Below are 57671 nucleotides of genomic sequence, written 5' to 3' on the forward strand. Positions count from 1 at the left end.
CGGTCATTCTCTGTAATTTCGCCATCATGCTTGTCAGTTTGTAAATAATAAACTGTCAACCTATATCAGGACAAGACATTGTGACCTTACACCTTAACTCCTATGCCTTATAGCCCATAATCACGATATAAAAAAAGCCGAGATGTCTGTCAACACCTCGGCTTTTTTTATATCCGAAATTTAATCGAAAAACTATGCTTTCACCGGATTCAGATTTCCCTTTTCTTTAGCGGAAAGCTCTTTTACACTGGTTTCGTTATCTCCTTGTAGGTCTGCGAAGATCGGTGCGGCAAGGAAGATTGACGAATAAGTTCCTAAAATGATACCTATTAAGATAGCAAATGAGAAACCGCGGATCACCTCACCACCGAATACAAATAACACAGCCATTACAAAGATTACCGTTAATGACGTGATAATAGTACGACTGAGCGTTTTATTAATTGCAGTATTAACCACATGTGAGATCGATTCATTCTTAGCACGGTGTTCTTTCAAATATTCACGAATACGGTCGAAAACCACAACCGTGTCATTGATCGAGTAGGCCAGCACAGTAAGTATTGCTGCGATGAAATGTTGATCTAAGTCCAGGGAGAATGGAAGAATACCATCGAATACCGAAAAGATTCCGAGTAATATAATCGCATCATGCGCTAAGGAAATAGCTGCCGATACACTGTACTGCCATTTACGGAAACGGATAAGGATGTAAAGAGCAATAACAATGATTGAAAAGATCACCGAATAGATAGCTGACACCTTGATATCATTTGCTATCGTAGGCCCAACCTTTTGCGAGCTTACGATCTGGTACGGGTTGTTTTGTACTTTAGCTAAGCCTTCATTTAATTTATCGAGGACCTGTTTATCCGCCGCATCATCTGTTTGATCAATTAAATAAGGCGTGGTTACTCGTAATTGGTTATCGCCTCCGAAGGTTTTCACTTCGCTATTGACACCAAATGTGGCATTGACGTGACCGCGTACTTCTTCTAAATTTACCGCATTTTCATATTTAACGGTATAGGTGCGGCCACCCGAGAAATCGACACCTAAACTAAAGCCTTTCGTAAACACCGAGATTAAACTGATTACCACCAAAGCAATAGACAAACCGTAGAACTTTTTACGATTTTTTGTGAAACCGAAATTGGCGTTTTTCAAGGTGTTTTCGCTCCATGGATAAGACACGGAAATTTTCATATCTTTTTTGATCATCCACTCAAAAATGATACGGGTAATGAAAATAGCCGTAAATAATGAGGTAATAATACCAATCATTAAGGTAGTTGCGAAACCTAAAATCGGACCTGTTCCAAAGATGTATAAGATGATGCCGACAAGGAAGGTGGTGAGTTGGGAGTCTAATATCGAAGGCATTGCGTGTTTGTAGCCATCGGAGATCGCCTGTCTAATGCCTTTACCGAGCGCAAACTCTTCACGGATGCGTTCATATATCAATACATTCGCATCCACGGCGGTTCCCATAGTTAAAACGATCCCCGCAATACCCGGTAAGGTCAGCACAGCGCCCAGCGATGCCAGAATGCCCATGATGAAAAATACGTTAAAAATCACCGCAATGTTAGCTACCAAACCAGCGCGGTTATAGTAGAAGATCATAAAGATGAGTACGACTATCAGGCCGATAACCGATGAGTTGATACCGGCATCAATGGCTGCCTGACCAAGCGTAGGGCCAACGATCGCTTCTTCAACAATCTTAGCTGGCGCCGGTAAACGGCCTGCCTTTAACACGTTAGCTAAGTCCTGTGTATCTTCAAAAGTAAAGTTTCCTGTGATGGAAGAAACGCCGTTCGGAATCTCGTCTTGTACAGTTGGCGCGGAATAGACCGTATTATCTAAAACGATAGCAATCGCTTTCTTAGGGTTTGTAGCAGCAGCGGCAGCGCTTATTTTTCTCCATTCACGTGCGCCCTCGCTGTTCATTACCATTTCCACTTGCGGATTATTGGTGCGTTGATCAACGTCCGCCCGAGCATCGGCGATCACGTTTCCGGTAAGCACCGGCCCAGCGTTTAGACCAGTAGGTTTAACCGCAAACAACTGGAACATTTTGCTTTCTTTCGAAACCGGCTTCACACTCCAAAGGAGTTTTACGTTGCCGGGGATAATCGATTTTATTTCAGCGCTGTTGAAATAAGAGTTAACTAGTGCGGTATCTTTCTGTAAGACATAACCAATTACAGGACCTTGGCCCAGCATCTGTTGTCCTTGCGGACCTTGACCGATATTAGGACTTAAAACGGCGAACAGCGGGTTTTGATTCCTTGCTTGTTCAAGCGCTACGGCGCTGCTGTCTTTTGTTGTCGAATCCGTTCCAGCGGCCTTATTGCCACTTAGGGAAGCCAAACGACCTCCGGAAGTACTATCCTTTGCGGTGGTGTCGGTAGTGCTGGCGCTTGCTTGACTGGTTTTTAGGGTCGAAGCGAGCGTACGATTGACATTTTCCAATAAAGGGAAGATCTCGGCATTGTCGTAGGTCTCCCAAAACTCCAGTTTCGCCGATCCTTGCAAGAGTTTACGAACACGATCTTCATCACTCACGCCAGGAAGTTCGATTAAGATTCGGTTTGTCCCTTGTTGGCGTTGAATATTAGGAGAAGTAACTCCGAATTTATCTATACGCGTACGCAAAATGTTGAAAGAACGGTCAATTGCACTGCCGGATTCTTTTTGCAGGAAAGCAATGATATCTCCATCGCTTGAGTTTGATGTGATGTTATTGACCGCATTGTCTTTATTTGCAAAGAAAGTAGCCAGTTTGCCGTTCGGATTCAGCTTCTTAAATTCTTCTCCAAATAGACTGACAAAGTCTTTTTGACTTTCTTTACTCCGGGCTTCGGCATTGTCCAAAGCTTTCTGGAAATTCTCATCTTTCGGGTTGTCGGCTAAATTGCTGATCAATTCTTTTAGGGAGATTTCCATGGTCACGTTCATTCCACCCTTCAAATCCAATCCCAATGCCAGCTCACGCTCTTTGCAATATTGGTAGGAGAATTTGGCAAAACCGAGGTTATACACGTCTACGGTTGCCATTGAATCTAAATAAGCCCGCTCCTTCACGGGGTCGCCTTTTGCAAAAGCAACTGCGTCGCGTTCAACCTTACGGGTTACAAAAGTAAATGAAAGTGAATACAGGCACGCAATCGATATCAGTATTACAAAAAAGTTAATTAGGCCTTTACCTTGCATCTTTGTTTAGTGTTGTAATTTTATGTAATAATTGTTATATACATTTTTGTTAAGAACGGCAAAGCTATGAAATTTTTAAATAAACAAAGGGTTTATTGCGAGAAAATTGTTTGCCGGTTAGTACTTCGTAATTAGCTCTTAACAAGCGCTTGTGAAGCGAAGTAAGATTTTAATGGAGCGTGGTTCAGTGCATGTAGGAGCGAATAGTATCGCGCTAGTTCTGGATTTTAGAATATAACAAAAAGCTGTAGTCGTAGGGGTTCTTTTCATCACTCTCATGATGTTCCACTTCTTCCAATTGCCATTCTTCGTCATTTAAATCAGGAAAAAACGTGTCTGCATCTTGAAATTCATGGTGAATACGGGTTAAGTAAACCTTATCCGTCAGCGGTATTGCCTGTTCATAGATTTGGGCGCCGCCTACAATAAATACCTCATCTTTTTCAGTCTCACATGCGGCTAATGCTTCTTCTAAGGAACCGACCACTTCAATGTTGTCGGCATGGAAGTCTGCTTGGCGGGTAATGACAATGTTACGGCGTTTAGGAAGGGCCTGGCCCACTGATTGGAAAGTCTTCCTTCCCATAATAACGGGATGCCCCGAAGTGGTTTTGCGGAAAAATTTCAAATCTGCTGGCATATGCCAAAGAAGTTCATTATTCTTCCCGATCGCGTTGTTTTTCGAAGCAGCAACAATGATGGATATAATCATGGTTCAATCGGTTAAACCGCCACCTCTGCTTTAATATGCGGGTGAGGGTCATAGTTCGTCAATGTAAAATCTTCATACTTGAAATCAAAGATACTCCTAATTGCTGGATTAACCTTTAATATGGGAAGAGTTTTTGGCGTACGGCTTAATTGAAGTGCCGCTTGCTCGAGGTGGTTGCTGTATAGATGTGCATCTCCTAAAGTATGTATAAAATCGGCTGCCTCCATATCGCAAACCTGGGCAACCATCATGGTAAGCAGGGCATAAGAAGCGATATTAAAAGGCACCCCTAAAAATATATCGGCGCTGCGCTGATAAAGTTGGCAGGATAACTGTGCTTTCGTCTGTCCTTTTTCCGGATTGGGCGGAGCTACATAAAACTGAAAGAATGCATGACAGGGCGGGAGCGCCATTTTTTCAATTTCGGCCACGTTCCAAGCGGAAACAATGATACGACGTGAATCCGGTGTGTTCTTCAGTTGGTGAATGATCTGGGAAATCTGATCAATATGCCTGCCATCAGGGGTAGGCCAAGAGCGCCATTGTGATCCATATACCGGACCTAAATCGCCGTTTTCATCCGCCCATTCATCCCAGATACTCACTTTATTCTCCTTTAAATAAGCGATGTTTGTTTCCCCTTTTAGAAACCAGATCAATTCATGAATAATGGATCGGAGGTGGAGCTTTTTGGTCGTAACCAAGGGGAAGCCCTCCTGCAAATTAAAACGCATCTGATAGCCGAATACACTACGGGTTCCCGTGCCCGTGCGGTCTTGTTTGTCCACACCATGTTCGTAGACATGGCGCATTAGATCGAGATATTGCTGCATCGTATTTTGATGAGATGTTATGGCGGTAAAGATAGGGATTTTTGTTGACGTTGTTTTTGATATGATAGATTTTTGGACGGCGGAGCCCATTGCTTGCTAAGACCGGCAGGCACATAAAGCAGCCGATAACCGATATTATTTGCATTCTCCCTTTTTTATTACTAATTCTGTGGAATGATTACATTCGCGAATGCCAAGATAAATATCGGCTTGCAAGTGCTGAATAGGAGGGCAGATGGGTATCACAACTTGGAGACGGTTTTTTATCCTGTCAGTCTGTTTGATATTTTAGAGCTTGTGCCCTCGAATTCACTGAAGTTAGTGGTTTCGGGCATGGATATACCTAACAATAACGAGGATAACCTTTGTATTAGAGCCTATAAATTGCTTGCACGTGATTATGATTTAAAGCCTGTATCTATCTATTTACACAAGCGTATACCGATTGGTGCAGGCCTCGGCGGTGGCTCGGCTGATGCTGCTTTTTTGATTAAGTTGCTATCGCAGTACTTCGGCCTGCATTTAAGCGACGACCAAATGGAAGCGTATGCACGGGCGCTGGGTGCGGACTGCTGTTTTTTCATTAAGAATAAACCCGTTTTTGCGACCGGAATCGGTGATGAGTTTACTGACGTATCCATCGATTTATCGGCCTATAAATTGGTACTGGTGAAGCCGCCGATCCATGTTTCTACCGGAGAGGCCTATGGAAGTGTACGTGCCGGTAGGGAAAGTAAGCATCTCCTGGACCACATACGTTTGCCGGTTGAGCAATGGAAAGACCATATTTTTAATGATTTTGAAACAGGGATTTTTAATCGCCATCCAGAAATCAGGGGAATAAAGTCGACTCTCTACGAAAAGGGCGCCTTATATGCATCGATGAGCGGATCCGGCTCTACGGTTTATGGTATTTTCAAGGAAGAACTTGATTTACACGAATGGAAAGACAAGTATGAAGTATATTGGATGAACGGCGGACTGCGATAAAGGATAGTTTTTCTCGATTAATAGCACTTAGTGAATATACAATGAATAATTTGAATAATCCGATTTGGTTGATGAGCTCTGCTTTTGATAAGCTGGGGATTGACGATTTAATTAAGAAAGCCGTCTTGGTAGGTGCGCAAGGTATTGACCTATGTGTTTTTCGGAGGGACGGCAGTCGGCAAGACCACACGGCAACTCATTTGGAATACGACGCTTTTGATTTAGATGCGGCAAAACGATTGATTGACAAATTTAACGCTGCCGGCTTACAGCTTTCGCTCGGTGCGTTTGAGAATATGATAGGAGGCGATGTATCGGAGCGGATTAAAAACCAAAACCACCTATTGAAGTTGATTCGGATTGCGCATTTGCTTGGCGGCGATGAAAACAACGTTAAAGTCGGCACTTTTGTGGGCTATAACCACGAATTGGGTGTCCAGGAAAACGGCTTTCAGTTAAACTTAGAGGCATACCAGCGCGTCTTCGAACCGATCGTCGACTACGCCGAAAGTTTGGGTGTCACCATTTTATATGAAAATTGTCCGATGGAGGGGTGGCGTTCTGCTGCCTATACCTCGACATATAACAACTTGCCTGCTGTCTTGGCGGCGAGAAAGCTGATGTATGCCTTGATACCTAGTAAGGCGCATGGTGAGATTTATGACCCTTCCCATGATATTTGGCAGCATACCGATCCTGTAGAAGTTATCGCAGCAAGCGACATCACACGGATTCACCGAATCCACGTGAAAACGACCAGGAATCTGCTGACGAAAGGGCGGATTGAGTGGGGAGGCATGTATCCCATGCAGCAAGTAGCGGCTTCTTTGGCTTTAAAAGCCGGCGTTTCGCAACCCCTGAGTGACTGGGATCGTCATCATTACGAGGCGATGCTTCCGGGATTTGGAGGCTCTGATCATATGGATTGGCGAGCGTTTGTCGATAAATTACGCGAAAAGGGATTTGACGGGCCATTTGAGATCGAGAATGAGGCGAAAAATTCGAAAGATACCGGTAATTTAATGGCTACGATCCAAGGATATGATGCTGCTATTCGTTTTTTGAGTCCGATGTTGTGGAATTTAGGACCTAATGGGTACGAGTATAAAAGCCAGACCCCTTTACAGATACGGAGCGGACAACAGGATATAGCCGTAAAAACCATAGCTGATTTATAATCCTTTCAAACCTTTTTTTTGTCAAACTGTTAGTAACGTATGACTATAATAGAAGAAATGAAAGACAAAAAAGAGGGCAAAACAACAAAGTTTGTTGCTTTTGCATTAGCAGGATTAGCTGCTGGAGCGGCAGTTTACTATTTGTTCGGTACGAACGAAGGGCGTAAAACGCTAAACAAGGCAGTAGACGGCGTCAATGGATTAAGTAAGACATTAAAAGCTCAAGCCGAGGAAGGTCTACAAAAAGCTTCCCACTTGGCAAATCGTGCGAAGGAAGAATATCACCGTGTGCTGCATATGGCAGATGATGCGCGTCATGACGCTATGGAGAAGGCAGGCGAGTATAAAGAAGAAGCAAAAGACCTGACGAAAAAAGGGTTGAAGTATGCCGAAGATTTGAGTAGCGAGGCTCGTTCAAAAGTGGATGAAGCCTAAAGGCCTTCGGACGAAAGGTTTTTGATAGGTAGATGCGGGCGCGTCGAATACAAGAGTCGAGCGTTAATGTGTTGTTGCGTCCGTTATCTTTATTTCTTTTGGTCTTGCGGCCTTTATGTTATGTCCGCAAAAGGGTATCTTTGTCCGATATGAATTTTGTCAGACAGGTATACCTACTTTTGCGCAAAGAGATTACGTTGGAATGGCGGTCCAAGTACGCGCTAAACGGCGTATTGCTTTACGTGATTTCAACGGTGTTCGTCTGCTATCAGGCGTTTAAGTCGGTGCATCCAGTTATATGGAATGCGCTTTTTTGGATTATATTACTGTTTACGTCAATCAATGCGATTTCAAAAAGCTTTACGCAGGAGAGCAAAGCCAGGCAGCTCTATTATTACACCTTGGTAAGCGCGCAAGCAATTATTTTATCGAAGATCATTTACAATGTCTTGCTCATGTTGCTATTGGCGACAGTGGCTTTTTTTGCTTACAGTACAATTTTCAGAAATGAAATAGGCGATCCGCCCCTTTATTTTATAACCATTTTATTAGGCAGTATTAGTTTCGGAACAGCACTTACGATGGTATCAGGCATTAGCGCTAAAGCCAATAACTCAGGTACGCTAATGGCCATTCTAAGTTTTCCTGTTCTGATCCCGGTTATCATTGTGCTCATCAAATTGTCGAAAAATGCAATGGATGGTTTAGAACGGAGTGTGAGTTATGACGAGATCGGCGTGCTTCTTGCGATAAACTTGATCGTCCTTACGGTTTCTTTGTTGTTATTTCCTTACATTTGGCGAGACTAAAACAACGCTTATATTCAAACTTGTATTGAGAAATGAAGGCTTATTGGTGGAAATTTTTGGCAGCAGGATTGGTATTTTACTCGATTATAGGAGGGTTTTTATTTCCGGTACCTGAATTACCTATTCTTCACGAAACGATCCGCAATACGTATTTCCACATCCCCATGTGGTTTGCTATGATCCTACTTTATGTAATTTCTGTAGTGTATAGTATTAAATACCTTTCATCTGGAGAAACCAAACATGATTTGCTGGCAGTCGAAAGTGTCAATGTCGGCATTATTTTCTGCGGCTTTGGTTTAATTACCGGCATGCTTTGGGCGGACGTTACCTGGGGAGAGCCTTGGCCCAATGACCCGAAGCTTAATGGAAGTGCTATAGCGACTTTAATGTATCTAGCTTATTTGGTGTTGAGAAATGCGCTTGACGAAGAACAGAAGCGGGCAAAGATTTCGGCGATCTACAACATTTTTGCGTTTCCCGTTATGATTGTATTGCTTTTCATTCTTCCCCGCCTTACCGATTCACTTCATCCGGGGAACGGCGGAAATCCCGCCTTTAGCAACCTCGATATGGATGGTACGATGCGGGCGGTTTTTTATCCGGCCGTGTTGGGTTGGATGTTAATAGGTGTATGGATAACAACCTTGAGGTATCGTTATCGCTTGATTGATTGGGAACAGTGATCAGTTCGCGTATGCAAGCAAGCGGACTATTAATAGACTGTCCTCTGTAGCAGTCTTTTGGTTTTTTAGAAATATGGTGGGAAGCCTTCAAAAATATACGAAATATATGGTTTCTATATTTTTATTTAAAATAAAATAACAATTTGTCATAAACGATATGAAGAAGCTAATTCTTTTGGTTTTGTTAGGGTTGACATCCTTTTTTCATAGTTTTGCACAGTCGTCAAACGACGTTGAAATGGCGGATGTTTTGCGAAGTTCAGGTAAGATTTATGTAGTGGTCGCGGTGGTTTGCGTGATATTTGTAGGATTCATTATATATCTCTTTACGATCGATCGTAAAATCAGTCGATTGGAAAACAAGAAAAAATAAATAGGTTAAGCGCTCCAAAGGGCAGACGCACTCTTAGGAGAAGCCAATTATTAATTAATTTACATTATGGCCACAAGTAAGTCACAGGGAGAGTTTAGTTTCTTTAATGATGTTTGCGAATTTTTTGACCATGCAGCCCAGTTCACGAATCACGATAAAGGCTTGTTGGATCAGATAAAAGCTTGTAATAGCGTTTATCGTTTCCGTTTCCCAATCCGAAGAGCGAATGGTAAATTGGAGGTTATTGATGCATGGCGTGTGGAACATTCGCATCATAAATCGCCTACCAAGGGAGGAATCCGCTACAGTGAAATGGTCAACGAGGACGAGGTGATGGCGCTTGCAGCATTGATGACCTATAAATGTGCAATCGTCAACGTTCCTTTCGGCGGGGCAAAAGGAGGGATTTGTATCAATCCAAGGGATTATTCGGTGCCTGAGCTGGAAACGATTACCCGACGATATACAGTCGAATTGGTCAAGAAAAATTTTATTGGGCCCGCAATTGACGTTCCGGCGCCGGATTATGGTACCGGTGAGCGGGAAATGAGCTGGATCGCTGACACTTACCTAACGATGAATCCCGGTCAATTAGACGCATTGGGAAGTGTTACAGGAAAGCCCCTTTCTTTGAGTGGTATTGATGGAAGGAAAGCTGCAACAGGCAGGGGTGTTGCCATCGCGATTCGGGAATGCGCCGATATTGCAGAGGACATGAAGGCATTGGGCCTAACACCCGGCATCGCAGGTAAACGCGTAATTGTGCAAGGACTCGGTAATGTGGGCTATAATACAGCAAAAGTGCTGGAAGAGTATGGCGCCGTTATTGTTGGAATCTGCGAGTACGATGGCGCTCTGTATAACGAGGATGGTTTAGACGTTGATGCGATCTTAGAACACAGAAGAAACACTGGTACCGTTTTAGGCTACAAGAAAGCGAAGCAAGAGTTTACAAATCCAAGTGAGGGCTTGGAACAAGCATGCGATATATTGGTACCCGCCGCCTTGGAAAAGCAAATCACGGAAGACAACATCGGAAGGATAAAGGCCAAAATTATTGCTGAAGGTGCGAATGGGCCGACCACGCCGAAGGCGGAGGAAATATTTACAAAAAATGGGGGCATTATTATTCCCGATATGTACTGCAATGCAGGTGGTGTAACGGTTTCTTATTTCGAGTGGCTGAAGAATCTATCGCATGTCGCCTTTGGACGTATGGACAAACGTTATGAAGAAACGGCCAATAGGAATATCGTCAATATGGTGGAGGCTGTCACGGGCGTTACGTTGACAAGCGATCAGCGAAGCGTGATTATAAAAGGCGCTTCAGAGCTTGAATTGGTAAATTCTGGCTTGGAGGACACCATGATCCGATCTTATCACGAGATTAGAAGAATAAAAAATGCAAACAATAACATCGGTACCTTACGTACCGCCGCTTTTGTAGGTTCTATTGACAAAATAGCCACCTCTTATCTTAATATGGGAATTTGGCCTTAACGGTAAAGAGGGTCGCCGCTTGGGGTGGAAAGCAAATAAAAAAAGCTATCGGAGTGCATTCGATAGCTTTTTTTATTTATTAAAGTTTTGACTTTTGACTTTTGACTTTTGACTTTTGAATTTTGACTTTTACCATCCCTACGGGAGGCAAGCTTTCGGATTTTTCTTATCTATTAATGCTGAAGTCTAAGGGCTTTTTTACCTTCTCTGTTAACAGTGCAAAGTCTATCACTTCCTTCATCTCATTAACATAGTGAAAGTTCAAATCTTTTATATAGCCTTCCTTAATTTCCAAGATATCTTTTCGGTTCGACTTGCAAAGTATAATGTCGCGGATGTTCGCTCTTTTTGCAGCTAAAATCTTTTCTTTGATACCACCGACAGGCAGTACTTTTCCGCGTAAAGTGATTTCTCCGGTCATTGCTAAGTTGGCACGCACTTTCCGCTGAGTAAAGGAAGAAGCTAAAGCGGTCAGCATCGTTATGCCCGCCGAAGGACCATCTTTCGGCGTCGCCCCCGCAGGCACGTGAATATGTACGTCCCATTTATCAAATAGTTCAAAATCGATCTCGAAGTCAGCCGCATGTGCACGCAGATAGGCCATCGCTATACCCGCGGATTCTTTCATTACATCGCCGAGATTGCCGGTTAATGTTAACTTCCCTTTACCGGGGCTCAAGCTGGACTCAATAAAAAGAATATCGCCTCCAACCTGCGTCCAAGCTAAACCGGTTACAACGCCGGCTACGTCATTGCTCTCATATAGATCCTTATCGTAAATCGGCGCGCCTAAGATATCGCTCACGTCCTGGCTATTGATATTCGGGCCGATCGGTGTTTCCATCACCATATTGGTTGCTACGCCCCTAACGAGCGCACCTATCTTTTTCTCTAAGCCACGCACGCCCGACTCGCGGGTGTATTCGTCGATTACTTTTTCTATTACACTGCTCTTAAGTGAAATGTCTTTTGTCGTTAAGCCATGCTGTTCACGCTGTTTAGGCAGGAGGTGTTTCTTAGCTATCTCGATCTTCTCTTCGATGGTATACCCATTGACCTCAATGATTTCCATTCTGTCTAACAAAGCGGGTTGGATAGTGCTTAGTGAATTTGCTGTAGCGATAAACATGACATTAGAAAGGTCGTAATCCATTTCTACATAGTGATCGTAGAATGCGCTGTTTTGTTCAGGATCGAGTACTTCCAATAAAGCAGAGGATGGATCGCCCCGAAAATCATTTCCGACTTTATCAATTTCATCTAAAACGAAAACCGGGTTGGAGGTACCTGCTTTTTTTATTGATTGAATGACTCTTCCGGGCATCGCACCGATATAGGTCTTTCTATGTCCCCTAATTTCCGCCTCATCCCGAACACCGCCCAATGCCATCCTGACATATTTTCGGTTCAGGGCTTTGGCAATAGATTTTCCTAGGGAAGTTTTACCAACTCCCGGAGGGCCTACAAGGCATAATATCGGCGCTTTCATGTCGCGTTTAAGCTTCAAGACTGCCAAATACTCGATAATGCGCCTTTTTACTTTTTCCAGGCCGTAATGGTCTTTATCCAAGATTTTCTCTGCTCGCTTTAGATCAAAATTATCTCTGCTGAACTCGCTCCAAGGCAAGTCGATCAAGAGTTCGAGGTAATTCAGTTGAACGGAATAATCTGCCGCTGCCGGATTAATCCGACTTAATTTATCCAGCTCTTTTTTAAAGTGGATCGCTACCTCTTTACTCCATTTCTTTTGTAAGGATTTTTTTCGCAGCTCCTCGATTTCCAGATCAGGCGTCGATCCGCCCAGCTCTTCCTGTATGGTTTTTAGTTGTTGATTCAGGAAATAATCACGCTGCTGTTTGTCGAGGTCAACGCGAACCTTGTTTTGGATTTGAGTTTTTAGCTCTAATAACTGCAGTTCTGCAGTCAATTGCTCAAGCACCTTGTTGGCACGTTCTTTCACGTTCTTTGTTTCCAATAGCTGCTGCTTTAAGGTTAAATCAGCATTCATATTGGAGGAAATGAAATTGATCAAAAAAGAAGGACTTTCAATGTTTTTGATAGCGATTCCTGTTTCGCTGGGTATATTGGGCGAAATGTTGATTATTTGAAGCGCTAATTCTTTGATGGAGGAGATCAGGGCATTGAATTCTTTTTCTTTTTTCGCCTTCTCTTCCACAAAACGTTCTATCGTCGCCTTGATATAGGGTTCAGACTGTACCTCTTCCTTCAGTTTAAACCGTTGTTTTCCCTGAATAATGACGGTGGTATTACCATCCGGCATCTGCAGCATTTTTATGATCATGGCTACGGTACCAACGTTATGGAGCTGGTCAAAAGCCGGATCTTCTATCGACATATCGCGTTGGGCGACAACGCCGATGGCGCGATCTCCTTTATACGCTTCCTTAATCAATTTAATAGATTTGTCGCGCCCGACAGTGATGGGTATAACCACTCCGGGAAACAAAACTGTATTTCTTAAAGGTAGTATGGACAGAATGTCGGGTAACTCCTCGCTGCTCATATCGTCTTCATCTTGCTGTGTGAATAGAGGGAAAAACTCCGTGTCTTCATTTATGATGGGTAATGCTTGGTTAAAATCGAATAGATCAAACTTGCTCATTTTTATGTTTTATGTTTTATATGGTAACAGGTTTTGGCCAAAATGACAGTTGCCCTGCTATTTTCTTTTGTAAATGATCGAATAGATAATGGTGCAAGGGTTATGCCAATGTCTATTTAATCGATTTTTTTTACTATTCATGTCATATTTTCAGATGGGGTGTTGCGCTTTCTTTGCAATGATACTACAATAAAATTAAAAGCCTGTAAATGAATAATATTCAAGGTGACACAATAAAATACACAATTTTTAGTTTATTTTTGTGTCGAAATGGCAATTGAATTGTTATCTTAGAGAAGGGATAGACCCTTGGGCTTATACTAAGGTGACATAATGGCCTTCGAGGAACAAAAGAATTTTAATTAAATGAACATTAGACGCAATCAATTTATGAATTTTGGTAAATCAATGAAACAATTGGTGTTACTGGGAATTTTTATTTTTTCCGTAAGTGCTGCCGTAGCGCAGTCGCAATCTTCGTCCAGTAATCCTTATGTGCGCTTGGGAAATAAAGCGATCATGGATGGAGATTTTAAGGCGGCCGTAAATGCCTTGGAAAAAGTGAAGAATCCGGATACGCTTGTTACGTACATGTTGGGATATTCGCAGATCAGATGTGCTGACTATAATAAAGCGATCAACTCTTTCACGAAACTTTTAAGCCAGAGTCCGAACAACTTTTCAGCCTATTATTGGAGAGGTAAGGCCCGTAATACCTTGGCTATACAAGGGGAGAGCAAGTTAAGTGAGACGGAACGTAACAAGATGTTGCAAGAGAGTATCGAAGATTTCACAAATGCGATTAAGCTTAATCCCGATGATTTATCTTATTACCAAAGCAGAGGTATGGCGTACAGAGATTTAGGCATCTTACAGGGAACTAATTCGACTGCCGTATATGACAAGGATCAGGCGAGCGCGGCTTATCAAAAAAGCATAGACGATTTACAACACGTCTTGAGTGCGAATTCCAAGAGGGAAGATTTGGCAAAAGAGATTAAGAAAGTGAAAATTTACAAAAGTAACTTGTCTAAATAAGGGCAGTTGGAAATCCTTATAAAAAGGCCTTAGTATGCAAAGTACTAAGGCCTTTTTTCATGATGCAATCTTTCCGGTAATCAGATAGCTGTTTCGACCGATGATTCGTATAGCTTGTTCTTTTTCTATTCTATAGAGGGAGTCGGGATAGTAGTCGAGCTTTTCCAACGATTCGTATAACCAATTCTTTTCTCCATTCAAAATATAGATCCGCTTAATACGTCCTTTTTGATCTTTGTGGATTTTAATTTCCTTTGTGCGGAGTTCCGGGTCTTTTGTACGATAAGTTAGGATGTCGTTTGTTGAATCGACGCTGTAACGTTGTAGCCAGTCTGGTTTATTTATATCCGAAGAAGCGAACAGATCGAGTTCTCTTTGCCAATCGCTTAATTGTAGTTTCTTCTGTTCACGCTGTTCATTTTTACCAACAGTTTTAACAATTACCGGATTCACTTCCTGCAGGTGTCGCGCCTGCTGCTCGAAGTACGAAACCAAATCGAAATAAGGCCGATCTGTCGTCTTCGTTTCGTCCTTGTCGGACGAACAAGAGCAAAGGCCGGTAAAGGAAAAAAGCGCGCCGATCAGAACGAAAAGTAAGGCGGATTTCATTAAAAATAAAATGTTAGGGGTTTGTAGATAAACAGGTAAACGGCGTCATGAGATAGGAGATGGGCAGCTTCCTTACGGCGTGTGTAGCGTCCGTAATCGTCCATCTCCTAAGTTTAGCGCTACATTAAACAAGCACTTCCCCGGTCATTTTTTGAGGAACCGGAACGTTTAATAAAGTAAGGATCGTCGGAGCGATGTCTCCCAACTTGCCGTCTTTAATCTGTTTATAGTCTTTATCAATTAAGATACAAGGTACCAAATTAGTCGTGTGAGCCGTATTGGGCGTACCATCTTCGTTTACCATATATTCGGAGTTGCCATGATCGGCAATAATAACAAACGAGTAGCCTTCCTCTATACCTTTTTCTACTACTTGCTTGGTACAACTGTCTACGGTTTCAACTGCTTTTACCACGGCGCTAAAGACACCGGTATGACCCACCATATCGGGATTTGCAAAATTCAAACAGACAAAATCCGGATGATTGGTTTCCATCTCTTTACAAATGGCATCAGCAATGCCCTGCGCGCTCATTTCAGGTTGTAAATCGTAAGTAGCTACCTTTGGCGAAGGAATCAGTATTCGTGACTCTCCTGCAAATTCGGCTTCCCGGCCACCCGAGAAGAAGAACGTTACGTGCGGATATTTTTCGGTTTCGGCAATACGGACCTGCGTTTTCCCGTTTTTTTCCAGTACTTCTCCGAGCGTTTCGGTTATATCATCCTTTCGGAAAATCACTTCTACGTGCTTAAAAGTTTCATCATAAGAAGTCATCGTGACGTATCTTAAGTTCAGCGGTGTCATATTGTAATCGGGAAACGCTTTTTGCGTGAGTGCGATGCTTATTTCCCGACCTCTATCGGTACGAAAGTTGAAACAAATAACCACATCGCCGTCTTTGATAGTTGCCAGCGGTGCGCCCTGCTGATTTACTTTAACGATCGGTTTTACAAATTCATCGCTTACGCCATCAGCATAAGAGGCCTTAATTGCAGCAACTATATCCGTACTGGCCTTTCCTTGGCCATGTACTAAAAGATCATAAGCCTCTTTGACCCGCTCCCAACGATTATCTCGGTCCATTGCATAATAGCGACCGATTGCAGAGGCCAATGTGCCTTTTCCGTCTGCCAGATATTCTTCAAGCTCGCTAATGTAGCTTACACCCGAATGGGGGTCGGTGTCTCTGCCATCCAAGAAAGCGTGGATAAACACGTTGTCTGTTAACCCTGCCGTTTGTGCCGCTTCACATAAACCACGGAGATGTTTAGTATGTGCGTGGACGCCGCCATCAGAAACGAGACCGATCAGGTGTACAGCCTTACCTTCCTTTTTAGCATAAGCGAAGGCCTGTTGTAGCGTATCGTTTTGGTTAAGTTCTCCGTCGTCTACCGCTTTATGAATACGGCCAAGCTCCTGATATACGATGCGACCGGCACCTAAATTCATATGTCCCACTTCAGAATTACCCATTTGGCCAGCAGGTAGGCCTACAGCTTCTCCAGAGGCTTCCAGTTTCGAGTGCGGATACGAATGCAATAAGTGGTCTAAAAAGGGCGTATTAGCGGCCTTTACCGCATTTGAATCATCATCCTTGCCGTAACCAAGACCGTCAAGAATTATGAGCATTGCTTTCTTCATTTTAATATGCTTTTGTATGTGTATTTTTCTGTTATCACAAACCTAATACAAAAAATGGTCCTTTGCTTAATTTTTTTTAAATATTGACTTATACGGGCTGGCAATCGGAAAATTTTTGACAAAATGGCATGCTTTTGGCTGTAATAGGAAGCAGCGTGTAATGGGTGAAGAAACTGTACATATATTGATACCACGAAGGCGATTAAGCTAAACTTTTATCTGTTGGGATGATGAAAAGTGCATGTATTATATTACTTCTTATTTTTGTTAACCTACAATCCAACGTTGCTTATTCTCGTATAGATGATCTGATCGGCGCTATTGCAAACTGCTTTAGAACGGGTAATAGTAAGGAATTATCAATGTATTTTTCAACTACGGTAAGTCTTTCTTTACTGGAAGAAGGTGACAGTTATTCTAAAAATCAAGCAGAAATACTGCTACATAATTTCTTTAGCAAACATACCATCCAAAGTGGGAAAATTCTCCATAGAATGGAGACCAATGCCACAAATCGTTATGCCGTTATTGAGTTGATTTCTTCGACCCATAAATTTAGGGTTTCCTTATCTTTAAAGAACGTGAACTCCAAATTTCTCATAACAGATATGCGGATCGATGTTGTCAATTAATATAAATCTGCGTCCGGATCTTATTTGTGCCTTTTATCTTGATCATTGTGAAGGGTTCATGAGCGTTGATGAATACAGAGAAGAAAAATAAAACCGCGCAACGGCGTCTTGCCCAAGCTTATTCTTGAATCGCTGCGCTCATAAAGATAATCGAGCTCAGATTACAAAGAGAAGTCGCTGTCGCTATGAATCCGCGGAGCGCTTGCTAAAACTTTTTCTATTCACGAAATTTTCCTTAGGTTTGAAGCCGATTACGATATGAGCACTATAGACAATACACAGCTACGGACTTTTATAAGCCAAGCGTTGCAAGAGGACGTTGGCGACGGAGATCATACCTCTTTGTCGACGATTCCTGCGGGAAAGCAGGGAACAGCGAAGTTAATTATTAAGGAAGACGGCGTTTTAGCCGGCATAGAAGTAGCTCATGTTATCTTTCAGCAAGTAGATCCATCACTCGAGGTGAGGTCAAAACGAAGTGACGGAGAACACGTTTCGGTAGGCGATATCGTCTTAACGGTCGAAGGCAGTATTCATTCCATATTGGTGGCTGAGCGTTTGGTGCTGAATATCATGCAAAGGATGAGCGGTATCGCAAGCACCACCCGACGGGTCGTGGAGTTGTTGGAAGGCACGGGTACGAAGGTGCTTGATACCCGGAAAACCACTCCGGGAATCCGATTTTTAGAAAAGGAAGCCGTGCGCATAGGAGGGGGGACCAATCACCGTTTTGGCTTGTATGATATGATATTGATAAAAGACAACCACGTCGATTATGCAGGAGGTATCGTTGAGGCGTTAGTTGCGGCAAATCGGTATCGACAAAGTTTAAAAAAAGCGATCCAAATAGAGATTGAAGTACGAAATTTGAAGGAGCTCGACGCTGTAATTAAATTCGGTCAGGTTGATCGCATCTTGTTGGACAATTTTGATTTCGAAACCTTAAAGCAGGCTGTTGCGCTAGTAAATGGAAGGTTTATAACAGAAGCTTCGGGCGGCATCACCCTTGAAAATGCTAAACAATTTGCTGACTGTGGCGTTAATTATATCTCAATGGGGGCGTTGACGCATTCTGTTAAGAGTCTTGATATGAGTTTAAAGGCTCAGATTGTTAACTAAAGTTAAGATTTTTTACTAATAAGATTTTCCTTTTTAGTATCATTGTACCCGATGACATCAATTAATGCCATTATTGCACTTCTGGTTGCCTATCTTTTTGGATCCATACCTACAGCCGTTTGGCTCGGACAATCGTTTTATGGCGTGGACGTGAGGGAATACGGTAGTGGTAATGCAGGAGCCACGAATACGTTCCGAGTTCTGGGTGCTAAGGCGGGTATCGCCGTCATGATTATAGACATTTTAAAAGGGTGGACCGCTACTAATCTTGCTTATTTTATTGGTGTTTCGATAACGGGGCCGACGAGTTCGGTGCTTTTTATTAATTATCAACTCGCATTGGGCGTTATTGCGGTGATGGGGCATCTATTCCCTTTATTTGCGGGCTTTAGGGGAGGGAAGGGCGTTGCTACCTTGTTTGGGATGGTACTGGCAGTACATCTACAAGCAGCATTGTTATGTGTAGGCGTCTTTATTTGTGTGTTGATGCTCACGCGATATGTTTCTTTGGGCTCCATTATGGCTGGTTTCACGTTTCCGTTCAGTATAGTTTTTGTTTTCCATACTCCTTATAAGTCCTTATTGTTATATGGCATGTGCATCTGCGCCCTGATACTTGTAACCCATCAAAAAAACATTGAGCGACTATTAAAAGGAAAGGAGTCGAAAATTACGCTTTTCAAGAAGAAGAGTGTTTGAAAGAAGCATATCGGCACAACAATTGCTATATTTGTTCAAATAGAATCATTATTATGAATTGGAATAAAACTAAGTTGTTTAGTTCATTATTTTTATTGGTTTTTTTTGCAGGATGTTCTACTGTTCCCTTAACGGGTAGACGACAACTGAGTTTGGTGGACGATAAAACCATGCAACAGCAGGCGACACTGGCCTATCGCGAGCTTTTAAATGATCCTAAAACTAAAGTTGTAAAGGGAACAGCTAATGCACAAACGGTTCAAAATGTTGGTCGTAAAATAGCGCAGGCTGTGGAATCTTACTTGCAACAGCAGGGCTACGCCGATCAATATCAATTCAGTTGGGAGTTTAACTTAATAGACGACCAGCAAGTGAATGCTTGGTGTATGCCAGGTGGAAAAGTAGCTGTATATACGGGAATTCTTCCTGTAACGGAAAACGAAGCTGGTTTGGCGACGGTGATGGGGCATGAGATTGCGCATGCCATAGCCAGACACTCTTCCGAACGAGCCTCTAATGTGATGGCGGCCCAAGGTCTCGGCGTCGGTGTAGGCTTGGCAACATCAGGTAAGTCGCAAGTAACGCAGGTTCTTGTTAACCAACTATACGGCGTGGGAAGTCAGGTAGCGTTATTAAAATATTCCCGGAATCAAGAAAGCGAGGCCGACAGAATGGGATTGACCTTTATGGCCATGGCGGGATACAACCCGAACGAAGCCGCTTCATTCTGGCAGCGTATGTCTTCCAGGGCTGGTGGGCAGAAACCCCCTGAGTTTTTGAGTACGCACCCGAGCGACCAAAGGCGTATTGCGGATATCCAAAAGTTGATACCCGAAGCAATGAAGCATTATAAAAAGTAGCATCGAGGCGACTTGGTCTTGCATAAGGGCCTATGGCAGCGTAAAATCGCTATAGCTAACCCCCAATAATTGTAAGATGGCGCTGGCTTTTAAAAGGCATTCTTGATATTCGTTTAGGGCATTTGCTTCAGCGGTGATTGCTCCGCCAACGTGAAAAGAAAGCCTTTTTCTGTTTGTATTATATAAGAGGGTACGAATGACTACATTAAAATCGTAATCTCCATCAGGCGCGAAATAGCCTATACTGCCTGCGTAGATTCCTCTTCCGCTCGACTCGTACTGATCAATTAAGCGCATAGCGTTAACCTTTGGGGCACCGGTCATTGATCCTGCGGGAAAGGTATTTTTGATGCTTTCGGTAAGTTCAAGCTGGTCCTTTTCCCTTGCGGTGATCGTTGAAATAAGTTGATGCACTTGTTTAAAAGTATAAACCCCCATCAGCTCCGCAACGTTGACTGAAGCCGGCTCAGCACTTTTGGTCAAATCGTTCCGCACCAGGTCGACAATCATGATATTCTCGCTGATTTCCTTTTTATCTGCTTTAAGTTTGTTCAACAGCCGTGAATCTTCTTCTTTCGTTTTTCCGCGAGGAGCTGTTCCTTTGATAGGTTGAGAAATCAGCAAGCGGTCTCTTTTAGCCAAAAAGCGTTCGGGCGAAGCAGAAATAATGTGATGTTCCTTAGCTTTAAAGTAAGCGGAAAAAGGAGTGGGGGAAATGTCACTGAGGCGGTAATAAGCCTCTATCGGATTGAGCGCAACGTCTTCCGCAAAAAATTCCTGACAGAGGTTTACTTCATAAATATCACCTTGATGAATATGTCTTTGTAATTGTTGGAATGCTGCAATATAATTTTCTTTAGCCATTTTCGCCTCTATCTTTCCATGGAATACGAAGGGCTTTTCAGGTAGAGCCGTGTTAACTATTTGTTCATAGATAATGTCGGTCGGCGTATCACTTTCAATGGTTAGCCGGTCGCCTTTTATTAGGATCAAATGTTTTGGCACAAAGAAGTAGGCATTGGGAGTTTGTTGCTCACTCGGGTGGGACGTGTTGAGCGTCTCGATCTCATTTTTCAGATCATAGGCTAAGAAGCCGGGTATCCAGCTTCCCTGGTGAGCATTTAGAAATGCTTGAAGGGCCTGAAAGTTAGCGCTGGTTTCCCCTGTAAATTCCGCTGCGGTACCGGCGGCAATCAGCGCATCGAATTTACTATATGGATCATGGGCTCTTCCGTTGCTTAGCAAACCGCAAGCAGTATTAAACAAAGAAGCCCATTGCAGGGCTTTCTTTGTAAAATGACTAGGGTCAATTTGATAATCTACGGAGGGCATTTCTATTAATCTAAAACCAAGGTTTGTATCCTGTCCGGACCTACTGATAAGTACTTGATTTTCACTTCTAGCTGCTTCTCCAAATATTGTATATATTCTTTTAGCGCCTCAGGGATTTCAGCGACGGAAGTTATCCCGGTGATATCCTCATTCCAACCTTTTACGGTTTCGTAGACCGGTTGCGGCTTGATCGTATTGATATCATAAGGCATATAGTCGATTTTTTCGCCATTATGCAGGTAGTGCGTGCAGACATTCACTTCGCTAAAACCGCTCAAAACGTCTGCTTTCGTCATAACCAACTCCGTAACACCGTTCAATTGGATCGCATAGCGTAATGCAGGCAGATCGATCCAGCCGGTACGCCGGGACCTTCCAGTGGTTGCACCGAACTCGTGTCCGATTTGACGTAATTTCTCACCGGTTTCATTCTCCAGCTCCGTTGGGAAGGGGCCTCCACCTACCCGGGTACAATAGGCTTTAAAAATTCCAATGACCTGGCCGATGTTCTTCGGCGCAACGCCCAAGCCGGTACAGGCACCCGCTGTGGTTGTATTGGAAGAAGTGACAAAGGGATATGAACCGAAATCAATATCCAATAAGGTCCCTTGTGCGCCTTCTGCCAGAACCGTTTTTCCCTGTGTCAAGTAGCTATTGACTAACTGATCGCTGTCGACGTGTGGAATGCTTTTTAGGTATTCTATGGCTTCGAAAAAAGCCTGCTCCCGTTCGCTAAAGTCGGGTATTTCACCGTAGTGCGAGAGGATGCTTTTGTGTTTTTCTACCAGCTTTTGGTAGCGTTCTTTAAAGTCGGGTAAGGTAGTGTCGCCTACGCGTATACCGTTACGTCCGGTTTTATCCATATAAGTCGGACCGATACCTTTAAGCGTTGATCCGATTTTACCTGCCCCCATGTTGCTTTCAGAAGCAGCGTCGAGTAATTGGTGTGTTGGTAATATTAGATGTGCACGGCGGGCAATCACTAATTTTCCTTCGGCAAGCGGATCAAATCCACTTTTTTTAAGGTTTTCAAGTTCTCTTTTGAGAATAATAGGATCTATAACTACACCGTTACCTATTAGATTGAGGGTGTTTTTATTGAATATGCCTGAAGGGATCGTGTTCAGTACATATTTCTGTCCGTCAAACTCGAGGGTATGCCCTGCATTAGGTCCGCCTTGAAAACGGGCAATTAAATCATATTGTGGCGTTAGAACATCCACGATTTTACCCTTACCTTCGTCGCCCCATTGTAGGCCCAAAAGCACATCGACTTTCATCATGATTTGTTGTTGTATGTCGTTTAATTAAAAATTATAGGAGATTACAAAAATAAAAAGAGGCCTTCAAAAAGCGCGTTACCTTTTTTGAATTATGAAAGCGTTCAGCCAATAATTCATTTTTTTGATAACAAGCAGCAATAATGATGCTTCTTTTTGAATACCTCGAAATATCGTATTTTACCCTGCATCGCTAAACAGAAACAACCTCTTTACGTCGGTTTTCGTTTACTTCAGCTTTAGGGCAGTTTTCATTACACTCGCTACACACCCCATACAGGTTTAAGGAATGGTGTTTGATGTCAAATTTTAATAATTCTCCCATCATGCTTTGAATCTGATGAATTCTGGGATCACAAAACTCGACCACCTTACCACATTCGATACAGATGATATGATCGTGCTGTTTATAGCCATAGGACTTTTCGAACTGAGCCATGTTCTTGCCAAACTGATGTTTGGTAACTAAATCACAGGACACCAAAAGTTCCAATGTGTTGTAAACGGTAGCTCGGCTTACCCGGTATTTTTTATTTTTCATGTGGATATATAAAGATTCCACATCAAAATGGTCATTTCTTGAATATATTTCTTCCAAGATGGCAAAGCGCTCGGGAGTTTTGCGCAGGCTCTTATTTTCGAGGTATGCCTCGAAAATTTTTCTGACCATACTTGTTGTTTCTGCTGTAGACATAATAATCCTTAATTATGTACAAACTTAGCTAAATTGCTTCTTATATGCAAGTAACACAACGTATATACTACGCTTCCGGTTATCCTTGACATTCAGTTTATAAAGTTATCAGTTATCAGTTGTCAGTTGTCAGTTGCCAGTTATCAGTTGTGAGTTGCCGGTTGCATATAACCTACGACCTTTATCCTTCCGAATCAAAACGTGTAATTCCCGTTATGCCTTTAATTTGCTTGAGCTTTTTTATCAGGCTATCCAAATGTTCCGTATTATTCACGTACACCATGATCGATCCTTCAAAAATACCCTGATTACTGGTGATCGTGATGGATCGTATGTTGATTTTAAAATCTTGTGAAATGACGGTCGTAATCCGGTTCACTAAGCCGACGTCGTCTATTCCTACAATACGTAAGCCTGTAAGAAATGCCAGTTCCTGTTGAGAAGTCCATTTAGCTTTAACGATCCGGTAGCCGTAATTAGCCATCAGCTTGGAAGCGTTAGGGCAATTCGTACGGTGGATCTTGATTCCATCGTTAACAGTTACAAAGCCGAAGACGTCGTCGCCCGGAATAGGGTTACAACAAGCAGAAAGCGTATAGTCCAACTTTTGGAAGTCATCGCCGATTAATACCGTCTCTTTATCCTTTTTGTCGACTTTCCTCAATAAACCGTCCACATGTTGCTCAATTTTCGTGCTGGGCCCACTCGATGTGTCAACCGATTTCTCGGCTACTGCAAATTCTTTAAGTTGTTTCAGGTCGATATCTCCCTTAGCCACCCGATAGAACAGTTCTTGCGTAGAAGGCAACTTTAGGAAAGAGGCCAGTTTATTCAGGTTATCCGTATTGTAGGTAATCTTAATCGATTTCAGCTTCCGCTCTAAGATTTCTTTTCCGTCTTCTGCTATACGGCGTTTTTCTTCTTTTAAGGCAGATTTAATTTTCGATTTCGCTTTTGCTGTCACCACAAAATTCAACCAATCTTCTTTAGGCGTTTGCTTATTAGAAGTGATGATCTCTACTTGATCGCCATTGGAAAGTTTGTGAGAGAGGGGTACCAGTTTGTGGTTAACTTTGGCTCCGATACAGCTAGCGCCCAAGTCAGAGTGAATTTCAAAAGCGAAGTCGAGTGCTGTAGCATCCAACGGAAGTTGAATTAACGCACCTTTGGGAGTGAAAATGAATATTTCATCAGAAAAAAGATTCATTTTAAAATCGTCCACAAAATCGAGTGCATTTGATTCCGGATTACTCAGAATATCTCTTACTTTCTGTATCCACTGATCGAGTCCGCTATCAGAGTTCGACTCTTTATACTTCCAATGTGCGGCAAAACCTTTCTCGGCGATCTCATTCATTCGCTTTGTACGGATTTGCACTTCAACCCATTGGCCTTTAGGGCCCATTACGGTTGTGTGTAAAGATTCATAGCCATTTGCTTTAGGGGATGAAATCCAGTCGCGCAGCCGGTCGGGGTTCGGTCTATATAAATCAGTAACGATGGAATAAGCTTTCCAGCATTCCGCCTTCTCCATGTCCTGCGTGGTATCGATAATGACGCGGATTGCGAATAAATCATAGACCTCTTCAAAAGGGATCGATTTTTTCCGCATTTTATTCCAGATCGAATGGATCGATTTAGGCCGACCGAAGACACTCGCTTTAATTCCCTGTTCTGCTAATATTTCTTGAATGGGGCCGATAAATTCTTTGATATAGCGCTCCCGCTCGGCCTTCTTTTCGTTCAGCTTCCTTGCGATAAATTTATAGGTATCCGGGTCGGTGTACTTCATGGAAAGATCTTCCAACTCGGATTTGATGGCGTATAAACCTAGGCGATGCGCGAGTGGTGCATATAAATAGCTGGTTTCAGACGCAATTTTCAGTTGCTTATCACGTGCCATGAATTCCATGGTGCGCATGTTGTGTAAGCGGTCTGCCAATTTAATGAGGATCACGCGTACATCGTCGGCAAGCGTGAGCAACATCTTTCTGAAATTCTCTGCCTGTATAGAGCTGTTGGGATCGAAAATGCCTGATATTTTGGTCAAGCCGTCGATGATTTTAGCAACTTTTTTACCGAATTTGTTTTCAATCTCTTCCAGGGTTATCTCGGTATCCTCCACGACGTCATGGAGTAATGCACAAACAATGGAAGTTGTGCCTAAACCGATTTCCTCTGCCGCAATTTGCGCAACAGCGATGGGGTGGTAGATATACGGTTCTCCGGATTTGCGGCGCATGTCTTTATGATTCTCCAAAGCCATGTCAAATGCCCGCCGGATCATTTGCTTATCTCCTTTTTGTAGAGTCGGTTTGCATGCTCTTAATAATGCACGGTACCGTTTTAATATCTCTTTTTTCTCAGCCTCTAAATCTATCACTAATTCCTTCATGGTTCAAAATTCGTAAATATCTATATCTATATGCAAACAAATTTTATTTCCTACCTTTGATATGGCAAACCTCCCGAAGGTTTAATAAAAATTGTATTAGTCGCCAATTTTTATTTAACTTTATTGGAAGTTTTAGTAAGAGCTAAATCTATGAAATTTTTACGTTTAATGTTAATTTATTCACTGCTTTTTTTTGGTAGGGAGGGTTATGGACAGCAGCTTAATAAAGATAGTTTAGCTAATACGCTCAAAGACACCTCAAATACCAAGCCAGTTATGCTTCCTACCACGATTGTGAACGGGGAGCGGATTCCCTGGGTTTTGTTGCATGAAGTTGTGATTACAGATTACCGGGTTTTTAAAACGCCAGAGGATCGGGCTCGATATAACCGCTTAAAATATAATGTATTGAAGGTGCTCCCCTATGCCAAATTTGCAGAAGACCGTTATGACAAGTTGCAGCGCGATTTAGCCGTTACACGGAACAAGAAAGAGCAGAAGAGACTTATCAAAGACTGTGAGAAAGAGATTAAAGCCATGTTTAACCGGGAGATAAAGAATATGTCTGTTTCCCAGGGAGCCATATTAATAAAACTTATCAATAGACAAACAGGAAACTCAAGTTATGAGCTCGTGAAGGAGCTGAGGGGTGGGGTTTCTGCATTTTTTTATCAGTCTGTGGCGAAAATATTCGGTCATAACTTAAAAAACACGTATGACCCAGACGAAGACCGTGAAATAGAAACTATTATCCGGAACTACGCCAACAACAATCGTTACTTTTATTAATGGATAGTATATATCAATTCTGTGCAATGAAGCCAGACGGCTCCGTGGTTGATTTTAATATTTACCAGCATAAGGTATTATTGATCGTAAATACGGCCAGTGCTTGTGGATTTACGCCCCAATACCGTGAATTAGAGGAGTTATATCGGCTGTATAAAGATAGGGGCTTGGAAGTCTTGGCTTTTCCGTCCAACGATTTCGGAAATCAAGAAAGTTTGAGTGGCGATGCCTTACAGCATTATTGCCGCGTAGATCAGCAATTGAGCTTTGGTGTTTATGACCGCATTAAGGTGAAGGGTCCGGACGCCCATCCGCTATATAAATATTTAGGAGACAAGCTGTTGAATGGACGAGTCAATAGCAAGCCGCTTTGGAATTTCCATAAATACCTTATCGATAGGGAGGGGCATGTTGTTGATTATTTTTTTAGCTTTACCAAGCCTTTGTCGAGGCGATTAATTCGAAAAGTAGAAAAACTTCTGTAATTGAGGAATAAATTCTTACTCAATACCAGCAATAAAACCATAGAACGTGAAATTAGATATATTAGTGATTACCGTGCACCCTGACGATGCAGAATTAGGATGCGCGGGTACTATTTTAAAGCATGTTGCGCTTGGCAAAAAAGTAGGCATCGTTGATTTGACGCGAGGCGAATTAGGTACGAGAGGTACCGTTCAGAGCAGAGCCATGGAAGCGGAAGCTTCCAGTAAGATATTAGGACTCAGTGTCCGTGAAAACTTGGGGTTGCGAGATGGCTTTTTCAAAAATGAGGAATATGAACAACTTGAGCTGATTAAAGCGATTAGGAAATACCAGCCGGAGATCATCATCGGAAATGCCCTTTACGATCGCCATCCAGACCATGGAAGGGCGGGCGAATTAATAAACGATGCCTGTTTCTTATCGGGGCTACGCCGGATCGAAACCAAAGTAGATGGGGCTTATCAAGAGGTTCATCGCCCGAGGCTTCTTTTGCAGCTAATTCAAGATTATTATATCAAACCGGATATCGTTGTCGATGTTAGCGGTTATTGGGATAAGAAAGTCGAGAGTATCCGTGCCTTTAAGTCGCAGTTCTTTCACGAGGAATATGGTACAGATGAGCCGCAAACCTATATATCAAATCCCGAATTTTTAAATATTGTTGAAGCGAGGGCGAGAGAATACGGGAAATATATCGGTGCGCAATACGCCGAGGGCTTTACATGCAAAAGGCTCCTCGGCGTAGACAATCTCTTCCATCTACGGTAAGATTAGTTTTGGTTACTTTTCTTTTCGTCGCAAAGTTGATTTCATCTAACATCGGGTTAAGATATTGACATCCGCCTAGCGGACGCTCGGGGCTAGGCGGTGGAAACAGCGTTGCTGAGCAAGAAATCCAGCGTATTGACACCGTCGGCATAGTCGTCCAGTGCCGGTTGCTGACTTTGCCCTATCGGAAAGCATGGCGCTAGTGTGGCTAGTTTTTCCCTACTGACAATGCACTGTATTTCTTCCTTCCGCTCATTTAATTGACTCACCAGACCGTTTATTTCGTCGTAGTATTCGTAGTAAACCACTGCCAGGGGGGAGGCCAGGCGTTCGTCTTCTTTTAGCAATAGAAAACCATTGTCGTAGTGTTTATCTCCATTTACTAAATAAATAGATTTGTTATAATCGTAGTTGTTATGGTATTTGTGGTGATTAGCTACTTCGCTGAATGGTTCAATCGCTTCAAAGAATTGTCGGATTTCATAATTTTTTGGGAAATAGATTTTTGATACATTCCTACATCCTAAACCGTAATAATCGAAAATGTCATGACCGATGTTTTGTAATTCCGATTTCGTTTCATTGCCCTTGATCACCGCTATACCGTTTCTGTTTTTTCGAATGATATGAGGCACCTTTTGAAAATAATATTCGAAATACCGCGACGTATTGTTGCTGCCGGTAGCGATAATCAGATCAAAGTTCTGAAGCCTGTCTACAAAGGAAATAAAAGAATCAAATGCGGGTTCAAATTCGATTAGTTTTTGCAGTAAATGCGGTATCAACAGCTTGTCGTCCGACGACAGTTTTATCTGAACGTGGAAACCTGAAATTAAAACGGAGAGTACATCGTGGAAACCGACTAAAGGGATGTTCCCCGCTAGAACCAGACCGACGGTTTTATCCGACGTTGAATCGATATCAGGCAAATAAGGACTTATCCAAGCCGTTAAAGCGTCCTGTGTTAAATTCGCCGCCAGCGCATCTATTGCTCTTTTAGTGTTGGAAGGCGTATACCAACTATTATAATGTCCGGCGCGTTCAATGACCGAATCCAGGTCGTCCGACCCATTCTTCAGATAATTACCTAAAGCAATGAAAGCGGCGATGCGTTGACGGCTTGTAAAATTGTAATTCTTCAAAGCAGGAAAACTATTAAAATGTTATATTTGTGATGGAAATACTACCGTATCTAACAAAAAGCTACTAAATTTGTAGATTATTGTTATAATAGTAATATTTGCAAAAATAAAGTATAAACGGATTTTTTAAGAAGGAAATGGCAATTAAAATTACTGACGAGTGTATTAACTGCGGAGCTTGCGAACCGGAATGCCCAAATAACGCGATATACGACGCGGGTATGGCATGGCGTTTTTCTGACGGAACCGAGTTGCAGGGAGTGATTGATTTTGGAGATGGCACTACGCTAGATGCCGATGAGGCCCAAGAGGCATTATCAGATGAAATCTATTATATAGTATCGGATAAATGTACGGAGTGTGTAGGATTTCATGATGAGCCGCAATGCGCGGCCGTATGTCCTGTTGATTGCTGTGTGGATGACGAGGACGTCCGCGAAACCGAAGAAGAGTTATTAGCTAAGAAGGCCTGGTTACACGCCGAAGGCTAAGCAGATCTATAAAAAGAACGCAGGTAATGGGTCTTGTTATCTGCGTTCTCTATTTATAAAGCAAGGAACCGCGCTAAGGTTCTACATCCTTATAAGGGACAATAACTACGGGACAGATCGCATGCCTTGCTACTTCTTCGGAAACGCTGCCCGATATAAAATGGTCAAATCCCGTTCGTCCATGCGTTCCGAGCACGATCAGGTCTGCCCGCCATTCATTCGCCGTCTCGAGAATTTCCTTTCTAGGTTGACCCAATTTACTGATCTTAGTTACACTTTGTTCCCCATTTGGCCATAGCATGGCCAGTCGATTTAATAAGTCTTCCGAAGCCTGTTGCTGTACTTCGTTAATTTCCGGAATATAGACCGGGTTAACGCCCATGATTGGATCTACTGCACCGTAGGTGCTGCTAGTAGGCGGATCAATAACGTGCACCAATGCGACTTCTCCATTAAAAGCCTGAGCCAAATGGTATCCATATCGGACTGCATTTTCGGAATATTTGCTGTCCTCAACAGCAATTAAAATACGCTGTGTGTTTAATGTGAACGGTAAGTCTGTCATAGTTTTTTTATTGTATATATATAACACTTAAAATACGCGAAAGTTTTTTAAGCGCCATCGGCGCTAACAGATTGCATTGTATACACTTTTTGGCTAAGTTTGCATATATAATGAATTGCGTGGACCATGGAGTATGGAATTTGTAATTTGCCTGTCATTCCTGTGAGGGCGAGCGGTGGTAACAAAAGTGAGATTGTGTCTCAGCTACTTTTCGGAGAAGTTTTTGAAGTATTAAAACGGGAAGGCGATTATCTTTACATCAAAATCGGCTATGACGATTATGAGGGCTGGATCGATAGCAGGCAACAGGTATCTCTGTCAGAACAAGACTATCTTGCTATAAATAGCGAAGAACAACATATCGCAGACCTCTCGACGCACGCAATGCTGCTGAAGTTGGGCATGGAAGAGAGTCTTCATCTGTTACCTGGTAGCACGCTACCTTTCCTAGATAATGACAGTTTTCGGATTAATGACACTGACTACCTATTTTTAGGCCTTTCGCGTTTGCCTGATATGGAGGATTTTGAAGAAGATGCCGAAGACGTTCTCAGATTCTATTTAAATGCGCCTTATCTGTGGGGTGGCAGGTCTATTTTTGGAATCGATTGTTCTGGATATGTACAGTTGTTCTATAAGCACTTTGGCATCCGTTTAAAGCGAGATGCTTGGCAGCAGGCGGAACAAGGTACGACCGTTGACTTTCTTCAGGAAAGTAAGTTGGGCGATTTAGCTTTTTTCGATAATGAAGAAGGAAGAATAACGCATGTAGGCATTTTATTGAATGAGTCGGAAATTATCCACGCTTCGGGAAGAGTGAAAATCGACCAGATTGACAATACAGGAATATTTTCAAAAGAGTTGAATAAATATACGCATAAGCTTAGGATTGTCAAAAGGATTGTATAAGCTAGCTGACGTTAATCAGCTAGCTTGTCAGTGCGCCGTTCAATCCTCATCGGAGCATGTTAATGGTAACCCAATATTTTTAATACCTGCTTCGAGTTCTGCTCCTCGCCGAATACTTCAAAGTTAAAAGTCTCGTCTCTATTTCTGCGGATAATAACGTGTTTAGGCGAGGGGAGTAGGCAATGATGGATACCGCCGTAGCCGCTCAACACCTCTTGGTAAGCACCTGTATGGAAGAAACCCAGGTATTGCACTTTTCTTGTTTTAGGCATGAAAACGTTGTTCATGTGGGCTTCCTGATTATAGTAATCTTGTCCGTCGCACGTAATGCCGCCCAAATTAACACGTTCATATTCCGAATCCCAATTATTTATGGGTAAAAGGATGTATTTTTGGTTCAACGCCCATACATCTGGTAAATTGGTGATAAAAGAACCGTCAAGCATCAGCCACTTCTCCCGGTCGTTCTGTTGTTTTCTGCCAAGCACCTTATAGAGGATGCCGGAAGCCTCCGCAACGGTATATTTACCAAACTCGGTAATGATATCCGGTTCCATTACTTCATGTAGTGCACAGATCTCTTTAATTCGGTTAACAATTTCGTTTACCATGTATTCATAATCAAAATCGTGCACTAAAGAGTCCTTGAAAGGCATACCGCCTCCGATATCCAAGGTGTCAAGATCAGGATTTATCTTTTTAAACTTGCAGTAAAGCGTTACATACTTTTCCAGTTCATTCCAATAGTAAGGAGTGTCGGAAATTCCGGAGTTAATAAAAAAATGTAAGAGCTTGACTTTGAAGTTAGGATTGCTGACGATTTTATTGTTGTAAAAGTCGATTACATCCTCCATTCTAACGCCGAGTCTGGAAGTGTAAAACTGTGAGTCCGGTTGCTCTTCAGCGGCAATACGAATACCCAGATTGCAGGGCTCTTCCAGTTCCACTTCGTCATCGTAAAGGTTGAACTCTTCCTTGTTATCTAACACCGGTATGATATTTTTGAAGCCGTCATGCAGCATATCGACGATGTATTGCTTATATTGAAAGGTCTTAAAGCCGTTACAAATGACCGTGATGTCTTTTGATACGACCCCTTTTTTCTCTAATACATCAATCATCGGCATATCGAAGGCGGACGATGTCTCCAAATGAATGTCGTTTTTGAGAGCTTCTTCCACCACATGCCTGAAATGAGAGCTCTTTGTACAATAGCAATACTTGTAGGAGCCGCGGTAGTTGTTTTTCAAGATAGCCGTTTGAAACAGAATTTTGGCGTGCTGGATTTTTTTACTGATAAGAGGGAGATAAGTAAACCTTAAAGGCGTACCGTAGGTTTCTATCATTTCCATTAAGTTCAAATCATGGAAATAAAGCTCATCATCAATGATGTCAAATCCGTCTTGCGGAAAACCAACACTTAGGTCAAGAAATTCCTGATAACTTTGCATTTATCGTAGTTAAAAATTTTTGCAAAAATGTAATTTTAAATCGATATATAGTGCCAGATTTTTATAAAATTGATGTCAAGAAAAAAAGAAGTGTTCTACGTTGTCAGGTAACGCTTTTTTGGAGGGGAAAATATTTCGGTAATCATACATCGGGCGCTTCCTCCTCCATTTTTTTCAATTACATCAAGGGGGGCATATAGTAACTGGGCGCGTTTTTTTAAACATGTTCGTTGTTCTTTATGCAGCGACAAATAAGCCTGTTCAGACATAACTAACAGCGCCTGGTTTAATTTGTTTTTTAGTTGAATCATATTCCCTGCGAAATGTTCCATTTGACCAAAGGATATATCTACGATCTCTTTTCCTGTTTGTGTCAGACTTTTTATAACTTTTTCCTTATCTGTAGATGAGGTGAGCGCGTCTTTGCAGATCACGGCGAAGTCGTTTCCCACGCACATCATGACATTGGTGTGGTAGATAGGAAACCCGTTTCGGTCTGATGCTTCGAAGTATATCGGTTTATAATCCATTCGTTTGCAGAATTCATATAAAACCGCAGTCGAACTTCTGGGCGACTTGCACATGAAGGCGATATGGTGTTTTCTATCAAGTACCATACTGCCCGTGCCTTCTAAGAATAGCTGTTTTTGTTCAAAGTGGGTGAGGTCTATAATGTTCTTCAACTCATAACTGGCGGAAAGCAGATCAATGATATCCCGGCGTCGTTCTTTTCTTCGGTTTTTTGCAAACAGCGGATAAAGTACGAGCGAGCCATCTTCATGAAAGGAGAGCCAATTGTTCGGAAAGATGGCATCCGGTTTAATTGGGTCCTTTGTGTCTTCGAATACATGTACGTCGACGTCGTGATCCTCTAATAAAGAAACGAAGCCTTCAAATTGGTTGAGAGCAATTGTTTGCATGTCAGCGCCTGATGTAACCTGCTGAAATTTGTTGTTAACAGCCGTCTCTTCGTTGTAGTTAAAGTTTAAAGGCCTAATCATCATTATAGCGCTGGTAAGGTTCATAACAATCGTTTAATAAATAGGATCCCTTAATAGCGGTAAACTCATACAATGAAAGCCGCCCCTTGCTCTCGATAACTCGGCAGAAGGTAAGAGGATGAGGGTGTCTTGTATTTCATTTGCATTGAGCCGGTCCGATTCGAAATCTTCAATAATCTCAGCAGCCTGCCTGACCTGGAAACCTTTATCCATAAACGCCTGGATAGTTTTGTCATTTCGGTCATAACCCAAGACGACACCTTCTTTTAAAGCAAGAAGGTTGCAAGAGTCTGTCCATTGTTCCCGCGCATCAAAAGGGAAAACATTATTTCCACTGTAAATGAACTGTGTTTTCTCTGTGCTGTTTAAGTCATTTCTGCTTATATCGTTCAGAAGTTCTTCCAGGGAAAAGAATCGCCGTGGCTTTTGTGGTTCGTTTCTGTAAAACTGAATAATTTCAGTTGTTTGTTGCGCCGGAGCAGCAAAGAAGTGGAGCGGTTCGTTTTCATTAATTGCTTGCGGTTTGGCAACCGATGCCAGTATGGTCCACATATTGCGTTTCACTTGCGTGAATAAGGTGTCGATGTGCATAAAGTCTCGTTTTATAGGGATTTTAATAACCGTTACCTTCTCTACTACTTTATGTCGAAAAAGCATCTTTATTGCTTCATTTGCTCCGTGAGGAGACGTGCGTTCGCTGCAGCCTATAAGTACATGTTGAGGACTCACAACCATCACATCACCACCTTCCAGCGTAGCACCAGGTTCTTTATCTTCCCCCGGCCGGAGGAAGTGTTGGAAAGGATCGGGGATTTCCAGTATATGCTCTTGGAAGTCGCTAAAGACCGGATGATTAAAAAAAATATAGCGCATGATCATGCTTTCGCGATTTCTCGCTTTTTTGGCCGGTTTGTTTAACAATACAAAGTTATTGATAACCGCACCCAAATCGCGTGTGAAAATAAGATTCGGAATAGGTGCAAAAATCATATGCTCATCGTCTAAGGAGCCTGATAGAATAATTTTGGCCAATTTGACGGCGTCCGTCTGTGATAAGATTCGTTGCAAATTATAGTTGCAGCCTTCGATGGCACAGACGGCCGCTACCAGGTTCGTTTTAATGCTGTGATCTTCCAGAATATCGGCCAAAAGAGCCTGTACTTCGATAACCTGGTCGGACCGATGAAATCCTGCTGCCGCCGGTTTGAAAAAGGCACGATCTTGTTCCGGTGCATCTATGTGTTTTAGCTTGCCCTTGATGCGGACGGGATCCAAGAAGTATAATAATAGCTTTATGTAATAGTCGTATTCCTCTTTTCTTAAGGTGTTTAAATGAACGATGTCTTCAAAGAGCCAATCTTGAGCTTTAGATGGTACAACCTGTCCTAAGCCGCTATCCGGACTATGAACGAGCAATTTGCGGAGTGTGCCAATTTCTGAGTCGACATTAATACGTGGTTTCATGAGCGAAGTTTTAAATCGGTTTTCTATTACGTGCGGACGTCGTTCCCCGCAAATTAGCGTTTATTTTTTAAATATAAAATTCCAATATTTTCTCTAAGTTTGGCGCATGAATTTTATTGCATCATTAGCGGTTCAAGCTATAAAAGAGCTATATCAAGTAGAAATAGAGGAAAGCGCTGTTAACATACAGGAAACCAGAAAAGAATTTGATGGCCAGGTAACCGTAGTGACATTTCCCTTTACCAGATATTCGAAGAAATCTCCTGAACAGACGGGCAGCGAAATCGGCGATTACTTGGTTGCCCATGCTTCAGAAATAAGTTCATATAATGTCATTAAGGGTTTTTTAAATTTAAGTTTGACGGATGAGTTTTGGCTCCAAGCTCTTCACGAAGAGCTTTTAAAACCTGATTTTGAAGATATTCCAAAGAATGGGAAGCGAGTTATGATCGAATATTCCTCGCCTAACACGAATAAGCCCCTTCATTTAGGCCACGTACGGAACAATCTGCTCGGATTTTCCGTCGCAGCTATTTTAGAGGCCGCGGGCTATGAAATAATAAAAGCCAATTTAGTGAACGACAGAGGTATTCATATCTGTAAGTCGATGCTTGCTTGGGAGAAATTCGGAAACGGGGAGACGCCCGAGTCGACCGGATTGAAGGGCGACAAGCTGGTTGGTAATTACTACGTACGTTTTGACAAAGAATATAAAAAGGAAGTAGAAGCTTTAATAGCATCGGGAAAAAGCGAGGAGGAGGCTAAAAAAGAAGCCCCATTGATGCTGGAGGCGCAAGAAATGCTTCGTAAATGGGAGGCCGGCGACCATCAAGTGATCCATTTGTGGAAGCAGATGAATGCCTGGGTTTACAAGGGCTTTGAGGAGACCTACGAAAAAATGGGAATTGCTTTTGATAAGGTCTATTATGAGTCGGACACCTACCTATTAGGAAAGGACATTATTGAAGAGGGTCTGTCGAAAGGCGTATTTTTTAAAAAGCAGGACAACTCTGTTTGGATCGATTTAACGGCCGACGGCCTTGATGAAAAACTAGTATTGCGTGGAGATGGAACATCTGTTTATATCACACAGGACTTAGGGACCGCTCAATTGAAATATGATGATTATCATATGGATAATTCGATCTACGTAGTAGGTAACGAACAAGATTATCATTTCAAGGTGTTATTTCTGATCTTAAAAAAATTAGGTAAGTCGTGGGCAGAGGGCCTTTATCATCTGTCATATGGGATGGTGGATCTACCTTCCGGGAAAATGAAATCCAGGGAAGGAACCGTGGTGGATGCGGACGATTTGATGGCTGAAATGGTTGAAACGGCAAAACAGCGAACCGAGGAATTAGGAAAAGTGGACGATTTTTCCGAACAAGAAAAAGAAGTGCTGTACGAAATGATTGGACTGGGTGCTTTGAAATACTTTCTTTTAAAGGTGGAGCCGAAGAAGAGGCTGCTTTTCGATCCTAATGAGTCGATCGATTTTCAGGGACACACGGGACCTTTCGTCCAGTATACCCATGCGCGTATAAAGTCTGTTTTGTCTAAAGGCGCGTACCATGAAGAGCCGTTTGATGTTCAGCCGGCAGGACTTGAAGCGTCTGAAAGGGAACTCATCAAGGAATTAGTGAAATTTAAGAGCGTTATTGTAAGCGCTGCCAACGATTATAGTCCGGCTATTATTGCCAACTATGTGTACGAAATAGCTAAGCTGTATAACAAATTCTATCACGAGGTCGCCATTTTAAAGGCAGAAGATGTGAGATTAAAGGAGTTCAGGCTTAATCTGTCAGCCGCTACGGCCAAGGTAATTTCGAAAGGGATGGGGTTGTTGGGAATTCAGGTTCCGGAACGCATGTAGAAGAGGTTTTACACAAGGGATAACAAAACGGCTAATTTACTGTTGTTATGTTAATCCCTATTAGCGTGTATGGCCTCGGTTTTATTAGTTATTTTTCTTTTAAGTTTTTTATTCTTATTCCTATATAAGTATATACCCAATATACTGGGCTTTTCCGGTGCATTCGTCGTATTGGGTATATTCCTTTATTTCACCGGCTATATCCAACCCATTATTCGCGGAGAAAAGATAATCGAAGAGACCGTCTGGGTACCTACGCTTGGTATGAATATTCGTTTTTATTTAGACGGATTGAGCCTGTTTTTTGCCTTGCTTGTCAGCCTGTTCGGCTCTTTTATTCTTTTATACGCCATCGGGTATATGCGGGGGCACGACAAGGCCAATCGTTTTTTCTGCTATCTGACTATTTTCATGGGTTCGATGATCGGGCTAGTCCTTTCCGACCACCTTGTGCTACTTTATGTGTTTTGGGAAATAACCAGTATATCATCATATTTTTTAATAAGTTACAATAATCATAGCAAAAAGGCTCGTAAGGCCGGGATGCAGGCATTGCTGACAACGAGTTTCGGAGGGCTGGCCCTCTTCGCCGGATTGTTGTTGATGGCACACAATTGCCAAAGTTTCCACTTATCCACCATACTGCAAAGCGAACATAACCTGGCCGGGTCTGGCACCATAATATCGCTTATCTTGATAGGCTGTTTTACTAAATCGGCTCAGTTCCCTTTCCACTTTTGGCTACCGAACGCCATGGAAGCGCCCAGTCCTGTTAGCGCTTATCTGCATTCAGCCACCATGGTAAAAGCTGGCATATTTTTAATTATGCGTCTGAATCCCATTTTCGGAGACGACTCGTTGTGGCAATCCAGTTTACTGGCCATTGGGACAATAAGCATGTTGATAGGCATGTTTAAAGCGACAAAGCTATACGATATGAAAGGCGTATTGGCGTCTATCACCATAAGCACCTTAGGCGCCTTGATAGCTATGATCGGTTTCGGTTATGAGCGAGCTTTGCAGGGCGCCGTCATTTATCTTCTCGTTCACGCGCTTTATAAAGCCGCCTTATTCCTTGCTGCTGGAAACATCGATAAGCAAGCCAAAACGCGAGATCTCCGTAAACTCCCCGCTGTATTTCGAGCGATGCCCTATACCGGCCTTGCCGCTTTGCTCGCCTGTTTGGCATTGGCCGGATTACCGCCATTTCTGGGATACATCGCAAAGGAAATATTATACGAGGCTTTGTCAGAAAATGGGTGGCAAGCGGGCTTATTTCTTGCCGCGTTTATACTAACGAATGCGATGTATTTCATGTTGGCTTTAAAGTTGTCATGGGGTCTTTTTCTAGGCCATTCCGTTTTACCAAATAAAATCCACGACGTAGGTTTCGTTATGTGGTTTCCTGCGATGCTGCTGGCGCTAATAGGGATAATTCTGGGGCTTGGGGCGGCTTATTTTGAGCCTTTTTTCGTTTCAGTTGTAAGTGCGTTAACGAAGCGTTCTGACAGGGTAGAAATCGATCTTTCCTTATGGCATGGGATAAATATATCCTTTATACTGACCGTTATAACGTGGTTGGCGGGATTCTTGCTTTATGTTAAAAGAGACCGACTTGTGCTTGCTATTAACAAACTTAAACTGCTATCTTTTGACCGTGGATACAGGTCTATATTGGCTTATATCCGGTCGGCCGCTTTATTCCTGACCCGCTTTCTGCAGTCTGGTTTTTTGACCCGATATCTAAAGGTCATATTCGGTATGCTGATTGTATTACTAGCTTGGACCTACATAGAAGGGGGACTTTTTTCTGAAATACGTTTAGATCTCGAAGGTGATTCGTTTTCTAATATCTATGGTTTTTTTCCATTATTGCTCATTTTTATCGGTACGGTGTTTGTTTTAAAAAGTTCATCCCGTTTACGTATATTGGTTTGTCTTAGCTTGGTAGGATACGGGATAGCGTTGCTTTATGCAGTTTACAACGCCCCAGACGTTTCCATGACGCAATTTTTGGTAGAAACCATAACGCTGGTGATTTTTGCTATTGTGTTAAACCGGCTGCCTAAAAGTCTCCGATTTCCATTGGAGGCCAGAAAAATTCTTATTGCCGGCATATCGGCCACTTTTGGTATTATAATGGCGCTCGTTCTTTTGAGTTTGCTGCAATATGAGCCGAATCCGGCAATGAAGGATTTCTACATACAACAAAGTTTTCCAAAGGGGCATGGCGAAAATGTGGTTAACGTTATGCTAGTCGATTTTAGGGCCTTCGATACTTTCGGGGAGATGGCCGTGCTAAGTATGACGGCACTCGGTGTGGTAGCGCTTATTAATTTAACGTCGGGGGAGGACCGGTTTTGAGAACAACGATACTACAAGCTGCGGTCAAGGTGTTGATGCCAATCTTTTTGGCCTATTCGCTCTATCTTTTATTCCGCGGGCATAACAATCCGGGGGGAGGCTTTATCGGTGCTTTAGTCTTGTCGATCGGTCTGGTTTTTCATATGATCGCTTTCGGTGTGCCGGCTACCCGACGAATTTATAAGATAAATACAATGGTCTTAACAAGTGTAGGGCTATTAATCAGTTCGCTAGCCGCCGTTTCATCCCTTTTTTTTGAAGGTGTTTTCTTCGAGGCCATCTGGACAGATATTCACATCGTCGGCTTAGGGACGCTGAGTTCGGTTCTGATGTTCGATGTTGGCGTCTATCTGGCTGTTACAGGTTCTATATTAAAGATTGCCTTTAGTATATTTAATGAATAAGTTATGATAATTGGTATATCGGTTCTTACAGGTTTTTTATTTGCGGCCGGACTTTATCTATTGCTGCATAAAAGTTTTATGAAACTTATAGCCGGCGTGATCATGTTCGGGAACGCTTGCAATTTGTTTTTGTTGATCGCCGGTGGTTTAGTGGGGAGCCAGCCGGTTTTTGTGTCGGGCAACGATGAGGCGCTACCAATAGATAATATGGCCGATCCCGTTCCGCAGGCCTTTATTCTGACAGCGATTGTCATCAGTTTAGGGGTGCAAGCTTTTGTAATCGTTTTGCTTAAACGGGTATATCAGACGAGCAACACCAATGACTTGGATACGTTAACAAATACCGATGATGTTTAGTATCGATCCGGCCAATCTTATGGTAGCGCCCCTGCTTATTTTTATGATCAGTGGAATGCTGTGTTTACTGTTTTATAAAAGGGTTGACATCCAACGGGCGATTGTCATCAGTTCCAGTCTGATAGCACTGATTGCAGCCGTAAAATTGCTAGACTTGTTAACGCGCGATGGATTCGTAACAACGCAGGTCGGCGGATGGGAGGTCCCTTTCGGCATCACCCTCTTTGTAGATCGCTTCGCGGGATTAATGATCGCTATGACTGCCTTGCTTGCCGTGGCCGCGTCTATTTTTTCCTTTTCGGATCGTGTGTTGAGTGCAAGAAAAAAGCGGATCGGCTTTTACCCGGCTTTGATGTTTATGTTGGGAGGTATATCAGGCGCTTTTATAACCGGCGATTTGTTTAATCTGTATGTTTGGTTCGAAGTCATGTTAATATCTTCGTTCGTGCTTATTACTTTAGGCAGTAAGCGCGACCAGCTGCAAGGTGGGATCAAATACGTGGTGATCAATTTCGTCGCTTCATCCTTTTTGCTCTTAGCGATTGCTATACTTTATGGTACTACGGGTAATACAAATCTTGCCGCCTTAGCCGCGAGTTTAGCAGACCCTGCTTTACAGCCTATTACGCGATTGGCCGCCATCTTACTATTGGTAAGTTTTGGAATCAAAGCGGCCTTGTTTCCTTTCTATTTTTGGCTGCCAGCCTCTTATCACACACCGCCGATTGCTATTACAGCCATTGTGGCTGGTTTATTAACGAAGGTGGGCGTGTATACCATGATCAGAACATTCACTTTGTTATTCCCGCTTCAGCAGCATTATCAATTGCAAAAATTTCTGCTGGGCGCTTCCTGTTTTACCGCGTTGGTTGGCGTACTGGGTGCTATTGCCCACCGTGATATACGGAAAGTGCTAGCCTATAGTTTAATCAGTAAGATCGGATTTATACTTTGGGGCTTATCGGTGTATACTTCGGCAGCGATTGCGGGCGCAATATTTTACACATTGCATCACATGCTTGTAAACACCAATCTTTTTTTTGCCGCTGGTATTATCGGTAAGGCAGCTGGCTCATATCGTATCAGCGAGATAAGCGGTTTGTACGATCGACTTCCTTTATTGTCTTTTGTCTTTATCATGCTTGCTTTAACATTGGTTGGCATCCCCCCTTTTTCCGGTTTCTGGGGAAAGTTTATGTTAATTGACGCAGGCCTTTTGGCGCATGAATATGGGTCGGTTGCCATTATATTAATCACAACTCTACTGACGCTATACTCAATGATGATTATATGGAGCAAGTGCTTTTTAAAAAAACAGGATGTGAAAGGCCAACAATTGCTGCCAGAAGGTGTTTTTATTAAGCAATGCTATCATATGTATATAGCAAGTGCTTTTTTGCTTATTGTGACATTTTGGATCAGTTTTAATCCTTCTTGGTTAATCGAGTATACACAAAGAGCTGCGGAACAATTGCTTTTACCAAGTAATTATGTCGATGCTGTAATACAACGGTAATAATTTTGCTCTCCCGGGATATGGCTTTTCTTTTAATAGACGAAAAATATGCGAATTTTATTTGTTATACATCTATTGGCTAGCTTTTACGCAAGTTATTGGATTCTTGAAAAAGTCTCTTTCGCTTCTGATACTGCGGGGAGTGCGGTTGTCGCATTCTTTCTTTCTTTTACCGTCATTTGGTTCCTTTTGTCTGTATTCCGACGTCGGTATTTTAAATTGGTTATTCAATTGATGCGATTGTTCAAATTTTTTATAAAAGACTTTATCCGGGCTAATGTACGCCTCACCAAGGAAATTGTCACACCAAAAATTAATTTACAGCCAGCCGTGGTAAAAGTGCCGTTGTCGCTGCATTCAGATACAAGTATTATGGTACTTACTAACATGTCAAACCTTACTCCGGGGACTTTGGTTGTTGGCGTTTCTGATGATAAACGATATCTTTTTGTCCATACCATTTACCTCAACGGTGGTACGCTCGAGGGCTTTAAGAGCTATATGAAAGAAGGCCTGGAAAAGAGGCTTCTTGATGTTACGGCACTTTCTGCAAGTCCTGAAAGCGTCGGCGCTTCTGGCGGAGGCGATAATGAATCAATTAAAAAAATAAAAAAAACGAAGGAGTAATGACTGTTTTTTCATCTATACTGCTGTTTTGCGTCTGTCTACTGGCACTTTCTATCCTGTTGGCATTATATAGATTCGTGGTCGGCCCCAGTTTAGCGGACCGTCTGTCGGCGCTTGATCTGATATCTGTCTATTTATTGGGCTTGCTGATTACCTACGTTATGTTTACTGATAAGCTGATTTTTTTTGACGTTGCCTTGGTGTTTTCGCTGATTGCGTTTTTAGGTGCCATATCGTTTGCTTACTACCTCGTAAATCAGAAAGAGTATGAGTAATGTAACCTTAGTAATAAGTGCAAGTTTTGTGCTATTGGGTTCTTTGATTATGCTCGTTTCAGCCATTGGCTTGTTGCGGCTTCCCGATTTTTACAGTAGACTGTCTGCTGTAACGAAGAATTCAACGCTAGCGGTGCTCATGATCGTTATAGCTGCCGTATTTTATTTTAACAATATCGAAGTGTTACTGAAAGGCCTGGGGATCATGTTTTTTATAGCCTTAACCTCGCCCACTTCGGCATACGTGATGGCGAAAGCGGCAATTCATATAAAAGTCCCGTTTTGGCATCGAACAAACCTCAATGATTTTAAAAATGACGAAGCGGAGAAGCTGAACGATGACAAATAACCCCTTGTGTTTTACAGATCCTGCAGTTTAAACGTACGGTCGAGTCTTATCCCTTTTTCTGTTTGTTTAAGTGTGCAGCATTCGTGAAGCGGATCATGTTCTAAAAACAAGACATAATCATTATCCAGTGCTTCTTGTAATAGGGCTTTTTTTTCGTTTAACGTTTGTAAAGGAAACACGTCGTAAGACGCCACATAAGGCAGGGGAATATGTCCAACAGACGGTAATAAATCTGCCATATAGAGCACCGTTTTTCCGTTGTAACTAATTTGGGGCAGCATCATAGCCTCGGTATGACCGTAGACAAATCTTATTTGTACATCGCTTGCGAAGAAGGCTCTGTCCTTTTCATCTATAAAGTTTAATTTACCGGCATCCTGAAGTGGTAATATGTTTTCCTTTAAGAAAGAAGCCTTTTCCCTGTCGTTAGGGTGGGTGGCCCAGTGCCAGTGCTTGTTGTTTGTCCAATAGGTAGCGTTTTCAAAAGCGGGGACTAAGGCATTGCCCCGTCTTTCAACAGCTCCGCCGACGTGGTCGAAGTGAAGGTGGGTTAATAAAACGTCGGTAATATCCTGTTTGTTAAATCCATGTTTTGCTAAGGAGTCTTCCAATTTACTTCCATGCGGTTGGTAGTGGCTAAAGAATTTTGCATCTTGCTTATCGCCTAATCCGGTGTCAACTAAAATTAACCGGCCTTCCGTCTCGATCAACAAAAGCCTGGCTGCCAAGGTGCACAGATTGTTTTCATCTGCTGGATTGGTACGCTGCCAAATACTTTTAGGTACCACACCAAACATGGCGCCGCCATCTAATTTAAATAATCCTGCTTCGATCGTATATAACTTCATCAATTATGGTCTTTTTAACTTCATGTTCGTTTAAAACGTGATCAAACGAATTTTGCGTTGCGTGCTATCGAATTTAACGATTTTATCGAATTAAAAAAATACAAAGGGAAAATATACCGGCAATGACGCCCGCCATCTTATTGGCTAATAAAAAAGGGGCCGGATAAAAGTCGGCCCCTTAACGAGTGTTTTATTTGCTATTGGCTTTTAGGAGCGGGGCTTTTATTTCAGTCGATTAAATCGAATCCCCAGTCGATACCCTTTAACGTAGCGGGTACTCCACGCTCCAACCATACCGGTGCCGGCTTTTCTTTTAAGAAGTGGTCAAAGAACTGTTGTTCTCTGATTTGGATGTCTTTTCTGTTTTGCCTTTTTACCAAATTATGTTCTTCACCATTGTAATTGAGTAGCCATACGGGCTTACTGAGACGACGTAGCGCGGTAAACATTTCTATTCCCTGATACCACGGAACGGCTCCATCATTATCATTTGCCATAACCACTACAGGTGTTTTAACGGTCTTTAAATGAAAAAGCGGAGAATTTTCGATGTAAAGATCGTAACCTTCCCATAAATCCTTTCCTATGCGGCTTTGCGTCTTTTCGTATTGAAATTGTCGGTTAAGTCCGGTAGCCCATCGTATGCCACCATAGGCAGAGGTCATATTAACCACCGGTGCTCCGGCCCAAGCCGCTGCATACATATCCGTACGGGTAATCAAATGAGCTACCTGGTAGCCGCCCCAACTCTGTCCCTGTATGCCGAGGTGTTTTTCATCCACCCATGCGAATTTGGCGAGCTCTTTTACCCCTGAATTGATGTATTCTTCTGCCGACTTGCCCGGGTGACCTATTTCATAGCTGATATCTGGAGCAAACACCAGATAACCATTGCTGACAAAGTAGCTTATATTAAGTCGGGAAGGCGTTGGTGCCGGTGCAATGTAGGTATTTAAGCCATCGGACAGTTTCTCGTAAAAATACGTGATCATCGGATATTTCTTCGCTTCGCTAAAGTCCTCCGGCTTGTACAGGATGCCAGTCGCTTCATGTCCCGCTGGCGTCGTCCACTTTACAAGTTCAGCCGTACCCCAGTTGTATTGTTCTTGTTGGGGATTGATAGCACTTAACTTGGTTTCTCTTTTGAATTCGGAAGAGGTAACGTATAAGTTGGGCGATTCCTTATAGTTTTCTTTGGTATAGATGATCACATTCTTATCTATACTGGCGGAAACATTTTTATAAGCGTGAGCTGACATAACGATTTCCTTTGGGTCCTTTTTGTTACGAGGGTTCGTTTCGAACCATCCGCCTTCTTTAGTAAGGTGGTTAAAGGCGCTTACTAAAATCGGTTTTTTGGTGTCAATGATAACCGCTTTATCGTGTTTCTTTCTTCCGGTTTTGGGGAGGATGTCTTCATATCTAAAGGTGATTTTAGTGCTTCTACCTGCTCCGTTTGTCAGTATGCGCCTGTCGTTACCTTTGGGGTCAAAGCTCCAAATATCATATTTGTCATAAATCAACACCTCTTTATCTTCCGGTGTCCAGCCGGCAATTCCGTAAGGCCGGGCGAAGGTAGGGGAATCATTGTCTTCATCGGAAAAACTGACCGGCAGATCGGTGTTCAGTGTTCTTAAAGCGCGCGCATTAACATCATAGGCATTCCACTGTTGGGTGGCCATATTGTACCATACAACAAATTTTCCGAGAGGAGACATAAAGGGTCGTGCATATACGTCAGATGCGATTTTCGTCTTGCTTCCGTCGGTTGTAGAAATTAAATAAAAATCCTGTTTTGTACTGCCTTCCCATTGTGCAGAAACCCGTTTCCCGGCATTCGTGCTGCCTAACGCATATTGGTTATCGGCGTCATCTGTCAATTCGATCTCTGGAATATCCAATGAGGCTAGTGGTATGACCGTAGCATTTCTTTTCGGATAAATCACACTCAGGTAGCTTTTAGTCAAATCTTTCTTCAAGTTTACGAGTTGTTGCGGTTGCAAATAGTCGTCTTTCCACGTCCAAATATCTACGTTAGCTACCTCAAAATCTACAATCGTTGTGTCTTTTATGCGAGGAATTGGTGCAATTCCAAAAAAGAGTTTTTCTCCGCTTTTACTGAAACGCAGTTTTCCGTCGCCACTCACGTTCCAATTGTTGGGCATACCAGTGCTGCTGACATTTGCAATAATATTAGCAGTATCTCTTTCGGGTGTATAATAGTAGAGGCTATAAGGTTTTTGAAGTGCCTTTTCCGGACTCTTTTCTGCTGTAAAAGCCAACTGCGTACCGGTCTGATCAAACGTGATTTGACGATATGTTCCACGTCCCCGGCTGATTTGCTTAAGCTTTTTCTCTTGGATGGTGTATAAGAACAAACCGGCATTATCCGTTTGTACATCTTTCTTGCCTGTCCGAGCAAAAGCCAATACCCGAGCCGCGTTGTCAAAAGAGTAATCGCTTACATGTTCGAAAAGCTCTTCGGCTCCAGTCGCCAGGTTACGCAAGTGCAAGGTGCCGGATTCCCCGCCTTTTTTACCTTTAGTGTCTTTTTCAACACTGTCGGCCTTTGCGGTTTCTTCTGTTAAGTAGGCGATGTATTCTGATGATTCGTCTGCTAATTTAAACGATTTTACACGAGGCGCCTTATAAATATTCTTGGTGAGCAGTGATATAATGGCCAACGAATCCTTCGGCATTTCGTTTTCCTTCTTCTTCTTGATCTTTGCAAGTCTGGTTTCAGCAAATGGCGGTTTAATCGTAACAATCGCATATTGCGAGTTATCGGTAAATAGACCGTTTTCGCCGCGGGGGACAGTCCAAATCGTTTCTCCCGACACTGTGCTGATGATCAGCTGCGCATCTCCTTCCTGCGGCGTAATGCTGTATAAAATGAATTGTCCATCAAGACTTCCTTTTGCAGATTTAATGCTCTGCCAGCCATCGTATACGCTGTGGTCTAATGGCTTCTTCTGTGCGAACAAGCACAGGCTGATTAAGTTAAAAATGATTATTGAATATATTCTATACACCATGTTGGATTGATTTGTGGCTAAATATCCGAAAAATAAAAAATTTAGCCGATAAATCACCATTATTTTACAATGGTGGTATCCTTCTTTTCCGTGGTTATGCGCTTGTTGCTATGGATATCAGGTATGCTGTACATTGTGGATGTCTAATCCTTGTCAAATTCCATTTGCATAGGTCGATATGCTTTATAAATTACTAGGGATTAACGATATTTGGTAAAATTTTATTTGTAATACTATGATAACTGTTACAGAGAAGGCGAAAGACAGAATCAACGAAATTCTTCAGGAAGAAAAGTATGACGCTTCCTATTTTGTGCGAGTTGCTGTAGAAAGCGGCGGTTGTTCAGGACTTACTTATAAGCTTGATTTTGATAACGAGGAACGGGCAGGGGATCAGTCCTTTGAAGATCAGGGAGTCAAAATTGTATTAGATATAAAGTCTTTTCTCTATTTAGCCGGCACCAAGCTGGATTACAGCGACGGCTTAACCGGAAAAGGATTTAACTTTATTAATCCGAACGCATCGCGTACTTGCGCTTGTGGCGAAAGTTTTTCCGTGTAATCCATAACGGGCGGGCTATCGTTCGCTTTATAATAAACCGGATTCGTACATTTTCCAAACTGGGGAATCTTTTCTCAGTTTGGTAATGGCAGTGCGTAACAGATCGACCGCATAGTTTATTTGTTCTTTTGTCGTGGTTCTTCCCAAGCTGAAGCGAAGAGAGCTTTCAGCGTCTTCCTTGCTCAGTCCCATGGCGAGGAGCACATGGGAAGGGGCTCTGCTTCCGCTGGCGCAGGCAGCTCCGGCCGATAGGGCGAGCTGTGGCAGTTGTGTCATGATATCGGCACCTCTGATATACCGGAAGCACATATTTGAAACGTGCGGAAGCCGATTGCCTGAATTGCCGTTGACAAACGTTTCGGGCAATGTTAATAGAGAAGCTTCCAGGCAGTCGCGAAGTTGTTCCAACCTTTTCGATTCCTCGTTTTGGCTTTGGAAAGCCAGTTCTGCTGCTTCGCCTAAACCCACTATGCCTGGAACATTTAAAGTGCCAGCACGTAAGTTATTCTCTTGCTTTCCACCTTGTATTAATGCGCCGACTTGGATAGGGGCCCGTCGACGTTTAATATACAAAGCGCCCACTCCTTTAGGCCCATAGATTTTATGTGCACTTAGAGCCAATAGATCAATACCGTCACTTTCTACGTTTACTGGGATTTTTCCCACGGCTTGCGTTGCATCACAAAAAAACAAAATGTTATGTTCCTTTGCGATCTTACTGATCTGCTTTATTGGATGGAGCACGCCGGTCTCGTTGTTTGCGAGCATGAGGCATATTAGGATCGTATCGGGCCTAATAGCCTGTTTGAGGTCGTCTAAGGATATTTCGCCGAGGTGATTAGTCGCTAATTTCGTTATATCGGCGCCCGCTCGGTTCAAGAAGTTACAGGTGTCTAAAACGGCTGGATGTTCGCTTGCGCAAGTAATAATATGCTTTCCTATGTGTTGATAGTGATAGAAAACGCCTTTTAACGTTTGATTGATAGCTTCGGTAGCGCCAGAGGTGAACGTTATTTCTTTAGACGACGCATTAATAAGTTTGGCAACTTGACTTCGCGCTCGATCAACAGCTTCTGCAGACTTCCGTCCAAGTTTATGATAGACGCTCGAAGCGTTTCCGTATAATTCGCTGAAATAAGGCAGCATCGATTGTAATACGCGAGGGTCGACCGGTGTGGTAGCACAGTGATCAAGATATATAAACTCGTGGCTCAAACTTGACATGGGATTTGGCAATTGAATATTCGTAAAACAAATTATACCAGCGCTTGTATTGATAGAACGCCTTTCATCAAACAAATGTCTGATGTTGGAATCGGAACCAAACAAAGGTAAGGAATTTGCGGGGTTTGATTATAAACGAATTTTGCGTAGGTTTGCAGCGAATTTTGAGATCCGTTCATCAACGCCGGTGTTCTTCTTTTGAATCCTTATTCCTTTGGTAGTCAATCTGTATATAAAAATGAATAGAAGATCTAAGTGTCTCGCATTTATTCTCTCCGTAATATCTACATTATTATCCTGTAGCGACAGTTTCAACAAAAGCGAAATTTTCGAATCCGAGGCCTTTACATTGTATGGAAACCGGGTTGTGCAAGGATCATTTGAAGCGAAAGCCATTTCGTCGAAAGAAGTTGTTAGCAACTATAAGAGTTCGTACCGAGATACACTGAGCCCCCGTATAAATTTTAAGTTTAGTATAAACGGGAAAGACAATGAACTGCCTTCTGGCGTTTATCACTCTGCAGTGGTTTTACCTGGAGAAACGGAAGATAAAGTCGTGTCGGTCAAATTTGGCACTCCATACAAGGACGAAACGAGCGTGCCTAAGCAAACATATCTGGCGTCTGGAGCGAAGATTACCATTAGGCTCGATTTAAGGCATGTTTTAAAGGCCTTTGAAGAGGACGGATTTTATACGAATTTTAACGGTGTCAAATTCTACAAGGAGGACTTCGGTCGAGTTTACGTGGCCGGTAATACCGAGCCGCTCTTCTGGGATTTCGATAATCTGGTCAACCATCCGGAATTGGAGATGAAAGACCGAGACGGAGACGGTGTATATGAGATTACGTTAACATTGAACAAACCAAAGAAAACGCTGGATCGACCGGTGTGGAAATTAACGCAGGACATTAGTTCATTTCCCGCTTATTCCTCGCCGTATCCGTTAACTGATGCACTATATAACATGGCGATGGAAGAATTTGTGCAGAAAGTAAGCGAAGACGGCAGTAGTTTAAAGCTTGATAAAAGATGGCTTGCCGGCAACGCGGGCCACGTGAACTATAGCGTTATTTTGTCTATCGCAGCCTTTGCGCCAGAGCTTGCTAAAAGCGGTCTCATGCAGCTTGTTGACCAGGATAGGTTGGTTCAAGCTAATGGAACGGGCGGTTCTTATCCCGTTTCTACGGATAGAGCTTTATGGGTGATTGCAGCATGGGAAGTTTATAAAGTAACCGGCGATGCCTTGTGGTTAAAAAAATGCTATGAAATAGCAAAAGAAGCCTTAGAAGAAGACCGTGTGCTTGCATTTGACGCCGATAAGGGCTTGATGCGAGGTGAATCGAGCTTTCTGAACCAGCGTGAGCAGACGTATCCAAAATGGATGCAAGCAGCTGATATTTACGAGTCTATGTCCACCAGTACCAATGCCATACACTACGGTGCGTTGCGCCGTCTCTCATTAATGGCAGGCGTTTTAGCGAAGAGCGGAGAAGGGAAAAAATACGAAGTTTGGGCTGATAGTTTAAAGGCAAGTATAAATAAACATCTTTGGCTTAAAGACAAATCATCCTATGCTCAATACCTGTACGGGCGGGTATATAAGCTGACTTCCGATCGCTCTGACGCTTTAGGGCAAGCGTTGGCTGTACTGTTTGAAGTTGCAGACGCAGAGCAGCAAAAGGCCGTCATAGCAAATATGCCGATTTTGCCTTTCGGAACCGCTTGTGTGTTTCCGCAAACAACCTATATTCCGACCTATCAAAACAATGCCATTTGGCCATTCGTACAAGCCTATGCTACAATAGCGGCCGCGAAAGTGCGTAACGAGCCATATGTGTTAGCAGGGTTGGCCGCTATTTATAGGTCGGCAGCCATGTATCTCACCAATAAAGCCAATTTTAGAGCGGATAATGGTAATTATGAACCAACATTAGCCAATGAAGACGAAGCGTTAAGTAGTTTAGCAGGCAATCTAGGCTTAGTTTATCAAGTTTTTTTCGGACTCCAATTTGAACCCGAGGGGCTTCGGCTAAACCCTTATGTTCCCAAGAGATTACGCGGAGAAAGAAAGCTAAGTGGTTTTAAATACCGGGATGCCATTCTTGATATCACGTTGAGCGGTTACGGTAATGCCATAACGTCCGTTTCTCTTGATGGTAATGAATTAAAGGAGGCGTTTATTCCCGGGGATATTAAAGGTAAACATCAGTTAACGATTGTAATGGGCGATAATCAAATGCCGAATGAAAAGATTTATAGGACCCACAATCGTTTCGCAATCGATATGCCTGCGTTAACCTATGACAATGGTAAATTGAAATGGCGTATTGTCGAAGGTGCCGCCAACTATCAGGTGCTTAAGAACGGCGAAATGCAAACATTGATAGATCGCAACGAAATCAATATAAGTCAAAATGAGTTCGCAGAATATCAGGTCATTGCGGTCGATTCTGCCGGGAATTCTTCTTTTGCAAGTGCTCCTTATACGGTGTATTCGCCCGGAGCCGAACAGCTTGTAGAAGCAGAAAATTTCGGGAAGTTATCGCGGCAGGAGGTGAAAGGGTATTCCGCCAAAGGCTTTGTTGATCTGTCGGTTTCGGCAAATGATTCATTGAGCATCGCTGTGACTATTCCTGATACCGGACTCTATGTAATTGATTTCCGTTATGCCAATGGCAACGGATATGTGGGCACGGGAAATGGCTGTGCGGTGAGTTACTTGGAAAGCGAATCCCAAGGGTTAGGGGCAATTGTCTTTCCGCAAAGAGGTCAGGGCGAATGGTCGGATTGGGGATTTAGCAACAAAGTTGTTGCTAGATTTAATAAAGGAACGTATCAATTAAAGTTGGTGAACCCTCCGATAAATGGTATAAATAGTAAGCGATTAAGTAAAAATAAGGCGCTGATTGACTATCTTAGAGTGATAAAAATAAAGTAGTATTTTGGAAACACGGAGCGGGATTATTTACAGAATCAATCAATGGCGCATTCGGAAAATTTCAAATCGAAACTTTCTGGTGATTTTGGCTGTAGTTGTTGGGCTAATTGGGGGCGTGGCCGCATCAGGACTAAAGGCGCTTACACACGGTATAGCCGCCTTTTTACAGAACGACGTACAGTCAGAATACAAATATTACTTGTACCTATTCTTCCCGCTTATAGGGATCTTGCTAACGGTTATCTACGTCCGGCGTTTTATCCGAAAGGGAAAATTTGAACATGGGATTACGCCTATATTATATGCCATCTCCAGAAAATCCAGCAGAATTGAAAATCATAACATATACTCTCAGATCATTACTTCAGCACTTACGGTCGGCTTTGGCGGTTCATCAGGGTTGGAAGCGCCAATCGCTTACAGTGGTTCAGCCATCGGTTCCAATGTAGCTCGGTTCTTCGGCCTTAATTATCGCGAGGTTACCATGTTGCTCGCTTGTGGTGCCGCAGCGGGTATTGCCGGCGCATTTAATAGCCCAGTTGCCGGAATGGTATTCGCTATTGAAATCCTGTTGCCTGAGTTTTCAATTCCAGCTTTTATTCCGTTACTTATGGCCGCTGCCACGGCATCGGTCGTGTCGAGGGTATTATATAGTGAACCACTATTTTATTTAGTTTCTGACGAGTGGGTTTTACCCGCGTTATTTTTTTATTTGTTATTAGGCGGGCTTGTCGGCCTTTTTTCCGTTTATTTCACCAAAGTGGACGGTTGGGTGAAGGGTTGGTTTGCTGCTGTAAAAAATCCTTACCATAAAATTTGGCTCGGTGGTTTAAGTTTAGGGATATTAATATTTATTTTTCCTGCATTGTACGGGGAGGGCTATATTGCTATTCAACAGCTCCTCCTTGGGAAATCGAATTCGTTATTAGCTAACAGCGTATTCTCCGATTATAAACATGTAGGTTGGATGGTTGTGGTTTATAGCCTTGTGACCGTCTTTGCTAAGTCTTTTGCTACGCTGATTACGCTTAACAGTGGCGGAAATGGCGGAACGTTTGGCCCCAGTTTAGTGATGGGTGGACTCTTGGGCTTTGTCTTTGCACATGGTGTCAATCTTACGGGGCTGACCTATCTTACTGAAGCCAATTTTATCGTTGCTGGTATGGCTGCCGCATTAAGTGGTATTATGCACGCTCCCTTAACGGCCATATTTCTTATTGCCGAGATAACGGGTGGTTATACCTTGATGGTGCCCCTGATGATTGTTTCGGCCATTTCTTATTTCATTAATAGGGCAGCAGTAAAGTATTCTATTTATACAAAAAATTTAGCGGCGCATGGCGATTGGCTTTCGCATGAAGACAAAGATAAAACGGTATTGAGAATGATGAAATTGCGTTATGTCTTAGAAACTAATTTCACCGTGCTGCGTCCGGATGAAAAGCCTATAGACAGGCGATCAGATATTATTCATACCAAAAGAAATATTTTTCCTGTTGTTGATGGAGAGCGCAAACTATTAGGCGTAATCTACAGTGAGCGTTTATTTAGCATTCTCATGGGAGAGGAGGTTTCGGACAAAACAATGAAAGAATTGGCCCAAGCTCCCATCGATGTGGTTCGTATGAATGCAAATATGTACGACGTTATGCGAAAGATGGACCGCGAAGACATTTGGATTTTGCCGGTGCTTGACGAGAATGACCATTATATGGGTTTTGTTTCCAAATCTGCAATTTTCAATAAATACAGGGCGCTATTAGTAAGGCAAGGCGCTTACTTAGACTAGCGTTTCTTTCGGCTATTAGCGGTTGTTTAACAAATATTAACCCGAATTGTCGTCCTAATAGTTTACATTTGTCACCAGCTAAGGAGATTTAAAATGAATAGGCTGTTATTGATGATGTTACTTCTGGTGTTTATGGCGTGTGGTGTTAACCAACAGGCCAAGCAGATAAAAGCACTGGAACAATGTAAATACGAGGTAAAAAGCGTAGATAGCGTTTTTTTAGCAGGTACAGATGTTGTTCAATTGCTTCGCTCTGGAAATATTGATACACGAAGTATGGGAGGTGTGGCGATGGGCATGCTTCGAAAAGAAATACCGTTAAAGGGAATATTAAAGTTAAAGATAACCAACCCGACCACTAATCTTGCAGGGATCAACCAATTTCAATACCAACTTTTAATGAAGGACCGTACACTGGCCACAGGATTGGTGAATCAACAAATAAAGGTAAAACCCGGTGAAACAGCAGAGATACCTGTTTTAATTGACGCCAATGTTTATGGCTTGCTTTCGAATGGTTCTGTATTACAAGAACTTTCAGACTTTATTTCCGGGAAGAATCCAAACCAGGAAAGCGTGCTAACCATAAAATTGAAGCCAACAATCGCTATTGGAAACAAAACAATAAATTATCCTGGATGGATCACCTTTGATCGGAAAGTTACCCGTAATTTGTTGCTGTAGTTTTGAAGCTCGTGCGATAAAGCCCTTGTGCCTGTTGCCATATGAAAAAGAAGTTGCCTCAGATCACGTCGCATCATCTTTCCAAAGATGATTCACGCGAATTTATAGTCTTTCATATCAATAAACGATTATTAAGCTCTAAGGAATTTAGCCCTTACGACATCTTCAATCCTTTTAAATCCGATTTTTTTGCTGTATTGATGGTTCATGAAGGATCGATAGATATCAATTTGAATTTGCAGCATTTTCGGTTGGAAAAGAACAATGTGTTGGCCTTTGCTCCCAATATGATCAAACGGTTGTTGGCCATTAGTGATGATTGCAAGTTTTATGCGATTCTATATAAATCCTCGTTTCTGGTAAATGCGAATATACGGGAACTTCATCAAGACGTATACGATTTGTCTGTTTCAGGTGTGCCCTTATGCAATTTGGCACTGCACGAAATCAAGGCCCTGAATAACTTGATTGAAGTGATGTTATTGGGCAACCACGTAGAGGACGCCGCTATACATCATGCTGTTGTTAAACACAGCTTTTTAGCTTTTATGTACGAATATGCGTTTTTATATCGAAAATACATTCGCGAAAAAAACAGGAAAGTATCGCGGAAAGAAGACATCATGCTTCGTTTTACAAAACTCGTAGCAGATAACTTCAAAGAGGAGCGGAGTGTCGATTTTTATGCAAAAAAGTTGTTCATTACACCTAAATACCTTTCTGAGGTCACCAAAGACGTTTCGGGTAAAACGGCAAGTGCGATTATTGCAGAAATGGTAATCATGGAGGCGAAAAGCCTATTGAGTATTCCTTCTCTGACAGTTATAGAAATAGCGGATTTTCTCAATTTTAGTGACATGTCTTTTTTCGGCAAGTATTTTAAACGTTATACCGGTGTCAATCCTACCAGCTACAGAAAAACGATTCGATAGCTACAATACTCATATAAATGTAAAATTTGTTGCCAACGCAACGATTTTTTTTGTTGATAACTTTTTCCTAAGCCTTTAGTCATTATATTAGCTTCTAATACTTTTAAATCTAATTATTTGAAAATAAAGTATCTACCGAAGTTCGAGTCCAAATAGTTCGCAGAGTAGTCGTTGATAGCAAAAGGTTTTTATTCGGTTTTTCGCATTTTGTTAATTTAATATTAACAGAATAATTGGCATGATGTTGTTTCGCAGAAACGAAAGAATACAGAGTTTTAGACGTATTGGTGCGGAAGGTGATATTGACGAACATTCATTTATTTGAGTTTTAGGGGAGATTTTATAGGTTTTTCAGGCTAGCGGTTCGGAATGTAACGGTGTTTATACAGAAAAAATGACCAATTTTGGCGACATATGTACCTTTTTTTAATTTAATATTGAGTTGATATTTGTGGCGTTATTAGTTGATATACAAACGATTTTTACAATAGATGAATCAGGTGAAAAATAATGAAGATTTAGCCATATTCCATCTCGATAACCTGAGTAAGTTGTTGCGCAATAAGGCCAATCAGTACTTGTCTGCCCAGGGGATTGATGTGCGGATAGAACAGCTGCCTGTTTTGTTTAGTATACCGGAGGAAGGTCTTCCACAACAGCAGATTGCCGATGAAATCGGGAGAGACAAATCGTCGGTACTTCGAACCATCTCCAATTTAGAAAAGGAAGATTTGGTCAGAGTAACGACAGATCTAGCTGATAAAAGGAAAAACTGTGTTATGCTCACTCCAAAGGGACGTGCCTTGGCCGGACTTATAAAGGATAAAATTGTGAATCTCGAAAAGGTTTTGTTTAATAGCTTGAAAAGTCCAGAGCATGATCGATTTATGCAGGTGATCAAATCAATTGGGAACAACCTGCAGAATATACATATAATATAACTGTATTAAAAAGGAGATAAACCCTTGGGTTTTAAATTTTAATTAAATGAGCAGAAATTTTGACAAGCGTATAGCAGATTTTAAAGATGCGGCGGTGATAAAAGAGAAAGGTCTTTATCCCTATTTCAGACCTATCGAGTCTGGTCAGGACACCGAAGTTGTCATCGATGGAAAGAAGGTACTTATGTTCGGCTCAAATTCTTATTTGGGGTTAACTAACCATCCGAAAATTATTGAAGCTGCTCAACAAGCTACTGCCAAATACGGCACCGGCTGCGCTGGCTCACGTTTTTTGAATGGAACACTTGATATTCATGAAGAATTAGAGGCCAAGCTTGCTGCCTATGTAGGTAAAGAAGGAGCTGTTTTATTTAGTACCGGTTTTCAAGCAAATCTTGGCGCACTTTCTTGCTTAACCGGAAGAAATGACTATCTTATTTTAGATGACTGTAATCATGCTTCTATTATAGACGGAAGTCGCTTGTCTTTCTCGAAGGTGATTAAGTATAAGCACAACAATATGGCCGATTTGCGGAACAAATTGAGCCAACTGCCGGAAGAAGCGGTCAAATTGATTGCTGTGGATGGCGTTTTCAGCATGGAAGGCGACTTTGTAAAGCTTCCTGAGTTGACCGCAATCGCAAAAGAGTTTGACGCTGCTGTTATGGTAGACGATGCGCACGGTTTAGGCGTTATTGGCGAAGCAGGAGCCGGGACGGCGTCCCATTTCGGTTTAACCGATGACGTGGATGTCATTATGGGAACCTTTAGCAAGTCATTGGCTTCATTGGGCGGATTCCTGGCGAGCGACGCCAATACAATCGAATATTTGAAACATAGAGCCCGTTCGTTGATGTTTAGTGCAAGTATGACCCCTGCCTCTGCAGCGAGCGTTTTAGCGGCACTGGAAATTATACAAAACGAGCCGGAGCATATTGAGAACCTTTGGAAGAATACCGAATACGCAAAGCGTCAGTTATTGGAAAACGGTTTTGATTTAGGGAAAACAGAAAGCCCTATCTTACCTGTTTACATACGTGATAATGATGCTACATTTTTGATTACGAAAAAGCTACACGAAGCAGGCGTTTTTGTTAATCCGGTTGTATCTCCAGCTGTAGCTTCTCAAGATTCCTTGATTCGGTTTTCGCTTATGGCTTCACATACATTTAGTCAAATCGATGAAGCCGTAAGCAAGCTGACACAAGCATACCGCGAAACTTTAGCCAGCGAATTCGTTAAAATAGCATAAATCAACTGAACATATCGATACAGCACTTATTTTACCATGGAGGTAGTTAACGTTTCGTCTAAAAGTCAGTTGAAATCTTTTATAGATTTTCCTCATGATCTATATAAGAATGATAAGGACTATGTCCCGGAGTTGTTTATTGCCCAGCGTGACATGCTTACGCCGGGCAAGCACCCTTTTCATAACCATTCTTTTATCCAATTGTTTCTTGCTTATGAAGGCAAAAAAGTTGTAGGACGCATAGCTGCAATTTACAATACCAATCATAATGCGTTTACGCAGGCGAACGATGGCTTTTTTGGTTTTTTCGATACGGTAGACGATCAACGCGTAGTAGATGAGCTGCTGGCACGCAGCGTCGCTTGGCTAAAAGAAAAGGGAGCAAATCGATTAGTGGGGCCCGTAAACCTATCGACCAATGACTCTTGTGGCTTATTAGTAGAAGGCTTTGACCGACCGCCGGTTGCGATGATGCCTTATAACATGCGATACTACGAAAAATTATTAATGGGAGCCGGATTACAGAAGCAGACGGATTTGTTGGCTTACCTGATTGTTCGTAATAATCTAAATGACCGATCTGTTAAGCTCTTGGGAGCACTGGAAGAGCGGTTGAAAAGAAGCAATATTAGAATAAGAAGCATTGATAAAAAGAATCTGAAACAAGAAATACCAAAGATTAAAGAGCTATATAACAGTGCTTGGGACAAAAACCTTGGTTTTGTGCCCATGACTGATGAAGAGTTCAACTTTCTGGCAAAGGATTTATCGATGATTTTGGATCCCAGATATTGCATTATTGCCGAACAAGGAGATAAGATGGTTGGTTTTGCGCTGGGCATTCCTGATATCAACCAGATATTGATTAAGATAAAGCGTGGGAGATTGTTCCCTACTGGAATTTTTAAACTATTGTTCGGACTAAAAAAGGTGACCGGCGTTCGTGTATTACTGCTAGGGGTCGTTGACGG

At 42.4% G+C, this 57671-nt stretch carries 51 protein-coding genes (1 of these 51 running past the window's edge); 33 read left to right on the top strand and 18 right to left on the bottom strand.

Translation table 11 applies throughout. The features are described 5' to 3' along the window. Nucleotides 1-192: 192 nt before the first annotated feature. From secDF to EPX21_RS08850, 3 genes are all read right to left on the bottom strand, one after another. Entirely contained in the window at nt 193-3219 is a 3027-nt protein-coding gene (gene secDF, locus EPX21_RS08840) for a protein translocase subunit SecDF (RefSeq protein ID WP_134089307.1), read from the bottom strand. Nucleotides 3220-3433: 214 nt separating this feature from the next. After that, a complete protein-coding gene (locus EPX21_RS08845) occupies nt 3434-3931 on the bottom strand; it encodes a dihydrofolate reductase (protein ID WP_134089308.1) in 498 nt (165 codons plus the stop codon). An 11-nt stretch (nt 3932-3942) separates the two neighbouring features. Continuing rightward, nucleotides 3943-4764, bottom strand: coding sequence for a thymidylate synthase (locus EPX21_RS08850; RefSeq protein ID WP_134089309.1), 822 nt, complete (start codon nt 4762-4764; stop codon nt 3943-3945). 174 nt (nt 4765-4938) lie between these two features. On the opposite strand from EPX21_RS08850, the gene ispE reads away from it, so the two are divergent. From ispE to EPX21_RS08885, 7 genes are all read left to right on the top strand, one after another. Continuing rightward, a complete protein-coding gene (gene ispE, locus EPX21_RS08855; protein WP_134089310.1) occupies nt 4939-5754 on the top strand; it encodes a 4-(cytidine 5'-diphospho)-2-C-methyl-D-erythritol kinase in 816 nt (271 codons plus the stop codon). Between the two features lie 41 nt (nt 5755-5795). Further along, a complete protein-coding gene (locus EPX21_RS08860; RefSeq protein ID WP_134089311.1) occupies nt 5796-6932 on the top strand; it encodes a sugar phosphate isomerase/epimerase in 1137 nt (378 codons plus the stop codon). A gap of 57 nt (nt 6933-6989) precedes the next feature. Continuing rightward, complete coding sequence (locus EPX21_RS08865; protein WP_134089312.1) at nt 6990-7367, top strand: hypothetical protein; 378 nt, start codon at nt 6990-6992, stop codon at nt 7365-7367. A 149-nt stretch (nt 7368-7516) separates the two neighbouring features. Further along, nucleotides 7517-8176, top strand: a complete 660-nt coding sequence (locus EPX21_RS08870; RefSeq protein ID WP_134089313.1) for a heme exporter protein CcmB — start codon at nt 7517-7519, stop codon at nt 8174-8176. A 32-nt stretch (nt 8177-8208) separates the two neighbouring features. Next, nucleotides 8209-8862, top strand: a complete 654-nt coding sequence (ccsA, locus tag EPX21_RS08875; RefSeq protein WP_134089314.1) for a cytochrome c biogenesis protein — start codon at nt 8209-8211, stop codon at nt 8860-8862. Between the two features lie 157 nt (nt 8863-9019). After that, the gene (locus tag EPX21_RS08880) at nt 9020-9235 is read left to right on the top strand and encodes a CcmD family protein (RefSeq protein ID WP_134089315.1); all 216 of its coding nucleotides are present in this window, start codon (nt 9020-9022) and stop codon (nt 9233-9235) included. A gap of 66 nt (nt 9236-9301) precedes the next feature. Next, a complete protein-coding gene (locus EPX21_RS08885) occupies nt 9302-10735 on the top strand; it encodes a Glu/Leu/Phe/Val dehydrogenase (protein ID WP_134089316.1) in 1434 nt (477 codons plus the stop codon). Between the two features lie 166 nt (nt 10736-10901). Here the strand turns inward: EPX21_RS08885 and lon are convergent, their stop codons facing one another. Next, nucleotides 10902-13358 (bottom strand): endopeptidase La, encoded by a 2457-nt coding sequence (gene lon, locus EPX21_RS08890; protein WP_134089317.1) that lies wholly within the window; start codon nt 13356-13358, stop codon nt 10902-10904. Between the two features lie 366 nt (nt 13359-13724). On the opposite strand from lon, the gene EPX21_RS08895 reads away from it, so the two are divergent. Next, a complete protein-coding gene (locus EPX21_RS08895; RefSeq protein ID WP_134089318.1) occupies nt 13725-14396 on the top strand; it encodes a tetratricopeptide repeat protein in 672 nt (223 codons plus the stop codon). A 57-nt stretch (nt 14397-14453) separates the two neighbouring features. Here EPX21_RS08895 and EPX21_RS08900 read toward each other — a convergent pair whose 3' ends face one another. Then, nucleotides 14454-15005 carry a hypothetical protein gene (locus EPX21_RS08900; protein WP_134089319.1) on the bottom strand — a complete coding sequence of 184 codons (552 nt, stop codon included), beginning with the start codon at nt 15003-15005 and terminating at the stop codon, nt 14454-14456. A gap of 124 nt (nt 15006-15129) precedes the next feature. After that, nucleotides 15130-16647, bottom strand: coding sequence for a 2,3-bisphosphoglycerate-independent phosphoglycerate mutase (gpmI, locus tag EPX21_RS08905; protein ID WP_134089320.1), 1518 nt, complete (start codon nt 16645-16647; stop codon nt 15130-15132). Between the two features lie 227 nt (nt 16648-16874). On the opposite strand from gpmI, the gene EPX21_RS08910 reads away from it, so the two are divergent. The 4 genes from EPX21_RS08910 (at nt 16875) to EPX21_RS08925 (ending at nt 19957) form a co-directional block, all read left to right on the top strand. After that, entirely contained in the window at nt 16875-17279 is a 405-nt protein-coding gene (locus tag EPX21_RS08910) for a DUF4783 domain-containing protein (RefSeq protein ID WP_134089321.1), read from the top strand. A gap of 258 nt (nt 17280-17537) precedes the next feature. Next, entirely contained in the window at nt 17538-18398 is an 861-nt protein-coding gene (gene nadC / locus EPX21_RS08915) for a carboxylating nicotinate-nucleotide diphosphorylase (protein ID WP_134089322.1), read from the top strand. Nucleotides 18399-18449: 51 nt separating this feature from the next. Beyond that, nucleotides 18450-19097, top strand: a complete 648-nt coding sequence (plsY, locus tag EPX21_RS08920) for a glycerol-3-phosphate 1-O-acyltransferase PlsY (protein ID WP_134089323.1) — start codon at nt 18450-18452, stop codon at nt 19095-19097. Nucleotides 19098-19150: 53 nt separating this feature from the next. Continuing rightward, a complete protein-coding gene (locus EPX21_RS08925) occupies nt 19151-19957 on the top strand; it encodes a M48 family metallopeptidase (RefSeq protein ID WP_134089324.1) in 807 nt (268 codons plus the stop codon). Nucleotides 19958-19987: 30 nt separating this feature from the next. Here the strand turns inward: EPX21_RS08925 and EPX21_RS08930 are convergent, their stop codons facing one another. The 4 genes from EPX21_RS08930 to EPX21_RS08945 form a co-directional block, all read right to left on the bottom strand. Next, nucleotides 19988-21289 (bottom strand): anthranilate synthase component I family protein, encoded by a 1302-nt coding sequence (locus EPX21_RS08930; protein ID WP_134089325.1) that lies wholly within the window; start codon nt 21287-21289, stop codon nt 19988-19990. Between the two features lie 5 nt (nt 21290-21294). Beyond that, nucleotides 21295-22569 carry an adenylosuccinate synthase gene (locus EPX21_RS08935; RefSeq protein ID WP_134089409.1) on the bottom strand — a complete coding sequence of 425 codons (1275 nt, stop codon included), beginning with the start codon at nt 22567-22569 and terminating at the stop codon, nt 21295-21297. Between the two features lie 193 nt (nt 22570-22762). Next, nucleotides 22763-23263, bottom strand: coding sequence for a Fur family transcriptional regulator (locus EPX21_RS08940; protein ID WP_134089326.1), 501 nt, complete (start codon nt 23261-23263; stop codon nt 22763-22765). A gap of 181 nt (nt 23264-23444) precedes the next feature. Then, entirely contained in the window at nt 23445-25658 is a 2214-nt protein-coding gene (locus EPX21_RS08945; RefSeq protein WP_134089327.1) for a bifunctional (p)ppGpp synthetase/guanosine-3',5'-bis(diphosphate) 3'-pyrophosphohydrolase, read from the bottom strand. 150 nt (nt 25659-25808) lie between these two features. Between EPX21_RS08945 and EPX21_RS08950 the strand changes: the two genes are divergently transcribed. Genes EPX21_RS08950 through bshB1 form a run of 3 tightly spaced genes read left to right on the top strand, consistent with a single transcriptional unit; the run spans nt 25809 to nt 27701 of the window. Beyond that, nucleotides 25809-26447 (top strand): DUF4294 domain-containing protein, encoded by a 639-nt coding sequence (locus tag EPX21_RS08950; protein ID WP_134089328.1) that lies wholly within the window; start codon nt 25809-25811, stop codon nt 26445-26447. After that, on the top strand, nt 26447-26932 hold the full coding sequence (locus EPX21_RS08955; protein ID WP_134089329.1) for a glutathione peroxidase: 486 nt from the start codon (nt 26447-26449) through the stop codon (nt 26930-26932). Before EPX21_RS08950 ends, EPX21_RS08955 begins: the two co-directional genes overlap by 1 nt. Before the next feature lie 46 nt (nt 26933-26978). Further along, nucleotides 26979-27701 carry a bacillithiol biosynthesis deacetylase BshB1 gene (gene bshB1 / locus EPX21_RS08960; RefSeq protein ID WP_134089330.1) on the top strand — a complete coding sequence of 241 codons (723 nt, stop codon included), beginning with the start codon at nt 26979-26981 and terminating at the stop codon, nt 27699-27701. A gap of 92 nt (nt 27702-27793) precedes the next feature. Here bshB1 and EPX21_RS08965 read toward each other — a convergent pair whose 3' ends face one another. After that, nucleotides 27794-28843: an acyl-CoA reductase gene (locus EPX21_RS08965; RefSeq protein ID WP_134089331.1), complete on the bottom strand. Its 1050-nt coding sequence runs from the start codon at nt 28841-28843 to the stop codon at nt 27794-27796. Nucleotides 28844-28980: 137 nt separating this feature from the next. Between EPX21_RS08965 and EPX21_RS08970 the strand changes: the two genes are divergently transcribed. Next, the gene (locus EPX21_RS08970; protein WP_134089332.1) at nt 28981-29334 is read left to right on the top strand and encodes a 4Fe-4S dicluster domain-containing protein; all 354 of its coding nucleotides are present in this window, start codon (nt 28981-28983) and stop codon (nt 29332-29334) included. 73 nt (nt 29335-29407) lie between these two features. Here the strand turns inward: EPX21_RS08970 and EPX21_RS08975 are convergent, their stop codons facing one another. After that, nucleotides 29408-29899 (bottom strand): universal stress protein, encoded by a 492-nt coding sequence (locus tag EPX21_RS08975; RefSeq protein ID WP_134089333.1) that lies wholly within the window; start codon nt 29897-29899, stop codon nt 29408-29410. A gap of 126 nt (nt 29900-30025) precedes the next feature. Between EPX21_RS08975 and EPX21_RS08980 the strand changes: the two genes are divergently transcribed. Next, complete coding sequence (locus EPX21_RS08980) at nt 30026-30808, top strand: C40 family peptidase (protein WP_134089334.1); 783 nt, start codon at nt 30026-30028, stop codon at nt 30806-30808. Between the two features lie 59 nt (nt 30809-30867). Here the strand turns inward: EPX21_RS08980 and EPX21_RS08985 are convergent, their stop codons facing one another. From EPX21_RS08985 to EPX21_RS08995, 3 genes are all read right to left on the bottom strand, one after another. After that, the gene (locus EPX21_RS08985; protein WP_134089335.1) at nt 30868-32259 is read right to left on the bottom strand and encodes an arginine decarboxylase; all 1392 of its coding nucleotides are present in this window, start codon (nt 32257-32259) and stop codon (nt 30868-30870) included. Nucleotides 32260-32354: 95 nt separating this feature from the next. After that, nucleotides 32355-33284 carry a citrulline utilization hydrolase CtlX gene (gene ctlX, locus EPX21_RS08990; RefSeq protein ID WP_134089336.1) on the bottom strand — a complete coding sequence of 310 codons (930 nt, stop codon included), beginning with the start codon at nt 33282-33284 and terminating at the stop codon, nt 32355-32357. A 9-nt stretch (nt 33285-33293) separates the two neighbouring features. Further along, nucleotides 33294-34724: an arginine deiminase family protein gene (locus tag EPX21_RS08995; RefSeq protein WP_134089337.1), complete on the bottom strand. Its 1431-nt coding sequence runs from the start codon at nt 34722-34724 to the stop codon at nt 33294-33296. Nucleotides 34725-34830: 106 nt separating this feature from the next. Here EPX21_RS08995 and argS point away from each other — a divergent pair, with 106 nt between their 5' ends. From argS to mnhG, 8 genes are all read left to right on the top strand, one after another. Beyond that, complete coding sequence (gene argS, locus EPX21_RS09000) at nt 34831-36600, top strand: arginine--tRNA ligase (RefSeq protein ID WP_134089338.1); 1770 nt, start codon at nt 34831-34833, stop codon at nt 36598-36600. 69 nt (nt 36601-36669) lie between these two features. Next, on the top strand, nt 36670-38964 hold the full coding sequence (mbhE, locus tag EPX21_RS09005) for a hydrogen gas-evolving membrane-bound hydrogenase subunit E (protein WP_134089339.1): 2295 nt from the start codon (nt 36670-36672) through the stop codon (nt 38962-38964). Next, nucleotides 38961-39368 (top strand): MnhB domain-containing protein, encoded by a 408-nt coding sequence (locus EPX21_RS09010; RefSeq protein WP_134089340.1) that lies wholly within the window; start codon nt 38961-38963, stop codon nt 39366-39368. The genes mbhE and EPX21_RS09010 overlap by 4 nt, the downstream gene beginning before the upstream one ends. A gap of 3 nt (nt 39369-39371) precedes the next feature. Continuing rightward, a complete protein-coding gene (locus tag EPX21_RS09015) occupies nt 39372-39725 on the top strand; it encodes an NADH-quinone oxidoreductase subunit K (protein ID WP_134089341.1) in 354 nt (117 codons plus the stop codon). After that, nucleotides 39715-41241, top strand: coding sequence for a proton-conducting transporter membrane subunit (locus tag EPX21_RS09020; RefSeq protein ID WP_134089342.1), 1527 nt, complete (start codon nt 39715-39717; stop codon nt 41239-41241). Before EPX21_RS09015 ends, EPX21_RS09020 begins: the two co-directional genes overlap by 11 nt. Before the next feature lie 48 nt (nt 41242-41289). Further along, nucleotides 41290-41868: a Na+/H+ antiporter subunit E gene (locus EPX21_RS09025; protein WP_134089343.1), complete on the top strand. Its 579-nt coding sequence runs from the start codon at nt 41290-41292 to the stop codon at nt 41866-41868. Continuing rightward, complete coding sequence (locus EPX21_RS09030) at nt 41868-42143, top strand: monovalent cation/H+ antiporter complex subunit F (protein WP_134089344.1); 276 nt, start codon at nt 41868-41870, stop codon at nt 42141-42143. Before EPX21_RS09025 ends, EPX21_RS09030 begins: the two co-directional genes overlap by 1 nt. Further along, on the top strand, nt 42136-42492 hold the full coding sequence (gene mnhG, locus EPX21_RS09035; protein WP_134089345.1) for a monovalent cation/H(+) antiporter subunit G: 357 nt from the start codon (nt 42136-42138) through the stop codon (nt 42490-42492). The genes EPX21_RS09030 and mnhG overlap by 8 nt, the downstream gene beginning before the upstream one ends. Nucleotides 42493-42503: 11 nt before the next feature. Here the strand turns inward: mnhG and EPX21_RS09040 are convergent, their stop codons facing one another. Then, on the bottom strand, nt 42504-43340 hold the full coding sequence (locus EPX21_RS09040; RefSeq protein ID WP_134089346.1) for an MBL fold metallo-hydrolase: 837 nt from the start codon (nt 43338-43340) through the stop codon (nt 42504-42506). A gap of 227 nt (nt 43341-43567) precedes the next feature. After that, nucleotides 43568-46375 carry a prolyl oligopeptidase family serine peptidase gene (locus EPX21_RS09045; protein WP_166670720.1) on the bottom strand — a complete coding sequence of 936 codons (2808 nt, stop codon included), beginning with the start codon at nt 46373-46375 and terminating at the stop codon, nt 43568-43570. A gap of 235 nt (nt 46376-46610) precedes the next feature. Here EPX21_RS09045 and EPX21_RS09050 point away from each other — a divergent pair, with 235 nt between their 5' ends. Next, the gene (locus EPX21_RS09050; RefSeq protein ID WP_134089348.1) at nt 46611-46937 is read left to right on the top strand and encodes an iron-sulfur cluster assembly accessory protein; all 327 of its coding nucleotides are present in this window, start codon (nt 46611-46613) and stop codon (nt 46935-46937) included. A 27-nt stretch (nt 46938-46964) separates the two neighbouring features. On the opposite strand, the gene EPX21_RS09055 is transcribed toward EPX21_RS09050, so the two are convergent. Next, nucleotides 46965-48161, bottom strand: coding sequence for a cysteine desulfurase family protein (locus tag EPX21_RS09055; protein ID WP_134089349.1), 1197 nt, complete (start codon nt 48159-48161; stop codon nt 46965-46967). A gap of 238 nt (nt 48162-48399) precedes the next feature. Here EPX21_RS09055 and EPX21_RS09060 point away from each other — a divergent pair, with 238 nt between their 5' ends. From EPX21_RS09060 to EPX21_RS09090, 7 genes are all read left to right on the top strand, one after another. Continuing rightward, on the top strand, nt 48400-51102 hold the full coding sequence (locus EPX21_RS09060; protein WP_134089350.1) for a family 78 glycoside hydrolase catalytic domain: 2703 nt from the start codon (nt 48400-48402) through the stop codon (nt 51100-51102). 4 nt (nt 51103-51106) lie between these two features. Beyond that, nucleotides 51107-52891, top strand: coding sequence for a chloride channel protein (locus tag EPX21_RS09065; RefSeq protein ID WP_134089351.1), 1785 nt, complete (start codon nt 51107-51109; stop codon nt 52889-52891). Between the two features lie 93 nt (nt 52892-52984). Further along, nucleotides 52985-53575 carry an LEA type 2 family protein gene (locus tag EPX21_RS09070; protein ID WP_134089352.1) on the top strand — a complete coding sequence of 197 codons (591 nt, stop codon included), beginning with the start codon at nt 52985-52987 and terminating at the stop codon, nt 53573-53575. Nucleotides 53576-53616: 41 nt separating this feature from the next. Further along, entirely contained in the window at nt 53617-54507 is an 891-nt protein-coding gene (locus tag EPX21_RS09075; RefSeq protein ID WP_134089353.1) for a helix-turn-helix domain-containing protein, read from the top strand. A gap of 491 nt (nt 54508-54998) precedes the next feature. Next, a complete protein-coding gene (locus EPX21_RS09080; protein ID WP_134089354.1) occupies nt 54999-55448 on the top strand; it encodes a MarR family winged helix-turn-helix transcriptional regulator in 450 nt (149 codons plus the stop codon). A gap of 46 nt (nt 55449-55494) precedes the next feature. After that, nucleotides 55495-56700, top strand: coding sequence for a pyridoxal phosphate-dependent aminotransferase family protein (locus EPX21_RS09085; RefSeq protein ID WP_134089355.1), 1206 nt, complete (start codon nt 55495-55497; stop codon nt 56698-56700). Between the two features lie 36 nt (nt 56701-56736). Continuing rightward, nucleotides 56737-57671 carry the 5' portion of a hypothetical protein gene (locus tag EPX21_RS09090; protein ID WP_134089356.1) on the top strand. The gene runs 184 nt beyond the window's last position, so only the first 935 of its 1119 coding nucleotides appear in the window; its start codon is at nt 56737-56739; the stop codon falls past the right edge of the window.

This window comes from Olivibacter sp. XZL3, assembly GCF_004368405.1.
Lineage (GTDB): Bacteria > Bacteroidota > Bacteroidia > Sphingobacteriales > Sphingobacteriaceae > Olivibacter.

Excerpts from the sequence above, each read along its gene's own strand:
- secDF (WP_134089307.1), bottom strand. The coding sequence starts at position 3,219 with ATGCAAGGTAAAGGCCTAATTAACTTTTTTGTAATACTGATATCGATT.
- EPX21_RS08845 (WP_134089308.1), bottom strand. The coding sequence starts at position 3,931 with ATGATTATATCCATCATTGTTGCTGCTTCGAAAAACAACGCGATCGGG.
- EPX21_RS08850 (WP_134089309.1), bottom strand. The coding sequence starts at position 4,764 with ATGCAGCAATATCTCGATCTAATGCGCCATGTCTACGAACATGGTGTG.
- ispE (WP_134089310.1), top strand. The coding sequence starts at position 4,939 with ATGATTACATTCGCGAATGCCAAGATAAATATCGGCTTGCAAGTGCTG.
- EPX21_RS08860 (WP_134089311.1), top strand. The coding sequence starts at position 5,796 with ATGAATAATTTGAATAATCCGATTTGGTTGATGAGCTCTGCTTTTGAT.
- EPX21_RS08865 (WP_134089312.1), top strand. The coding sequence starts at position 6,990 with ATGAAAGACAAAAAAGAGGGCAAAACAACAAAGTTTGTTGCTTTTGCA.
- EPX21_RS08870 (WP_134089313.1), top strand. The coding sequence starts at position 7,517 with ATGAATTTTGTCAGACAGGTATACCTACTTTTGCGCAAAGAGATTACG.
- ccsA (WP_134089314.1), top strand. The coding sequence starts at position 8,209 with ATGAAGGCTTATTGGTGGAAATTTTTGGCAGCAGGATTGGTATTTTAC.
- EPX21_RS08880 (WP_134089315.1), top strand. The coding sequence starts at position 9,020 with ATGAAGAAGCTAATTCTTTTGGTTTTGTTAGGGTTGACATCCTTTTTT.
- EPX21_RS08885 (WP_134089316.1), top strand. The coding sequence starts at position 9,302 with ATGGCCACAAGTAAGTCACAGGGAGAGTTTAGTTTCTTTAATGATGTT.
- lon (WP_134089317.1), bottom strand. The coding sequence starts at position 13,358 with ATGAGCAAGTTTGATCTATTCGATTTTAACCAAGCATTACCCATCATA.
- EPX21_RS08895 (WP_134089318.1), top strand. The coding sequence starts at position 13,725 with ATGAACATTAGACGCAATCAATTTATGAATTTTGGTAAATCAATGAAA.
- EPX21_RS08900 (WP_134089319.1), bottom strand. The coding sequence starts at position 15,005 with ATGAAATCCGCCTTACTTTTCGTTCTGATCGGCGCGCTTTTTTCCTTT.
- gpmI (WP_134089320.1), bottom strand. The coding sequence starts at position 16,647 with ATGAAGAAAGCAATGCTCATAATTCTTGACGGTCTTGGTTACGGCAAG.
- EPX21_RS08910 (WP_134089321.1), top strand. The coding sequence starts at position 16,875 with ATGATGAAAAGTGCATGTATTATATTACTTCTTATTTTTGTTAACCTA.
- nadC (WP_134089322.1), top strand. The coding sequence starts at position 17,538 with ATGAGCACTATAGACAATACACAGCTACGGACTTTTATAAGCCAAGCG.
- plsY (WP_134089323.1), top strand. The coding sequence starts at position 18,450 with ATGACATCAATTAATGCCATTATTGCACTTCTGGTTGCCTATCTTTTT.
- EPX21_RS08925 (WP_134089324.1), top strand. The coding sequence starts at position 19,151 with ATGAATTGGAATAAAACTAAGTTGTTTAGTTCATTATTTTTATTGGTT.
- EPX21_RS08930 (WP_134089325.1), bottom strand. The coding sequence starts at position 21,289 with ATGCCCTCCGTAGATTATCAAATTGACCCTAGTCATTTTACAAAGAAA.
- EPX21_RS08935 (WP_134089409.1), bottom strand. The coding sequence starts at position 22,569 with ATGAAAGTCGATGTGCTTTTGGGCCTACAATGGGGCGACGAAGGTAAG.
- EPX21_RS08940 (WP_134089326.1), bottom strand. The coding sequence starts at position 23,263 with ATGTCTACAGCAGAAACAACAAGTATGGTCAGAAAAATTTTCGAGGCA.
- EPX21_RS08945 (WP_134089327.1), bottom strand. The coding sequence starts at position 25,658 with ATGAAGGAATTAGTGATAGATTTAGAGGCTGAGAAAAAAGAGATATTA.
- EPX21_RS08950 (WP_134089328.1), top strand. The coding sequence starts at position 25,809 with ATGAAATTTTTACGTTTAATGTTAATTTATTCACTGCTTTTTTTTGGT.
- EPX21_RS08955 (WP_134089329.1), top strand. The coding sequence starts at position 26,447 with ATGGATAGTATATATCAATTCTGTGCAATGAAGCCAGACGGCTCCGTG.
- EPX21_RS08970 (WP_134089332.1), top strand. The coding sequence starts at position 28,981 with ATGGCAATTAAAATTACTGACGAGTGTATTAACTGCGGAGCTTGCGAA.
- EPX21_RS08975 (WP_134089333.1), bottom strand. The coding sequence starts at position 29,899 with ATGACAGACTTACCGTTCACATTAAACACACAGCGTATTTTAATTGCT.
- EPX21_RS08980 (WP_134089334.1), top strand. The coding sequence starts at position 30,026 with ATGGAGTATGGAATTTGTAATTTGCCTGTCATTCCTGTGAGGGCGAGC.
- EPX21_RS08985 (WP_134089335.1), bottom strand. The coding sequence starts at position 32,259 with ATGCAAAGTTATCAGGAATTTCTTGACCTAAGTGTTGGTTTTCCGCAA.
- ctlX (WP_134089336.1), bottom strand. The coding sequence starts at position 33,284 with ATGAACCTTACCAGCGCTATAATGATGATTAGGCCTTTAAACTTTAAC.
- EPX21_RS08995 (WP_134089337.1), bottom strand. The coding sequence starts at position 34,724 with ATGAAACCACGTATTAATGTCGACTCAGAAATTGGCACACTCCGCAAA.
- argS (WP_134089338.1), top strand. The coding sequence starts at position 34,831 with ATGAATTTTATTGCATCATTAGCGGTTCAAGCTATAAAAGAGCTATAT.
- mbhE (WP_134089339.1), top strand. The coding sequence starts at position 36,670 with ATGGCCTCGGTTTTATTAGTTATTTTTCTTTTAAGTTTTTTATTCTTA.
- EPX21_RS09015 (WP_134089341.1), top strand. The coding sequence starts at position 39,372 with ATGATAATTGGTATATCGGTTCTTACAGGTTTTTTATTTGCGGCCGGA.
- EPX21_RS09020 (WP_134089342.1), top strand. The coding sequence starts at position 39,715 with ATGATGTTTAGTATCGATCCGGCCAATCTTATGGTAGCGCCCCTGCTT.
- EPX21_RS09025 (WP_134089343.1), top strand. The coding sequence starts at position 41,290 with ATGCGAATTTTATTTGTTATACATCTATTGGCTAGCTTTTACGCAAGT.
- EPX21_RS09030 (WP_134089344.1), top strand. The coding sequence starts at position 41,868 with ATGACTGTTTTTTCATCTATACTGCTGTTTTGCGTCTGTCTACTGGCA.
- mnhG (WP_134089345.1), top strand. The coding sequence starts at position 42,136 with ATGAGTAATGTAACCTTAGTAATAAGTGCAAGTTTTGTGCTATTGGGT.
- EPX21_RS09040 (WP_134089346.1), bottom strand. The coding sequence starts at position 43,340 with ATGAAGTTATATACGATCGAAGCAGGATTATTTAAATTAGATGGCGGC.
- EPX21_RS09045 (WP_166670720.1), bottom strand. The coding sequence starts at position 46,375 with ATGGTGTATAGAATATATTCAATAATCATTTTTAACTTAATCAGCCTG.
- EPX21_RS09050 (WP_134089348.1), top strand. The coding sequence starts at position 46,611 with ATGATAACTGTTACAGAGAAGGCGAAAGACAGAATCAACGAAATTCTT.
- EPX21_RS09055 (WP_134089349.1), bottom strand. The coding sequence starts at position 48,161 with ATGTCAAGTTTGAGCCACGAGTTTATATATCTTGATCACTGTGCTACC.
- EPX21_RS09060 (WP_134089350.1), top strand. The coding sequence starts at position 48,400 with ATGAATAGAAGATCTAAGTGTCTCGCATTTATTCTCTCCGTAATATCT.
- EPX21_RS09070 (WP_134089352.1), top strand. The coding sequence starts at position 52,985 with ATGAATAGGCTGTTATTGATGATGTTACTTCTGGTGTTTATGGCGTGT.
- EPX21_RS09075 (WP_134089353.1), top strand. The coding sequence starts at position 53,617 with ATGAAAAAGAAGTTGCCTCAGATCACGTCGCATCATCTTTCCAAAGAT.
- EPX21_RS09080 (WP_134089354.1), top strand. The coding sequence starts at position 54,999 with ATGAATCAGGTGAAAAATAATGAAGATTTAGCCATATTCCATCTCGAT.
- EPX21_RS09085 (WP_134089355.1), top strand. The coding sequence starts at position 55,495 with ATGAGCAGAAATTTTGACAAGCGTATAGCAGATTTTAAAGATGCGGCG.